The sequence below is a fragment of the Streptomyces sp. NPDC048057 genome, from assembly GCF_040653095.1.
In the GTDB taxonomy this organism is placed as follows: Bacteria; Actinomycetota; Actinomycetes; order Streptomycetales; family Streptomycetaceae; genus Streptomyces.
This window is the reverse complement of sequence record NZ_JBEZNF010000020.1, coordinates 1-57,671: the sequence shown is the minus strand read 5'-3', so window position 1 is coordinate 57,671 and position 57,671 is coordinate 1. Positions and strand designations below refer to the sequence as shown.

At 73.2% G+C, this 57,671-nt stretch carries 48 protein-coding genes, 2 tRNA genes and 1 pseudogene (1 of these 51 running past the window's edge); 31 read left to right on the top strand and 20 right to left on the bottom strand.

From position 1 onward, the window contains the following. From AB0E05_RS23510 to AB0E05_RS23500, 3 genes are all read right to left on the bottom strand, one after another. On the bottom strand, positions 1–141 hold the start of the coding sequence (locus AB0E05_RS23510; RefSeq protein WP_361966596.1) for an SDR family NAD(P)-dependent oxidoreductase. 1,221 nt of this gene lie to the left of the window's left edge; the window shows 141 of its 1,362 coding nt (coding positions 1–141); its start codon is at positions 139–141; its stop codon lies off the left edge, out of view. A 28-nt stretch (positions 142–169) separates the two neighbouring features. Continuing rightward, a tRNA-Gly gene (locus tag AB0E05_RS23505) sits at positions 170–241 on the bottom strand. Between the two features lie 6 nt (positions 242–247). Beyond that, positions 248–319 (bottom strand) — tRNA-OTHER (locus AB0E05_RS23500). 151 nt (positions 320–470) lie between these two features. Between AB0E05_RS23500 and AB0E05_RS23495 the strand changes: the two genes are divergently transcribed. Beyond that, positions 471–1,412: an NAD-dependent epimerase/dehydratase family protein gene (locus AB0E05_RS23495; RefSeq protein WP_361966594.1), complete on the top strand. Its 942-nt coding sequence runs from the start codon at positions 471–473 to the stop codon at positions 1,410–1,412. After that, a complete protein-coding gene (locus tag AB0E05_RS23490; protein ID WP_361966592.1) occupies positions 1,409–4,957 on the top strand; it encodes an aminotransferase class I/II-fold pyridoxal phosphate-dependent enzyme in 3,549 nt (1,182 codons plus the stop codon). The genes AB0E05_RS23495 and AB0E05_RS23490 overlap by 4 nt, the downstream gene beginning before the upstream one ends. A 45-nt stretch (positions 4,958–5,002) precedes the next feature. Here AB0E05_RS23490 and AB0E05_RS23485 read toward each other — a convergent pair whose 3' ends face one another. The 4 genes from AB0E05_RS23485 to AB0E05_RS23470 form a co-directional block, all read right to left on the bottom strand. Beyond that, on the bottom strand, positions 5,003–5,587 hold the full coding sequence (locus AB0E05_RS23485) for a toxin (RefSeq protein ID WP_361966792.1): 585 nt from the start codon (positions 5,585–5,587) through the stop codon (positions 5,003–5,005). Positions 5,588–5,592: 5 nt separating this feature from the next. After that, positions 5,593–6,051 (bottom strand): helix-turn-helix domain-containing protein, encoded by a 459-nt coding sequence (locus tag AB0E05_RS23480; protein WP_361966590.1) that lies wholly within the window; start codon positions 6,049–6,051, stop codon positions 5,593–5,595. A 306-nt stretch (positions 6,052–6,357) separates the two neighbouring features. Next, complete coding sequence (locus tag AB0E05_RS23475) at positions 6,358–7,524, bottom strand: MAB_1171c family putative transporter (RefSeq protein ID WP_361966588.1); 1,167 nt, start codon at positions 7,522–7,524, stop codon at positions 6,358–6,360. 40 nt (positions 7,525–7,564) lie between these two features. Then, on the bottom strand, positions 7,565–8,278 hold the full coding sequence (locus AB0E05_RS23470; protein WP_361966586.1) for a TetR-like C-terminal domain-containing protein: 714 nt from the start codon (positions 8,276–8,278) through the stop codon (positions 7,565–7,567). 243 nt (positions 8,279–8,521) lie between these two features. Between AB0E05_RS23470 and AB0E05_RS23465 the strand changes: the two genes are divergently transcribed. Together AB0E05_RS23465 and AB0E05_RS23460 are read left to right on the top strand one after the other, a co-directional pair. Continuing rightward, positions 8,522–8,827: a cupin domain-containing protein gene (locus AB0E05_RS23465; protein ID WP_361966584.1), complete on the top strand. Its 306-nt coding sequence runs from the start codon at positions 8,522–8,524 to the stop codon at positions 8,825–8,827. A gap of 55 nt (positions 8,828–8,882) precedes the next feature. Continuing rightward, entirely contained in the window at positions 8,883–9,650 is a 768-nt protein-coding gene (locus AB0E05_RS23460) for a dienelactone hydrolase family protein (RefSeq protein ID WP_361966789.1), read from the top strand. Between the two features lie 24 nt (positions 9,651–9,674). Here the strand turns inward: AB0E05_RS23460 and AB0E05_RS23455 are convergent, their stop codons facing one another. Further along, positions 9,675–10,460: a TSUP family transporter gene (locus tag AB0E05_RS23455; RefSeq protein WP_361966582.1), complete on the bottom strand. Its 786-nt coding sequence runs from the start codon at positions 10,458–10,460 to the stop codon at positions 9,675–9,677. A gap of 237 nt (positions 10,461–10,697) precedes the next feature. Between AB0E05_RS23455 and AB0E05_RS23450 the strand changes: the two genes are divergently transcribed. Further along, positions 10,698–13,190 (top strand): ATP-dependent Clp protease ATP-binding subunit, encoded by a 2,493-nt coding sequence (locus AB0E05_RS23450; RefSeq protein WP_361966580.1) that lies wholly within the window; start codon positions 10,698–10,700, stop codon positions 13,188–13,190. Here the strand turns inward: AB0E05_RS23450 and AB0E05_RS23445 are convergent. After that, positions 13,187–14,584 carry an MFS transporter gene (locus AB0E05_RS23445; RefSeq protein WP_361966578.1) on the bottom strand — a complete coding sequence of 466 codons (1,398 nt, stop codon included), beginning with the start codon at positions 14,582–14,584 and terminating at the stop codon, positions 13,187–13,189. The genes AB0E05_RS23450 and AB0E05_RS23445 overlap by 4 nt on opposite strands. Before the next feature lie 523 nt (positions 14,585–15,107). Between AB0E05_RS23445 and AB0E05_RS23440 the strand changes: the two genes are divergently transcribed. The 13 genes from AB0E05_RS23440 to AB0E05_RS23380 all read left to right on the top strand — a co-directional run bounded on the left by AB0E05_RS23440 (position 15,108) and on the right by AB0E05_RS23380 (position 31,878). Next, positions 15,108–16,292, top strand: coding sequence for an epoxide hydrolase family protein (locus AB0E05_RS23440; RefSeq protein ID WP_361966576.1), 1,185 nt, complete (start codon positions 15,108–15,110; stop codon positions 16,290–16,292). A 236-nt stretch (positions 16,293–16,528) separates the two neighbouring features. After that, complete coding sequence (locus AB0E05_RS23435; RefSeq protein WP_361966573.1) at positions 16,529–18,019, top strand: amidohydrolase family protein; 1,491 nt, start codon at positions 16,529–16,531, stop codon at positions 18,017–18,019. Continuing rightward, positions 18,019–18,789 carry a 2,3-dihydro-2,3-dihydroxybenzoate dehydrogenase gene (locus AB0E05_RS23430; RefSeq protein ID WP_361966571.1) on the top strand — a complete coding sequence of 257 codons (771 nt, stop codon included), beginning with the start codon at positions 18,019–18,021 and terminating at the stop codon, positions 18,787–18,789. The genes AB0E05_RS23435 and AB0E05_RS23430 overlap by 1 nt, the downstream gene beginning before the upstream one ends. Before the next feature lie 58 nt (positions 18,790–18,847). Then, complete coding sequence (locus AB0E05_RS23425; protein WP_361966568.1) at positions 18,848–19,495, top strand: isochorismatase family protein; 648 nt, start codon at positions 18,848–18,850, stop codon at positions 19,493–19,495. Beyond that, on the top strand, positions 19,492–21,567 hold the full coding sequence (locus AB0E05_RS23420; RefSeq protein WP_361966566.1) for an anthranilate synthase family protein: 2,076 nt from the start codon (positions 19,492–19,494) through the stop codon (positions 21,565–21,567). The genes AB0E05_RS23425 and AB0E05_RS23420 overlap by 4 nt, the downstream gene beginning before the upstream one ends. 172 nt (positions 21,568–21,739) lie before the next feature. Further along, positions 21,740–22,312, top strand: coding sequence for a YdeI/OmpD-associated family protein (locus AB0E05_RS23415; RefSeq protein ID WP_361966564.1), 573 nt, complete (start codon positions 21,740–21,742; stop codon positions 22,310–22,312). A gap of 53 nt (positions 22,313–22,365) precedes the next feature. After that, positions 22,366–23,724, top strand: coding sequence for an AMP-binding protein (locus AB0E05_RS23410; protein WP_361966562.1), 1,359 nt, complete (start codon positions 22,366–22,368; stop codon positions 23,722–23,724). Between the two features lie 82 nt (positions 23,725–23,806). Further along, positions 23,807–24,883, top strand: coding sequence for a methyltransferase (locus AB0E05_RS23405; RefSeq protein WP_361966560.1), 1,077 nt, complete (start codon positions 23,807–23,809; stop codon positions 24,881–24,883). Between the two features lie 220 nt (positions 24,884–25,103). Beyond that, a complete protein-coding gene (locus AB0E05_RS23400; protein WP_361966558.1) occupies positions 25,104–26,681 on the top strand; it encodes an aldehyde dehydrogenase in 1,578 nt (525 codons plus the stop codon). 93 nt (positions 26,682–26,774) lie between these two features. Continuing rightward, complete coding sequence (locus AB0E05_RS23395; RefSeq protein WP_361966556.1) at positions 26,775–27,284, top strand: SRPBCC family protein; 510 nt, start codon at positions 26,775–26,777, stop codon at positions 27,282–27,284. After that, positions 27,271–28,296 (top strand): ketoacyl-ACP synthase III family protein, encoded by a 1,026-nt coding sequence (locus AB0E05_RS23390; RefSeq protein WP_361966554.1) that lies wholly within the window; start codon positions 27,271–27,273, stop codon positions 28,294–28,296. Before AB0E05_RS23395 ends, AB0E05_RS23390 begins: the two co-directional genes overlap by 14 nt. Positions 28,297–28,324: 28 nt before the next feature. Then, entirely contained in the window at positions 28,325–29,440 is a 1,116-nt protein-coding gene (locus tag AB0E05_RS23385; RefSeq protein WP_361966552.1) for a 3-deoxy-7-phosphoheptulonate synthase, read from the top strand. A 35-nt stretch (positions 29,441–29,475) separates the two neighbouring features. Then, positions 29,476–31,878 carry a non-ribosomal peptide synthetase gene (locus AB0E05_RS23380; protein ID WP_361966550.1) on the top strand — a complete coding sequence of 801 codons (2,403 nt, stop codon included), beginning with the start codon at positions 29,476–29,478 and terminating at the stop codon, positions 31,876–31,878. A 77-nt stretch (positions 31,879–31,955) separates the two neighbouring features. On the opposite strand, the gene AB0E05_RS23375 is transcribed toward AB0E05_RS23380, so the two are convergent. Together AB0E05_RS23375 and AB0E05_RS23370 are read right to left on the bottom strand one after the other, a co-directional pair. After that, entirely contained in the window at positions 31,956–32,372 is a 417-nt protein-coding gene (locus tag AB0E05_RS23375; protein ID WP_361966548.1) for a VOC family protein, read from the bottom strand. An 83-nt stretch (positions 32,373–32,455) separates the two neighbouring features. Continuing rightward, a complete protein-coding gene (locus AB0E05_RS23370; protein ID WP_361966546.1) occupies positions 32,456–33,490 on the bottom strand; it encodes an NADPH:quinone reductase in 1,035 nt (344 codons plus the stop codon). Between the two features lie 216 nt (positions 33,491–33,706). Here AB0E05_RS23370 and AB0E05_RS23365 point away from each other — a divergent pair, with 216 nt between their 5' ends. From AB0E05_RS23365 to AB0E05_RS23340, 6 genes are all read left to right on the top strand, one after another. Further along, on the top strand, positions 33,707–34,303 hold the full coding sequence (locus tag AB0E05_RS23365) for an SRPBCC family protein (RefSeq protein WP_361966543.1): 597 nt from the start codon (positions 33,707–33,709) through the stop codon (positions 34,301–34,303). Positions 34,304–34,454: 151 nt separating this feature from the next. Continuing rightward, on the top strand, positions 34,455–36,026 hold the full coding sequence (locus AB0E05_RS23360) for a class I adenylate-forming enzyme family protein (protein WP_361966540.1): 1,572 nt from the start codon (positions 34,455–34,457) through the stop codon (positions 36,024–36,026). Then, positions 36,026–37,246, top strand: coding sequence for an FAD-dependent monooxygenase (locus tag AB0E05_RS23355; RefSeq protein ID WP_361966538.1), 1,221 nt, complete (start codon positions 36,026–36,028; stop codon positions 37,244–37,246). The genes AB0E05_RS23360 and AB0E05_RS23355 overlap by 1 nt, the downstream gene beginning before the upstream one ends. Then, positions 37,243–39,267 carry an FAD/NAD(P)-binding protein gene (locus AB0E05_RS23350; protein ID WP_361966536.1) on the top strand — a complete coding sequence of 675 codons (2,025 nt, stop codon included), beginning with the start codon at positions 37,243–37,245 and terminating at the stop codon, positions 39,265–39,267. The genes AB0E05_RS23355 and AB0E05_RS23350 overlap by 4 nt, the downstream gene beginning before the upstream one ends. After that, positions 39,264–40,748: a 3-carboxy-cis,cis-muconate cycloisomerase gene (gene pcaB / locus AB0E05_RS23345; protein ID WP_361966534.1), complete on the top strand. Its 1,485-nt coding sequence runs from the start codon at positions 39,264–39,266 to the stop codon at positions 40,746–40,748. Before AB0E05_RS23350 ends, pcaB begins: the two co-directional genes overlap by 4 nt. A gap of 112 nt (positions 40,749–40,860) precedes the next feature. Further along, complete coding sequence (locus tag AB0E05_RS23340; RefSeq protein WP_361966531.1) at positions 40,861–41,451, top strand: CGNR zinc finger domain-containing protein; 591 nt, start codon at positions 40,861–40,863, stop codon at positions 41,449–41,451. Between the two features lie 23 nt (positions 41,452–41,474). Here AB0E05_RS23340 and AB0E05_RS23335 read toward each other — a convergent pair whose 3' ends face one another. The 7 genes from AB0E05_RS23335 to AB0E05_RS23305 form a co-directional block, all read right to left on the bottom strand. Then, a complete protein-coding gene (locus AB0E05_RS23335) occupies positions 41,475–42,620 on the bottom strand; it encodes an acyl-CoA dehydrogenase family protein (protein WP_361966529.1) in 1,146 nt (381 codons plus the stop codon). A 63-nt stretch (positions 42,621–42,683) separates the two neighbouring features. Continuing rightward, a complete protein-coding gene (locus tag AB0E05_RS23330; RefSeq protein ID WP_361966527.1) occupies positions 42,684–44,282 on the bottom strand; it encodes an AMP-binding protein in 1,599 nt (532 codons plus the stop codon). Continuing rightward, positions 44,279–45,235: a transketolase C-terminal domain-containing protein gene (locus AB0E05_RS23325; protein WP_361966525.1), complete on the bottom strand. Its 957-nt coding sequence runs from the start codon at positions 45,233–45,235 to the stop codon at positions 44,279–44,281. Before AB0E05_RS23325 ends, AB0E05_RS23330 begins: the two co-directional genes overlap by 4 nt. After that, on the bottom strand, positions 45,235–46,095 hold the full coding sequence (locus AB0E05_RS23320; RefSeq protein WP_361966523.1) for a transketolase: 861 nt from the start codon (positions 46,093–46,095) through the stop codon (positions 45,235–45,237). The genes AB0E05_RS23325 and AB0E05_RS23320 overlap by 1 nt, the downstream gene beginning before the upstream one ends. Positions 46,096–46,309: 214 nt before the next feature. Further along, entirely contained in the window at positions 46,310–47,335 is a 1,026-nt protein-coding gene (gene argC, locus AB0E05_RS23315; RefSeq protein WP_361966521.1) for an N-acetyl-gamma-glutamyl-phosphate reductase, read from the bottom strand. Further along, positions 47,332–48,234, bottom strand: coding sequence for a RimK family alpha-L-glutamate ligase (locus AB0E05_RS23310; RefSeq protein ID WP_361966519.1), 903 nt, complete (start codon positions 48,232–48,234; stop codon positions 47,332–47,334). The genes argC and AB0E05_RS23310 overlap by 4 nt, the downstream gene beginning before the upstream one ends. Before the next feature lie 29 nt (positions 48,235–48,263). After that, positions 48,264–48,446, bottom strand: a complete 183-nt coding sequence (locus AB0E05_RS23305; RefSeq protein ID WP_361543405.1) for a lysine biosynthesis protein LysW — start codon at positions 48,444–48,446, stop codon at positions 48,264–48,266. Between the two features lie 281 nt (positions 48,447–48,727). Here AB0E05_RS23305 and AB0E05_RS23300 point away from each other — a divergent pair, with 281 nt between their 5' ends. Next, positions 48,728–49,492 (top strand): SDR family oxidoreductase, encoded by a 765-nt coding sequence (locus tag AB0E05_RS23300; protein ID WP_361966517.1) that lies wholly within the window; start codon positions 48,728–48,730, stop codon positions 49,490–49,492. A gap of 137 nt (positions 49,493–49,629) precedes the next feature. On the opposite strand, the gene AB0E05_RS23295 is transcribed toward AB0E05_RS23300, so the two are convergent. Further along, on the bottom strand, positions 49,630–50,901 hold the full coding sequence (locus AB0E05_RS23295; protein ID WP_361966514.1) for a cytochrome P450: 1,272 nt from the start codon (positions 50,899–50,901) through the stop codon (positions 49,630–49,632). Between the two features lie 155 nt (positions 50,902–51,056). After that, positions 51,057–51,968: a LysR family transcriptional regulator gene (locus tag AB0E05_RS23290; RefSeq protein WP_361966512.1), complete on the bottom strand. Its 912-nt coding sequence runs from the start codon at positions 51,966–51,968 to the stop codon at positions 51,057–51,059. Between the two features lie 422 nt (positions 51,969–52,390). On the opposite strand from AB0E05_RS23290, the gene AB0E05_RS23285 reads away from it, so the two are divergent. The 6 genes and pseudogenes from AB0E05_RS23285 to AB0E05_RS23260 all read left to right on the top strand — a co-directional run. Continuing rightward, positions 52,391–53,284: a family 3 encapsulin nanocompartment shell protein gene (locus tag AB0E05_RS23285; RefSeq protein WP_361966510.1), complete on the top strand. Its 894-nt coding sequence runs from the start codon at positions 52,391–52,393 to the stop codon at positions 53,282–53,284. Between the two features lie 33 nt (positions 53,285–53,317). Then, positions 53,318–54,292 (top strand): sulfotransferase, encoded by a 975-nt coding sequence (locus AB0E05_RS23280; RefSeq protein ID WP_361966508.1) that lies wholly within the window; start codon positions 53,318–53,320, stop codon positions 54,290–54,292. A gap of 110 nt (positions 54,293–54,402) precedes the next feature. Beyond that, the gene (locus AB0E05_RS23275) at positions 54,403–55,173 is read left to right on the top strand and encodes an SDR family oxidoreductase (RefSeq protein ID WP_361966506.1); all 771 of its coding nucleotides are present in this window, start codon (positions 54,403–54,405) and stop codon (positions 55,171–55,173) included. A gap of 51 nt (positions 55,174–55,224) precedes the next feature. After that, on the top strand, positions 55,225–57,081 hold the full coding sequence (locus AB0E05_RS23270; protein ID WP_361966504.1) for a M20/M25/M40 family metallo-hydrolase: 1,857 nt from the start codon (positions 55,225–55,227) through the stop codon (positions 57,079–57,081). After that, positions 57,078–57,515 carry an adenylyl-sulfate kinase gene (locus tag AB0E05_RS23265; RefSeq protein WP_361966502.1) on the top strand — a complete coding sequence of 146 codons (438 nt, stop codon included), beginning with the start codon at positions 57,078–57,080 and terminating at the stop codon, positions 57,513–57,515. The genes AB0E05_RS23270 and AB0E05_RS23265 overlap by 4 nt, the downstream gene beginning before the upstream one ends. After that, a pseudogene (locus tag AB0E05_RS23260) lies at positions 57,512–57,671 on the top strand (sulfate adenylyltransferase small subunit); the annotation flags it as partial. The gene AB0E05_RS23265 and the pseudogene AB0E05_RS23260, both read left to right, overlap by 4 nt.

The following is a 57,671-nucleotide window of genomic DNA, read 5'->3' as shown; positions in this document are numbered from 1 at the left end:
GAAGGACTCCGCGACGTGCTCGGCCCGCAGCCGCACGGGGTGGTCCACGGGCAACGCCCGTAGCTTCGCGATCGTGCGGTGGAAGGCTTCGAGCTCGTCGGCGCCGGGCGGTACCGCGTGATCGTGATCGTGCTGCGTCATGTCCGCCCCGTTCCGCCGTCGTGCTCCGTGGCCCCGGCCGGATTCGAACCGGCGTGCCTCCCTTGGCAAGTGAGTGCGCCTGCCTCTGCGCTACGGGACCGGGCCGCCCGGACGGTCGGATTCGAACCGACGTGACTCGACTGGAGGGTCGGCGCGCCTGCCTCTGCGCTACGTCCGGGCAGTGCCGGTGATCATACCTTCGGTGAGTCCGACGGTCATTTGGCCGAATCCCACGGCCGCGACCCCCGCCGATCCGACCGCGCGGTACGGCGCGCTTGGTCAATGTTGCCCCACATATGATCAGTACAGGTGCGGGTTAGTGTGCCCGTGTGAGTTCTCAAGTCGTCATTGGTTTCGGGCCCGCAGGGGCCGCCACCGCTCGGATGTTGGCCGAAAAGGGTCATTCGGTACGGGTCATCACCAGATCGGGCCGAAGCCCAGAACCGGGAATCGAGCACGTCAAAGCGGACGCCGCCGACAGTCGCAGCCTGATCGAGGCAGCGCGGGGCGCCACCGCGATCCACCACTGCGCCGCACCGCCGCTCCACCGCTGGGCGACCGCATGGGCGCCGCTCACCGCCGCCGCGTGCGCCGCCGCCGAAGAGACCGGCGCCGTCCTCGTCATGCTGGGGAACCTCTACGGGTACGGCCCGGTGGACGGACCCATGACCGAAGAGCTGCCGCTCGCGGCGACCACCACCAAGGGGCGCGTGCGCGCCGCGGCGTGGGAGCAGGCGCGGACCCTGCACGAGCAGGGGCGGATCAAGGCCGTCGAGGTCCGGGCCAGCGACTTCTTCGGACCCGGGGTGACCGACGGCGGTCATCTCGCCGGCCGCGTCCTGCCCGCGCTGCTGCGCGGCAAGCCGGTGTCCACCCTCGGCGACCCCGACGCCCCGCACAGCTGGACCTATCTGCCCGACGTCGCCTCGGCACTGGTCGAGGTCGCCGGCGAGGAACGCGCCTGGGGACGCGCATGGCACTGCCCGACGCAGCCCCCGCTGTCCGTCCGCCAGATGGTCGACCGGCTCGCGGCCGAAGCGGGCACCGGGCCGGTCGCCGTCCGCAGGGTCCCGTCGGCCGTCCTCGGCCTCGGCGCCCTCTTCGCACCGCTGCTGCGCGAACTGAAGGAGGTCCGCTACCAGTTCGACCGGCCCTTCGAAGTCGACTCCCGGGCGTACGAAGCGGAGTTCGCCGTGCGCGCCACCCCCGTCGACGAGCAGATCAAGGCGACCGTGGGCTGGTGGCGCGAGCGCGAGGGAGGCGCCCGATGAGCGCCGCGAACCACGCCGAGTCCCGGTCGGGACGCCCTGCCGCCGGCCACCGCGACCCCGACCACGACAACGCCGTCGCCGTGGTCGGCATGGCGTGCCGCTTCCCCGGAGCGCGCAACGTCAACGAGTACTGGCGGCTGCTGACGGACCCGCAGGCACAGTTCTCCGCGGTACCGCCGTCGCGCTGGCGCACCGAGTCCTTCCTCAGCGACGACTTCCGCGACACCTCGGCGACGTACACCGACACCATGGCGCTCCTGCCGGACGTGGGCCACTTCGACGCCGCGCACTACGGCATACCGCCGCGCCGGGCCAAGGCCATGGACCCCCAGCACCGACTGCTGATCGACCTGGCGCGCGAGGCGGTCCAGGACGCCGGGTGGGAGGTAGACGGCTTCGACCGCGAGGAGACCTCGGTCATCACCGCGCTCACCGAGAGCGGCTACCGCGAGCTGAGCACCATGCAGATCCGCATGCGCCAGCTGACCGGCGGCGAGTTCGGAGCCCGTGCCAGGGACCCGCACTGGCGCGAGACGGTCCGCGGCGTCGACGGGCTGCACGGCTCGTCGGTCGCCGGCCTCCTGCTGAACATGGGCCCCAACACCGTCAGTTCCGTCTTCGACCTGCACGGCGAGAGCTACGCGCTGGACGCGGCGTGCTCCGGCGGACTGATGGCGGTGGCCAACGCCGTGCACGCGCTGCGCGCCGGCCGCACCCGCATCGCCCTCGCCGGCGGCGCCCAGCTCATCCTCGCCCCCGACCTGCTGGTGGGCCTGTGCCGCATCGGTGCCATCTCCCGCAGCGGCCGGTGCCTGCCGTTCGGTGCCGAGGCAGACGGCTTCGTCCTCGGCGAGGGCGCCGGCGTGCTGGTGCTGCGCCCGCTGAGCGACGCACTGGCCGCCGGCGACCGCGTCTACGCGGTGATCCGCGGGGTGGGCACCGCCAACGACGGAACCGTCCAGGGCGGCATGCACCCCCAGGCGGCGGGCCAACTGCGCGCACTGCGCCGGGCCTACCGGGACGCCGGCATCCCGCCCGACACCGTGGGCTATCTGGAGGCCCACGGCACCGGGACCACGGTCGGCGACCCCGTCGAACTCGGCGTCCTCGGCGAACTGCGCGGCGACCAGGCCGCGCCCGCCTTCCTCGGCGCCGTGAAGGCCGTCGTCGGACACTCCCTGAACTCCGCCGGGATAGCCGGTCTCATCAAGTCCGTCCTCGCCGTGCAGCGCGGCGTCATACCGCCGCAACCCGACTTCGACCTCGCGGACGGCGGCGCCGCGCTCGACGCGGCACGGCTGACCGTCGCGACGAAGCCCACGCCCTGGCCGGGGGACGCCCAGCCGCGCCGCGCCGGCGTGAGCGCCTTCGGCTTCGGCGGCACCGGCGTCCACATGGTGGTGGAGCAGGGCCCCGCCACGCCGACCCGGCCCGCTCCGGCCGAAGGGCCCCACCTACTGGTCCTCAGCGCCCGCGACCGGGCCGGACTCGCCCGCTACGCCCGGGAGATGGCGCACACCATCGCCACCGACCACCCGTCGCTCGACCGCGTGGCGGGCACCCTGGCGAACCGGGCCCCCTTCGCGGAACGCCTCGCGGTGGTCGCGCAGGACACGGACGACGCCATCGCCAAGCTGACCGCGGCAGCCGCGGCCGTCACCGCCGGCCGTGACGGCGACATCGGCCCGGGGCAGTCGGTCGGCACCGTGTCCCCGGGCACCTCGCCGCCCGACGTCGCCGTACCGCAGCCGGGCTCGCTGCCCGCACAGGACCGTACGGACGCACTGGCCCGGCTCGCCGAACGCGCCACCACCGGCGCCGGACTGCGCCCGCTCACCCAGCGCACCCCTCCGTACACCCTGCCGCCGAGCCCGCTCGCCCCGCGCCACCACTGGGTCGTGGACGAGTCCAGACGCGAGGTCGACGGGGACGACGTCCCACCGGGGGAGCCGTACGGGGCCGCGCCCGCGCCCACGCCGACCGGGCGCGAACAACCGTCCCCCGCACCCCTTGCGGCCCCGCCGCGGGTCGCGTCCATCGTCTTCGAAGAGGTGTCGCGCACCGGCGTCTTCCCCCGCTCCGACCTGGGCGAAGGGATGGACCTCGGCACCGACCTCGGTTTCGACTCGCTGATGCTCCAGGAGCTGGAGACCAACATCGGCAAGCGCGTACCGGGCTTCCAGAGCGAGGGGCTGTACGCCCCCGGCCTCACCGTGGCCGGGCTGATCGGCCTGGTCGCCCCGGGGCAGGCGCTGGAGACGGCGGACGACGGTCCACCCCCGGCCGTACCGCAGGAACCGGCCCCGCACGAGCCCGGGGCGCAGTGGCGCGCCGAGACCGCGAACGTGGACGACTTCCCGGAGGTGGGGCTGTTCGAGCAGCGCCTCAGCTCGATCGTCGACAGCGGCGCCGACTTCCCGTACTTCCGGGTCCACGAGGGCACCATCCGCTCCACCACGGTGATCGCCGGCCGCCCCTATCTGTCCTTCGGCAGCTACAACTACCTGGGGCTCTCCGGCCATCCGAAGGTCAACGACGCCGTGCACGAGGCGATCGACCGCTACGGCAGCTCCGTCTCCGCCAGTCGGGTGCTCTCCGGGGAGCGCGACCTCACCGTCCGTCTGGAGCGGGCGCTCACCGACTTCCTCGGCGTCGGGGACTGCCTGACGCTGGTGAGCGGCCACGCCACCAACGTCACCGCGATAGGGCACCTCGTCGGGGACGGCGACCTCGTGGTCCACGACGCGCTCGCGCACGACAGCATCCTCCAGGGCTGCGCCCTGTCCGGCGCCGCCCGCCGCCCCTTCGCCCACAACGACGTGGACCAGCTCGAACACGTGCTGCGACGCAACCGCTCCCGCTTCCGACGGGTGCTGATCGCCGTCGAGGGCGCGTACAGCATGGACGGCGACCTGGTCGACCTGCCGGCCGTCATCGAGCTGAAGAAGCGTTTCGGCGCACTGTTGATGGTCGACGAGGCGCACAGCATCGGCACCGTGGGGCACCAGGGCCGGGGCGTCGGAGAGTTCTTCGGCGTCGACCGCGACGACGTGGACCTGTGGATGGGCACCCTCTCCAAGGCGTTCGCGAGCTGCGGCGGCTACCTCGGCGGCTCCGCACGCATGGTGCGCTGGCTGCGGCACACGCTGCCCGGCTTCGTCTACAGCGTCGGACTGACCCCGGCGAACGCGGCTGCGGCGCTGGCCGCCACGGAGCTGATCCTCGCCGAGCCGCAGCGCCTCGCCGCGCTGCGCCGCAACGCCGAACTCTTCCTCGGTTCGGCCACCGCGGCCGGCATCGCCACCGGCTCCAGCGCCCACACCCCGATCGTGCCGTGCATCCTCGGGGACTCGGAGCGCACCCTGCGCGTCGCGGACCGGCTGTACGAACGGGGCGTCATCGCCGACCCGATCTTCCACCCCGCGGTGGAGGAGGGGCTGTCGCGGCTGCGCTTCTTCGTCACCAGCGAGCACCGGGAGGACGACGTGCGACGGGCGGTCTCGGTCCTCGCCGAGGAAGTGGCGGCGACGGCGACCGACCGATGAACCCGCGCCCCCGTTGCCACCCGTCCGCACCGACACCGCCCCGGCTCAGATCAGGGTGCGTTCTATCCGGCTGAGCATGGCGCTCCGCCCGGGGTCACGGCCCTTCCTGGTCGCCGTGGACTCGGGCGCGCCGTGCAACTGCTCGGTGCCGCCCAGCCGTTGGGCGAGCAGATAGGCGATGATCTCCGCCTCCTGCTCCTGGACGTTGTCGTAGCTGGCACGCAGGAGCATGTCGCGCACGATCTGGGGGTCCAGGTTGGGGAAGAGGAGGCGGGCGGCGTCCTCGTCCAGTCCGCCGGCCCCGCGGTGGCAGCAGATGATGTGTCCCAGCTCGTGCAAGATGATGTGCTCCTGATGCGCGCTGGTGGTGTTGGCGTCGTAGAAGATGAGGTCCTCGTCGCGGGCGGCGACCCACATCCCGCACGGATGCGTCGAGGGCATCGGCATCGGAACGAGGGTGATCGGCCGGCTGCGCACCTCGCCGAGGTGGCGGCAGAGCTCGGCCACGTCGGAGACTTCCGGCAGGTCGAGTGCGGCGATCCGCTGCGCACCGGCCTTGCGGAGCTTCTTGAGCTGGCTGCGGCGCGCCCGGTCCTGCTCGGACGGCCGGTCCTTCTTGGCGCCCCTCAACGCGCTCACTCCGGGGCGTCCGGGGCGTCCGGCGCGGAGGAGTCGGTGACGGGCGGCAGGCCCTGCAACTGTCGGTACTGGTCCATGATGGCGGTGATGGCCTGGAGGTTCTCCTTCTTCATCCCGGCCGCACGCATCGCCACTGCCCGGACGCCGGACTGCCGCAGCGCCTCGATGGCGGCGAGTTCGCCGAGCACCGACTCGGCGACCTTCTCGTCGAAGAAGTAGGCCACCGAGACGCCGAAGAAGCGCGCCAGGGCGGCCAGCAGGTCGGGTGAGGGATTGGCCCGCTTCCCCGTCCGCAACTGCGACAGATACACGCCCCCGACCTTCAGGTCGGGGTTCGCCCGCTTCAGCTCCTCGGCCACCTCGGCATTGGTCCAGTGCTTGCCCTTGGGGCGGACCGTCTTGAACAGGTCGTCGAGGCGCACGGCGAGCAGGGGCCGTTCGTCAGTCGCGGTCATGGTGAATCGTCCTCCCGTCACCTCCTCGGCATAGCCCTTGGCTATATAGCAGTGTCACAGATTAGCGGTCAGTTGACAATCGGACGGGATTCCGCCAACGTTGGAACCCGCCGATAGCTGACAGCTAACTTGGATCACGGGGGTGCCCGGTTGGTTCGCTCAGCGGCGTCGGACCGGTCCGACCCTCGGGGGATGGGTCGGGTCGGTCCGGGCGGAAGCCATCCGTCCGGCGCAGTGCAGCACTACGGGGGAGACACGGGGGAGGCCCGCCCGGTTTGACGGGGGATGCAAACCGGGCGGGAGCTCTCAACCTGCCCTGCCGAGCTTACTGTAGGCCGATGCGACCTGGGTGAGCCAGGCCACCTCCGCGGAGAAATTGTCCGGGTCGCGGTCGTCGAAGTCGCCGGCGTCCTTGTTGTCGTGCGGCATCGTGCCCGCCCGCTTGGCGTCCAGCGCCCGTCTGAGCTGCGCCGCTTCGGTGAACGCCTGTCGCGACTCCTCGCTCGCGCCCTCCGCGGGAGCACCGGCGCCCCGGTCCGTGCGGTCGATGTAGGGACGCAGATCCCGCCAGCCGTCCCGTATCTCCACCACCCGACGGTGCAACCGGTAGTCGAGGTCCGACACCGAAGCCGACACCGACGCACCCGGCGGCTCCAACGCGATGTCCGGCGAGGACTCGTACAGGTCCCGCCAGAGCGGATACAGGGCCCGGTACGAACGGTAGGTGCGCACCCACTCCAGCAGCCGGGTGGCCGACGGCCCCCACGAGGAGTTCGTCAGACTCAGCGACAGCACGGCGATGCCCGTCGCGCTGAAGACGTTCGAGGCGAGCGCCCAGGCGCCGATGTCGACCCCGGCCGCCGCCGTGAGGATGTTGACCGTCCGCGCCGTGCAGTACAGGAACAGGACCACGGCGGCCACCGAGAGCAGCCGCAGGGCCTGCCGCAGCGAGGCGTTGTCGGTCATCCGCGCGTAGGGACCGCACTGGCGGAAGATCGTGACGCACGGCACCGCCTGGGAGACGATGAACGCCAGCAGATAGACCAGGACCAGCGGTTGGCCGCTGCCGGTGTCGAAGTCGGACGAGGGCCGACCGGGGCCGTCGGCGAGGAAGAAGAGCGCCGTCAGCACCGCGTTCAGGGTGATCCCGGTGATCACCCAGTAGCGCGACTTCCGTCGGGCGTCCTCGTCGGCCGCCGCCCAGCGCAGCAGGATGATCTGCGCGCTGACGCAGAAGGCCACGGCGGACAGGTGCATGCCGAGGATCGCGAGGTTGCCGACGCCCAGGAAGCTGTCGCCGCCCATGGCGACCGCGCCCATCGTGAAGGTGAGGCACTGGAGCACCAGGGTGGTGATCAGTGCGCGGTACGCGCTGTCCTGCCAGCTTCGCCGGGCCTGGGTCAGCCGGTAGACGAGCGCGGCGTACGAAGAGAGTGCTGCAATGACGAAGCACAGGGTTCTGATGGTGTTCACTGCCTGATTTCCTACCGGTGCCGCTGGTGCGGCGCGTGATTCAGTCGGTCCGCTCGCCCAGGGGCACTTCGAGGCCGATGCCCTCGGCGGCCACCGCGATGGCGTGGTCGAAGTACGCGACCTCGTCGCTGACGCTGTCGTGGGTGCGGCTGAAGACCTGGAACACCAACAGCCCGACGAGGCTGCTCCACAGGGCGATGCCGCGTTCGAGGAGGTCCGAGTACGGGGCCGGCGGGGCGCCGCCGAACAGCGCCTCGGCCGCGGGCAGCAGCAGCGGCGGACCCGGCAGGGTGCGGCGCGGCGGGGTCAGTTCCCCCGCCTGAAGCGCGGACAGCACGATGCCGGCCAGGACGGCGGGGGTGCGCGACGCGGGCGGCACCGTGTCCTGGGGCGCGTGGTAGCCGGGCACGGGGGAGCCGTACACCAGGGCGAACTCACCGGGGTTGGCGAAGGACCAGGCGCGCAGCGCGCGCGTGGCCGCCAGCAGCCGCGCCCCCGCGGACGCACCGGCTTCCTTGGCGGCCCCGTCCGCCCGCTCCATCTCGGCGGCGGACGCGTTGTACGCGTCGATGAGGAGCGCGGTCAGCAGGGCGTCCCGGTCCGGGAAGACGCCCGTCACGTCGGCGACGGACAGGCCCCCGTCGTCCGCCACGGCTTCCGGCGTCAGCGCTGCGGCACCCACCAGCGCCAACTGGCGCCGTGCGGCCTCCTTGACCCGTGCCGCCGGCGTCACTGCGTCATCGTTCGAACTCATTGCGGAAACGTCCATGCGGGAACCGTACCGGGCGGCCGGCCCGGCCGTGCGGCCAGCGGTTGGAGAGGGCGCCCCGCCCTCGTTCCGCGCCCCGCGCCCCGCCCGGGGGACGGCTCGCGCCCGCCGTCCGGAGGTTTTGCCGAACGGTCGACCAAGGCCCGGCGCGACTCGGGTAGCTTCCCTGGCATCCACCGAACGTGCCGCGGGCGCCTGCTGTCGAGCAGTGCCCCTGAGAGGTAGGTCATGGGCCCGATCAACGTCTTCGATGCGGCTTCCGCACTGCCGGACGCCTGGAGTTCGCACCTGCTGGGGCAGGTGGGCACGGCCAGCGTCAAGGTCCTGCGGATGGACGACAAACCGGTGGAGGCCGAGTCCCACGGCGCTGCGGAGATGCTGTTCGTCCTCGTCGGCAAGTTGGAACTGGACGTGGACGACGCCGCGGTGACCGTCGGCCCCGGCGGCGTGTACTGGATCCCGGCCGGCACGCGGCACGCCGTCCGCCCCGGGAGTTGGGGCACCCTGGTGATCGTCGAAGTGCCCGAGTCGTAGGGCGCACGGAGCGAGCCGACGCAACAGGCTCCCGAAGGAAGGGAAGGTGGCGGACATGGTTGCCGTGCGCGGAGGGAACGTGGACGTCCACACGCCGGACGGCCCCGCGGACGCATATCTGGCACACCCCGAAGACGACGGACCGCACCCCGCGGTCCTGGTGTTCTCGGACGCCTTCGGGCTGCGGGAGCACGTACGGAAGATGGCGGACCGGCTGGCGTCGGGCGGCTTCACGGTCCTGGTGCCGAACCACTTCCACCGGCAGGGGCCGGCCCCCGTGGTCGCGCTGCCGGAGTTCATCGACGCGCCCCGGCGCCAGGAACTCCTCGGCCAGCTCCTTCCGTTGATCCAGTCGCTCGGGCCGCAGGCGGCGATGCGGGACGCCGGCGCGTACCTGGACTGGCTGCGCGACTCCCCGCTGACCGCGGCCGGACCGGTCGGCCTCGTCGGCTACTGCCTGGGCGCCAACCTCGCGCTGCGCACCGCCGGGACCTTCCCCGAGCGCGTCGCCGCCGTCGCGGGCTTCCACGGTTCGAACCTGGCCACCGAGGACGCGCAGAGCCCCCACCTGCTCGCGGGACGCATCCGGGCCGAGGCGCTCTTCGGCCACGCCGACCAGGACCGCGCCATGCCGCCGGAGCAGATCGACCGGCTGGAACGGGCGCTGGAGTCGGCGGGCGTACGCCACCGGACGACCGTCTACCCCGGCGCGCAGCACGGCTTCACCCAGGCCGACACCGACGCCTACGACCTCGGCTCCGACGAACGCCACTGGTCGGAGCTGGCGGACCTGCTCGACCGTATGCTGAAGCAGCGGAGCTGACGGCCGGGCGCGGGCAGCGGGGGCTCACGGCCCCCACTGGTCGAAGGCGAGCTTGGTCACCAGCAGGAGCACGACCGTCAGCAGCACCCCGCGGACGAACCCGGTCCCCTTCCGCAGCGCCATCCGTGCGCCGATCGTCGCCCCCAGCAGGTTGAACACGGCGAGGACGGCCGCCAGTTGCCAGATCACCGCGCCCTGGGCGGCGAACATGACCAGGGCGCCCGCGTTGGTGCACACGTTGACCACCTTCGCGGTGGCCGATGCCGCCACGAGGTCGAGGTGGAGCACGGCGGTGAGGGCCAGCACCAGGAAGGTGCCTGTACCGGGCCCGAACAGCCCGTCGTAGAAGCCGATCCCGCCGCCGACGACCACGATCGCGGTCACCTTCCGCGCCCGGGTCACGGCCCGTCGCTGCTCCTCGGGGAGCGTGCCGAACCCGGGGCGCAGCAGGACGAACGCGGCGACCCCCAGCAGCACCACCATGATCACGGGCCGCAGCACCGCACTGCTGATGCCGGCCGCGAAGAACGCCCCGCCCATCGACCCGGCGAGCGCCGCCAGGCCGATCCGCGCGGCCGTGCGGACGTCGATCGTCGCCTTGCGCAGATACGTGACGGCGGCGCCCGTCGTCCCCACGATCGCCACCGCCTTGTTCGTCCCGAGGGCGTGCGCGGCGGGGGACTGCGGCAGGCCGAGGAGGAGCGCGGGGAGCAGCAGCAGTCCGCCGCCGCCCACCACCGCGTCGATCCATCCGGCCGCCGCGGCGGCGACGGCGAGCAGCACCAGTGTGGTCAGAGATATGTCAGGCACGGCGTGACCTTAGGAAGGAGACCGGTGCGCCGTCCAACGATCACCGTCCGGACCGCGGGGCAGGCACGGTGGCACCCCCAGCGCCACCTGTTGTCGCTGCCCCGCCGTGGCCGGCTCGCTCCGGTCGCCGGACGTGGCGCCGCAGGGAACAATGGTGGAAGTTCGGGCACTACGTGCATATCGACGCGGCGAGTGCCGGGTGTGCGGTGGTGCACCGCTCCGGTGCGCGCCGGAGGGATGATCGACGTGACGACTTCGCCCTTCGGGTCCGGCGACCCGTTCTCCGACCTGTTCAACCGCTTCTTCGGCATGAGCCCGGCCGCGTCGCCGCCGGCGGTGCAGCGCGTGCCCATCGGCCGGCTGCTCAGCGACTCCGCGCACGAGTTGTTGGCGGCGGCGGGCGCCCGGGCGGCCGAGGACGGGTCCGACCTGGACACCGGACACCTGCTGTGGGCGGCGACGCAGGTGCCGGCCGGACGGCAGGTGCTCCAGCAGGCGGGTGTGGACCCGGACCGGTTGGCCGAGGACGTCGGCCGGACGTTGCCCACCGGCACCGGGGACGCGGAGCCCTCCCTCACCCCCGCGGCGAAGCGCGCCCTGCTCGCCGCGCACGCCCGCTCCCAGGCGACCGGCGCGTCCTACATCGGCCCGGAGCACGTCATCGCCGCCCTCGCGGACGACCCGCACTCCGGCCTGGCCGGCGCCCTGCGCTCGGAAGGCGTGGCGTCGGGCACCCTGGCGGGCGCCGCCCAGCAGGGCGGGGCGGAGCCGTCCGGCGGCGGGGACACCCCCACCCTCGACCAGTACGGCCGGGACCTCACCGAAGAGGCGCGCGGCGGCCGGCTGGACCCGGTGGTCGGACGCGCGGAGGAGATCGAGCAGACCGTGGAGGTGCTGTCGCGGCGCACCAAGAACAACCCCGTCCTCATCGGCGACCCCGGCGTCGGCAAGACCGCGATCGTCGAAGGGCTCGCCCAACGGATCGTCGCCGACGAGGTGCCGAAGGCGTTGCGCAACCGCCGCGTCGTCGCCCTCGACCTGCCGGGCCTGGTCGCCGGCTCGAAGTACCGCGGGGAGTTCGAGGAACGCCTGAAGAAGGTCATCGACGAGGTCACCGCGGCCAGGAAGTCCGTCGTCCTCTTCATCGACGAACTCCACACCGTCGTCGGGGCCGGCAGCGGCGGCGAGGGCGCCATGGACGCGGGGAACATCCTCAAGCCCGCGCTCGCCCGCGGAGACCTCAGCGTCGTCGGAGCCACCACGATCGACGAGTACCGCAAGCACATCGAGAAGGACGCCGCGCTGGAGCGCCGGTTCCAGCCGGTGATGGTGCCCGAGCCCACCGTGGACGAGACCGTCGAGATCCTGCGCGGGCTGCGCGACTCCTACGAGGCCCACCACCAGGTGCGCTTCACCGACGAGGCGCTGGACGCCTCCGCGGCCCTGTCGGACCGCTACCTCAGCGACCGCTTCCTCCCCGACAAGGCGATCGACCTGATGGACCAGGCAGGCGCGCGCGTGGGACTGCGCTCGGTCGGCGGGTCCTCGGACCTCAGCGACCTGGAGGACCGGCTCACCAAGCTGCGGCGGGAGAAGGACGAGGCGGTCAGCTCCGAGGACTACCAACGCGCCGGGGAACTCAAGGGACGCATGCGGGAGGTCGAACAGGAACTCGCCCAACTCGGCGAGGAACGCGAACAGACCGCGAGCGTGACCGCGGACGACATCGCCGAAGTCCTCTCCGCGCGCACCGGCATCCCCGTCTCCCAGCTCACCGAGACCGAGCGGGAACGGCTGCTCAAGCTGGAGGAAGCCCTGCACGAACGGGTCATCGGGCAGGACGAGGCCGTCACCGCCGTCTCCCAGGCGGTGCGCCGCGGCCGGGCCGGCATGGGCGACCCGGACCGCCCCACCGGCAGCTTCCTCTTCCTCGGCCCCACCGGAGTCGGCAAGACGGAACTCGCGAAGGCCCTCGCCGAGCTGCTGTTCGGCGACCCGGACCGCATGGTGCGGTTCGACATGAGCGAGTTCCAGGAGCGGCACACGGTCTCCCGGCTCGTCGGCTCCCCGCCCGGGTACGTGGGGTACGAGGAGGCCGGCCAGCTCACCGAGGCGGTGCGCCGCAAGCCGTACGGCGTCGTCCTCTTCGACGAGGTCGAGAAGGCGCACCCGGACGTCTTCAACCTGCTGCTTCAGGTGCTGGACGACGGGCGGCTGACCGACGCCCAGGGGCGCACGGTCGACTTCCGCCACACCGTCGTCATCATGACCAGCAACATCGGGTCGAAGACGATCCTGGACCACCACGGAGCGGTCGACGAGATCCGCGACGAGCTGATGGCCGAGCTGCGGGCGCACTTCCGGCCCGAGTTCCTGAACCGGGTGGACGAGGTCATCGTCTTCCACGCCCTGACGCGGGCGGACCTGGTGCGCATCGTCGACCTGCTGCTGGAGGGCACCCGGCGCCGGCTGCACGCCCAACACGTCGACCTCGACGTCACCGAGACCGCGAAGGAACTCCTCGCGGGCCGCGGCTACCAGCCCGAGTTCGGCGCCCGGCCGCTGCGTCGGACCATCCAGTCGGAGCTGGACAACCGGCTGTCGACGATGCTGCTCGACGGGACGCTGAACCCGGGCGACACGGTCCTCGTCGACGCACAGGACGGCGAGTTGACGCTCTTGCTGAAGGAGAAGGACGAGCCAGGACGCGCGGAAGCCGACACGCCCTAGGGGGTACGGGCGCGGGGCGCGAGGACCGCGGTCAGCAGCGCGGGCACCAGGATCAGCACGAACGTGGTCCCGTACGCGACCAGGGGCTGCGACGCCACGCTCTGGGCCAGGGTGAACGCGGCGGACGCGAGGCCCAACACCGCGATCTGCCCCAGGTTCTGGGTCGTCTGGAGCGCGCTGCTGGCGTACCCCTGACGGTCGGGCGGGCTGTGGTTGAGCGCCAGCAGGGTCACCGAAGGCGCGAGCATCCCCATGCCCGCGGCGGCGACCACCAGCGAGACCGCGGCGGCCTGCGCCGGGACGAAGCGGAACGTGCTCGCGACGGCGAGGCCGATGGCGGCGGCGAACACCAGCGCGCCGACGGCGACCGTGCGGTGGCGGGGCCAGCGCACCAGCAGATGCCCCTGGATCCACGAGCCGCCGGCCCAGGCGAAGGCGGCGCCGGTGAACGCGAGGCCCGTCTGGACCGCCGGGATGCGCCGCTCGGAGTCGAGCAGCAGCGGCACGTACGCCTCCAGCGTGAAGTACGCCCCCGACGGCAGACCGCGCAGCAGCATCGTGGCGGGCAACCCGCGCGCGGCGCGCCAGGTGCCGGGCGGCAGCAGCCGGGGCGCGAACACGACGAGCAGCACGACGCCGCTCACCGTGCACGCCAGATGGAGCGCGTTCCACCCGGACACGCCGTACTGTCCGAGCGCCGCGCCCAGGCTCACCGCGACCGCGACCAGCAGCGCGGGGCGCGGAGCGTCGTCCTTCGACGCGGCAGGGGGTGCGGCCGGGGCTGCGCGCCGGCGCAGCACGACGGCGACGGCGAGCGCGGGGAGCACGTTCAGCGCGGCGAGCCCGAAGAACACCGCCCGCCACGTCCACTCCGCGGCCACCAGGCCCGCCACCGGCGGCCCGATCAGCGAGGGGACGATCCAACAGGTGGTCATCAGCGCGAGGGCGCGCGGTCGCAGGTGGTCCGGGAAGGACTGGGCGATGGCGGTGTTGATGGACACCATCACCATGCCGGCGGTCAGCCCTTCCAGGAAGCGGCCGGCCGCCAGCTGCCACACGGAGGTGCTGGTGGCGGAGACCAGCAGCGTCCCCACCGCGAGCGCCACCCCGGCGGCGAGGGGCCGCTGGGCCCCGGCGCGGTCCGCCCAGTTCCCGCCCACCACCCCGCCGAGCAGACTGGCGGCGACGAAGCACCCGGCGACGAGGGGATAGAGCGACACCCCGTCGAGGTCGCGGGCGGCGACGGGCAGCGTGGGCAGCACGGCGAGGGCGGCGAAGCCGATCAGGAACTCCACCACGGCGAAGGTCAGCGTGGTGGAGGCGTACCGCCGCGAGAACAGCCCTTCTGCTGTCGCCGCGCCGTCGTCTTCCTTGGTCAGGGCCGGTCCGGCCATGGGTCTCCAGTCGCCGCGGTGGGTGTGGGGCGGTCCGCGGGTGAATGGTGGGGGAGCATGGCGGACGGCGACTGCGTAAGTTACGGCGCGGTCCGGTTCATGTGCCAATGATTTTTTCGCCCGCGACACGTCGAACGGCGCTGCGTCCCTTCGGTGTGCTTCGCCTCGGCGTCACCTGGACACACGCGCCGTTTCCCTGCGGAGCGTTGGTCCCTGCGGCCCGGTGGTGTGCTGGTCGCGCAGTTCCCCGCGCCCCTGACATTCCCGCCGTAGCGCTCACGGGAGCGTTGGTCTGTGCGGGCCGTCCGTGGCTGGTCGCGCAGTCCCCCCCCGTGCCCCCGACGATCCCGCCGTGCGGGTGGGACCACCCGCCGGTGGTTGAGCGACGAGGGCCAGCACATCAGGGGCGCGGGGAACTGCGCGGGTAGCCCATCACCGGGCCGCACAGGCCAACGCACCCCGCAGGGGCGGCGCGGTCGGCTTGCGGACGGAAGGTGACCGCAACGCCCCATAGCTTGGGCGCATGGACAGCACAACCTTCCGCATCGACGTTTCCCAGAGCCACCTCGACGACCTCGCCACCCGCCTCGCCGCCACCCGTTGGCCCGACGAACTGCCGGGAGTCGGGTGGAGCCGGGGGGTGCCCGTCGGGTATCTGAGGGAGCTCGCCGAGTACTGGCGAACCCGGTACGACTGGCGTGCCCAGGAAGCCGCGCTCAATGCGTACCCGCAGTACCGCACCAGCATCGACGGGCAGAACATCCACTACCTGCACGTCCGCTCGCCGGAGGCGGACGCCACCCCGCTGTTGCTGCTGCACGGCTGGCCGGGGAGCGTCGTGGACTTCCTGGACGTCATCGGGGCGCTGTCCGACCCCCGCGCCCACGGCGGCGACCCGGCCGACGCCTTCCACCTGGTGATCCCCTCGCTGCCCGGGTTCGGCTTCTCCACCCCGCTGGCCGGGCCGGGCATGGGCGCCGCCGGCACGGCCGGGCTCATGGTCCGGCTGATGACGGAGCTGGGATACGAGCGTTACGGCGTGCACGGGTACGACACGGGCTCGTGGGTCGCGCCCGAGGTCGGCAAGCAGGCGCCGGAGCGGGTCAGCGGCGTGCACGTCAACGGGATGATCACCTTCCCCGCGGGCGTCGACGGCGAGACGGACGGGCTCACGGAGGTGGAGCAGCAGCGCTGGCAGGCGATGCAGGACTTCAACGACGGCTACCTCCAGTGCAACGGAAAGCGCCCCCAGACCGTGGCGTACGCGCTCACGGACTCACCCGTCGGACAACTCGCCTGGATGGTCGAGAAGTTCAAGGAGCTGACGCATCCGGAGGACGGACTGCCGGAGGACAGCATCGACCGGGACCGCGTCCTGACGCAGGTTTCGCTCTACTGGTTCACCGGCACCGCGGGCTCCGCCGCCCAGATCTATTACGAGGAGATGTCGGCGAACTCCTGGGGTGAGGAGGCCGACGCCGGCGCGGGCTCGTCGGAGTCCGAAGTCGCCGCGTGGGGCGCGGGGCCCGGCACGGTGCCCACCGCCGTACTGGTCTCCGCCCACGACGTCACCGTGCGCCGCTGGGCCGAGCGCGACCACCACGTGGTGCGCTGGACCGAGTTGGAGCGCGGCGGTCACTTCCTGTCCCTGGAGGAGCCCGGGCTGCTCGCCGACGACCTCCGCGCCTTCTTCCGCACGGTGCGCTGAGCCGCCGCGGCGACGTTCAAGGCCCGCCGTCCGGAACGTTCCCGGGCGGCGGGCCTCTCCCGTTCCCCGCGCTGAACTCCCCTCCATCCTCCACCCGTCGGACGCGCAGTCCGCCCCCCGCACCGCCCCGCTTTCTTCGCGCAGCGAGAAGAACCCCTTATCGAGGGCCCGTGGCTCCCCGCCTGTTACCTACGTAACTTCATTGGTGGTAACGGAGACACGAAAGGACCCAGCAGATGAGTGCACTGCTTGTCCGAGGCGGGTACCTGTACCCGGCGGACGTCGGGGCGCACGTCGTACCCGACGGATCCGTACTGATCGAAGGCGGTCGCATCACCGCCGCCGGGCCGACGGCACAGGTCGAGGCCGCGCTGACGCCCGAGCACCGGGCCGGGCTGCGCGTCCTCGACGCCCGGGGCAAGCTGGTGCTGCCCGGCCTGGTGAACCCGCACTGGCACGACATGTTCGCCACCCGCTTCGTGTTCAAGGGCGCGCAGCGCCCGCCCCACGACCGGGACGACAAACCCGCCTTCATGGCCCTGGGCGGTGACATCCAACAGATCTCCACCCTCTTCGACTCCTTCTACGACCAGATCGAACTGCTCACCGCCGAGGAGGCGGTGGCGATCGCCCGCTACTCGATGTGGACGCAACTGCGCTCCGGCGTCACCACCCTCGGGGACGTCGGATCCTTCAACCGCCCCGAGGCGCTGGCGACCGCCGCCCGCGAACTGGGCATGCGCTGTTCGGTGAGCACCTGGGCCAGCGACGCGGTCTGTGCGCCCGGCGACACCCGCTTCCGCCGCACCCGGGACGCCGACACCGTACTGACGCGCATCGAAGCACTGCTGCGCGCCTGCGAGCGCGACACCAGCGGACTGGTGCGCGCCCGACCGACGTCCGTCTACGGCGTCAACATGACCGACGAACTCGGCGCCGGCTTCGCGGAACTCGTCCGGCGCTACGACGTGCCGTTCGCCACCCACGTGGGCGCGCTGCGCAACGAGGTCGAGGTGATGGCCGCGTACTACGGCACGACACCCGTGCGCCGGTTCGCCGAACTCGGCCTGCTCACGGACCGCTTCACGGCCGTGCACTGCGCCTTCGCCGACCACGAGGAGCGCGCCCTGCTCGTCGACGCCCGCTCCCACATCAACTTCTCCCCGGCCAAGTACGGCCCCGCCGGCGAGTCGACGCTCACCGAGACCCGGGCCATGCCCGAGTTCCGCCGCGCCGGACTCGACGTCTCCCTGTCCACCGACGGCGCGCCCATGCCCGTCGGCGGGATGGCGGAGGCGATGCGTGCGGTGTGGCAGACCTTCAACGAGATGTACGCCGACCCCACCGAAGTCCTCCCGACGGACGCCCTCGCCATGGCCACGCGGCTGCCCGCCAAGGGGCTCGGCTGGTCCGGCGAGATCGGCAGCATCGAACCCGGCAAACAGGCCGACCTGGTCCTGGTGCCGGCCGACGACTGGCGCTACCTGCTCAACACGCGCCCCCTGGAGGGCTTCCTCGCCCTCGGCGGCTCCATGGACGTCGACACGGTCGTGGTCGCCGGCCGGACCGTCGTCCGGGACGGGCGCTGCACCCGCTTCGACGAAGAACGACTCGAAGCGGACTACCTCCGGGCGATCGGATCCTTCTCGGTGCGCTGCCTGGGAGTCGACCCCGACCTCGTCGCCGAGCGCACCCGGCGGCGGTACACGAAGGAGAGGGACGACTGATGCGGTACACGACAGCGCTCGTCACCGGAGCGGCGGGCGGCATAGGCGCGGCGGTGGTACGCCAACTGGTCAGCGAGGGCGCGGCGGTGGCCGCGGTCGACGCCGACCGCGAGAACCTGCAGTCGCTCGTCAAGGAACTCACCGCCGAGGGCCACCGGGTCCACGGCTACCCGGCGAGCGTGGCCGCCAGCACCGAGGTGGACGCCGCCGTCGAGCGCGCGGAACGCGAACTCGGCCCGATCGACAGCCTGGTGAACGCCGCCGGAGTGCTGCGCACCGGGCAGGCGGCCCAGCTCAGCGACGACGACTGGAACCTCACCTTCGCCGTCAACGTCACCGGCGTCTTCAACGTCAGCCGGGCGGTGGCGCGGCGGATGATCCCCCGCGGCCGGGGCGCCGTCGTCACCGTCGCCTCCAACGCGGCCGTCACCCCCCGCTGGAACATGGCGGCTTACGCGGCCTCCAAGGCGGCGGCGACCAGCTTCACCAAGAACCTGGGCCTGGAGCTGGCCCGGCACGGCATCCGCTGCAACGTGGTCGCGCCCGGCTCCACCGACACCCCGATGCTGACCTCCCTGTGGAACGGCGACGACGCCCGTCGGGTGTCGATCGAGGGCGACGGCCCGACCTTCCGCGCGGGCATCCCGCTCGGCCGGCTCGCGAGCCCCGAGGACATCGCGAACGCGGTGGTCTTCCTGCTCTCCGACCGAGCCGCGCACATCACCCTGCACGCCCTCACCGTCGACGGCGGCGCGGGCCTCGGCCACTAAGCACCACCGGCCCCGGACCCCGCGCAGCCCGAGCCCAGCCCCAGACAACGGAGCACCGATGGCGATCCCGACGATCGAGCCGTACCCCATGCCGGCCGAAGACGAACTCCCCGCGAACGTGGCGCCCTGGACGATCGACCCCGAACGCGCCGTACTGCTCGTCCACGACGTCCAGCACTACTTCCTCCAGCCCTTCTCCGCCGACCGCGCCCCCCTCGCCGATCTGCTGACGAACGTGCGCCACCTGCGCGAGCGGTTCGCCGCGCTGGGCGCACCGGTCGTCTACACCGCCCAGCCCGGCGGGATGAACGACGAACAGCGCGGCTTGCTCAAGGACTTCTGGGGCACGGGCATGAGCGCCGACCCCCGCCACCGCGCCATCCCCGACGCCCTCGCGCCCGCCGCCGACGACGTGGTGTTCACCAAGTGGCGCCCGAGCGCCTTCTGCCGCACCGGGCTGCTCGACCTGCTCGCCGCCCGGGGCCGCGACCAGTTGGTGATCTGCGGGGTGTACGCGCACGTCGGCATCCTGATGACCGCCCACGAGGGCTTCTCGAACGACATCGAGACCTTCGTGGTGGCGGACGCGGTCGCCGACTTCACCCCCGAGTACCACCGGATGGCGCTCGACTACGTGGCGTCCCGCTGTTCGGTCACCCTCTCCACCGCCGCCGCGCTGACCATGCTGGACGGAGGAACGCGATGAGTCCCGTACCGCCCTTCACGACCTTCCCCCCGACGACCCGACCGGCCGCACCGGACACCACGACCCGCACCACCAGCCGCACTCCGGGCCGCGGGCGCCGCCGTACGGCGCCACGGGCCGCCCGCGGCCCTTCGGACACCACCCGCACCGGCCCCGACCTGCTGGACCTGGTCCTCGGCCCCGACACCCCGCCGTTCGCCCTGCTGCACCGACCCGGCGCCACCGGCCCCGGCCATCTGGACCTGATCGTCGGGGAGACGGCGGCGGTGGAGCGGATCGCGGACATCCCGCTGCCGTCCGACGGGGGCCGAGGCCGCCACGAGGTGCTGGCCCTGCTGCCGTACCGACAGATCGGCGAGCGCGGCTTCGCCTTCCCCGACGACGGCGCACCCCTGGTGACCATGGCCGTCACCGCGCAGACCGTGCTGCCCGTCGCGGACGTCGCCGCCCGGCTGCCCGACGTGCCGATCCGGTTCGCGGGTGCCGAGTTCGACGCCGACGACGCGTACGCCGCCACCGTGCGCCGCATCCTCGACGACGAGATCGGCCGCGGCACCGGCGCCAACTTCGTCATCAAACGGGCCTTCTCCGCGGAGCTGACCGACTACTCGCCGCAGACCGCGCTGTCGTTCTACCGACGGCTGCTGGGCCGTGACCCCGGCTCGCACTGGACCTTCGTCATCCACACGGGGGAGCGCACCTTCATCGGCGCCTCGCCCGAACGCCACATCACCCTGGACGCCGGCACCGTGGTGATGAACCCGATCAGCGGCACCTACCGCTATCCGGACACCGGCCCCGACCTCGCCGAGGTCCTCACCTTCCTCGCCGACACCAAAGAGACCAACGAGCTGTACATGGTGGTCGACGAGGAGCTGAAGATGATGGCCCGGATCTGCGACGCGGGCGGACGCGTGGTGGGGCCCGCGCTCAAGCAGATGGCGCGGCTGGCCCACACCGAGTACCTGATCGAGGGGCGCAGCACCCTCGACGTGCGGGACATCCTGCGCGAGACCATGTTCGCGCCCACCGTCACCGGCGGCCCCCTGGAGAGCGCCTGTCGGGTCATCAGCCGGTACGAGCCCGAGGGCCGCGGCTACTACGCCGGGGTGGTCGCCCTGATCGGCCGGGACGCGACGGGCCAGCGCTCCCTGGACTCGTCCATCCTGATCCGCACCGCGGAGATCGACGCCGCGGGCCGGCTGCGGATCGCGGTGGGCGCCACGCTCGTACGGGACTCGGACCCCTTCTCGGAGGCCGCGGAGACCCGGGCCAAGGCCGCCGGGCTGCTGGAGGCGCTGCGCGGACCGGCCGGCGCCGGCACCGCCGCCGCCCCGGTGGAGGACCTGCGCGCCCACCCCGAGGTGTGCCGCGCCCTGGCCGAGCGCAACCGTCCGCTCGCCGACTTCTGGTTCGCCCGGCCCGAGCGGCGCAGCCGCCGCGCACCGGAGCTCGTCGGCCGCACCGTCCTGGTCATCGACGCCGAGGACACCTTCACCGCGATGACCGCGCTCATCCTCGACGCCCTGGGGTGCGAGGTGACGGTGGTGCGCTACGACGACGAGCGCCTGGAGCGGGGCGAGCACGCGCTCGACGCGTACGACGCAGTGGTCCTCGGCCCCGGGCCCGGGGACCCGACGGACGGCGAGGACCCCAAGATGGCCCGGCTGCGGGAGTTGGCCGGCCGGCTGCTCGCCGGCGCCACCCCCTTCCTCGCCATCTGCCTGGGGCACCAGGCGCTCAGCACGGTCCTCGGCCTCGAACTGGCCCGCAAGGACGTCCCCAACCAGGGGGTGCAGCGGAAGATCGACGTCTTCGGGCGCACCGAACTCGTCGGCTTCTACAACACCTACACCGCCGTCGCGCCCGGCGACCGCTTCGCGTGCCCCGTGCGGGGCGGCACGGTCGAGGTGTTCCGGGCCGCCTCCGGCCCGGAGGTGGACGCGCTGCGCGGCCCCGGCTTCGCCTCCGTGCAGTTCCACCCCGAGTCGGTCCTCACCCGCAACGGCACGGAGCTGATCGGGGACGTCCTCGTCGGTCTGCTGGGACCGGGCCCGGGAGGTGAGGGCTGATCAGCCGATCGGGCGGGTCGGGGCCTTGCGGACGCGCCCCCGGGACGGTCCGGGGTGATCGAGGTGAGAAGCAGTCCTCATCACGGCCGCGTGGTGCCCCCGCCCCGACCTGCCTACGGTGAAACCGGTACCCGAACGGAGAGCTGGCGGCTTGATGATGGAAGAGACCCGTGTGTTCACCACGGTCGAGGATTTCACCGAGTGGATGGAGAAGCACCACCGGAGCGCGGAGGAGGTCTGGGTCGCCCTGCCCAAGAAGGGCACCCCGGTCACTTCGATCAACCGGACCGAGGCCCTGGACGTGGCGCTGTGCTACGGCTGGATCGACGGCAAGGCGGCGTCGGCGAACACCCCCGACGGCTGGTGGGCCCAGCGCTTCACCCCCCGAAGGCCCCGCAGCCCCTGGTCCAAGATCAATTGCGCGAAGGTCACGGAGCTGATCGACGCGGGACGCATGCGTCCCGCCGGCCTCGAACAGATCGAGCGCGCCAAGGAGGACGGCCGCTGGGCCGCCGCGTACGACCCGCCGAGCACCGCCGAGGTCCCCGACGACCTGCGGCAGGCGCTCGACGCCGTGCCCGCGGCGGCGACCGCCTTCGCCGCCCTCAGCAAGAGCAACAGCTATCTGATCCTGCTCAACGTCCAGAAGGCGAAGCGGCCCGAGACGCGGCAGCGCAGGATCGCGCAGTACGTGGAACGGCTGGCCGCCGGGGAGCCTCCCCACGGCGGCCGGAAGAAGACCTGACCCCCTCCGGGCGCGCACCCCCCGGCGGCGGACGACTCGACCGAGGAGAACCCATGCGGCCCGCACTGCCACAGATAGGCGACTGGAACGGCATCGAGGAACTGCGCGAACTCCAGCGCGCACGGCTTCCGCAGGTGCTGTCCTGGGCGGCGCGCACCCCGTTCTACCGGGCCCGGCACGGCTTTGGCGCAGCCCCCGGCGCCGGAGCCGCGGCCGGGCCGGGCGGCGCGGCGGTCTCGGGCCTTCCGGCGGACGCCGACGCCTTCGCGGCCCTGCCGCCGACCACCAAGCAGGACCTGCGGGACCAGTACCCCTTCGGACTGCTCGCGGTCGAGCGCAGCGAACTGGCCACCTACCACGAGTCCAGCGGCACCGCCGGCCAGGCCACCCCCTCGTACTACACCGAGGACGACTGGGTCGACCTGGCCGAGCGCTACGCCCGCAAGTGGGTCGGCATCACCGCCGACGACACCCTCTTCGTACGGACCCCCTACGCCCTGATGATCACCGGTCATCTGGCGCAGGCCGCGGCCCGGATGCGCGGGGCGCTGGTCGTCCCGGGCGACTACCGTTCGCTCGCCATGCCGTACGTGCGGGTGATCCGGGCCCTGCACGACCTCGGCGTCACCCTCACCTGGTCGATCCCCACGGAACCGCTGATGTGGGCCGCCGCGGCGCGGGCGGCGGGCCTTGTGCCCCAGAAGGACTTCCCCGACCTGCGGGCCGTCTTCGTCGGCGGCGAACCCCTCACCCCCGCCCGCCGTCGGCGCATCGGGGAGCTGTGGGGCGTGCCCGTCGTCGAGGAGTACGGCTCCACGGAGACCGGCAGCCTGGCGGGGGAGTGCCCCGAGGGCCGGCTGCACCTGTGGGCGGACCGGGTGCTGTTCGAGGTGTACTCCCCGCGGACCGGGCGCTTCAGCGCCGAGGGCAGCGGCCAGCTGGTGGTGACCCCGCTGTACCGCGAGGCCATGCCGCTGCTGCGGTACAACCTGGAGGACGAGGTCGAGGTCTCCCACGACCCCTGCGGCTGCGGCTGGCACCTGCCCACCGTCCGGGTCCTGGGGCGGTCCGCCTTCGGACACCCGGTCGCCGGCCGCAACGTGACCCAGCACCAGCTGGAGGAACTCGTCTTCGACCTCCCGCTCGCGTACGAGGTGCTGTTCTGGCGCGCCCGGGCCGAACCGGACGTGCTGCGGCTGCACTTCGAGGTGCCCGACGAGCACCGGGACGCCGCCGTGCGCGAGCTGACCGCGGCCGTCGACCGCGCCTTGGGCGTCCCCTGCGAGATCACCGCGCTCGCGCCCGGGGCGCTGGTGCCGTACGAGGTCCTCGCGCAGGGCCGGGACGTGGTCAAGCCGCGCAGCCTGCTGGGCCCCGACGAGGACTGGAGCCAGGCCCTGCACTACCGCTGAGCCGCCCCGCAGCGATCAGCGCCGTACCCCGACACTCGCCACACCGGGCAGCCGCACCACGCCCGTGGGACGGAGGAAGAGCATGTCGCACACCACCACCGGCCGGCCCGCGACGGCCACCGCACCGCCCGAGGGCGTGCGTCCGCCCGTGGACCGCGAGCAGATCACCCGACTGGTCTGCGGACACATGGAGACCCGGGCGATCGGGGCCATGGCCTCCCTCGGCATCGCCGACCGACTCGGGGACGAGCCGCGGCCGGCCGGGGAGTTGGCGCACGAACTCTCCTGTGACCCCGACGCGCTGCACCGACTGCTCCGGGCCCTCACCGCACTGGGCCTGGTCACCGAGGTCCGGCCGGCGCACTTCGCCCTCAGCGAGCAGGGCGCCCTGCTGCGCACCGACCGACCGGACTCGCTGCACTCCTTCGTGCGCATGTGCACCGACCCGGCGATGCTCGACGGCTGGCGCGGCCTGGAAGGGGCCGTCCGGAGCGGACGCCCGGCCTTCGACGACGTCTTCGGCACGGACTTCTTCACCCACCTCGCCCGCGAACCGGAACTCAACGACCTCTTCAACGCGGCCATGCGGCAGAACACCGGAGTGGCCGCACGGATCCTGCCCACGGCGTACGACTTCGGGCGCTTCAGCACGCTCGCGGACGTCGGCGGGGGCGACGGCACCCTGCTGACCTCCGTCCTGCTCGCCCATCCGGGCCTACGGGGCCTGCTGTACGACACCGCGGAGGGCCTGGCGCAAGCCGGCGCGACCTTCGCCGCGGCCGGGGTCGCCGACCGCTGCACGACGGCCACCGGCGACTTCTTCGCCGCGGTGCCCGAGGGCGCGGATGCCTATCTGCTCAAGAGCGTGCTGCACGACTGGGACGACGTGCGCTCCGAACGGATCCTTCGGCACTGCCGGGACGCGGTGCCCCCGCACGGCCGACTGCTGATCGTGGAACCCGTACTGCCCGACGTGGTCGACGCGTCCGCGTCGCCGCTGCCGCACCTCAGCGATCTGAACATGCTCGTCAACCTCGGCGGGCGGGAACGGACCCGGGCCGACTTCGTGGCGCTGTGCGCCCGCACCGGGTTCGAACTCGCCGACGTCACACCGCTGGCACCGGCCCGCTACTCCCTCGTCGAAGCCGTGCCCGTCTGACCCCCCTGCCCCCTGGCGGTGCCACACCGCCGCCCTCCCCCCAAGCCGGCCCCCGGGACCCCCCGGGGGCCGGCTGCGTTCGTCGTGCGGTCCGCCACGGGCTTCTTCGAGTGACAACCAAGCCTTATCGCGGGCTCATTGCCGCGGCCCGGTTACCAACTTAACTTTTTGACTGGTAACCACAGCGCGGTCGCGCAACGGAGTGCTCGGAGGGGACAACGTGACGACCAGGGTTTATCCCGCCTACATCGGCGGTCGTGATGTAACCAGCGAAAGCGGACACCGGGTGCACACGGTGACGACGCGCGCCATCATCGAGGACACCTTCCCGAGCCTGCGGCTCAAGCGCGACCTCGACCTCGGCAAGGCGGACGCGAGCGCCGCGGGCGACGTCGTCGCCGGCGCCTGCGAACTCGCCGACGACGCCATGGTCCAGCAGTCCCTCGAAGCCGCCGCAGCCGCCGCCCCCGTCTGGGCGCGCGTCCCGCTCGCCGAGCGACTGGAGATCGGCCGGCAGATCGCCCGCCGCCTGCTCGCCCACCGCGAGCCGCTGGTGGACCTCCTGGTCGCCGAGGGCCAGCCCCGCTCCGTCGCCGAAGGAATGATCACCGGGCTCCCGGAGACCGGCTGGAGCGCCGAGACCCTCCAGTGGTGCGCCGAGCAGATGGCGATCTCGCGCCACGACGGCGTACGGGAGATGACGCTGCGCCGGGTGCCCGACGGCGTCGTCTGCCTCAACCCGCCGCAGAACGCGGCCACCGTCAACGCCCTCAACGGCCTCACCGCGCTGCTGTCAGGCAACACCCTCGTCGTGCGCGCCCCCCGCGGCGTACCCCTCAGCTGCATGTACGCCATGCGCGAGGTCGTGGCGCCCGTCCTGGAGGACGCCGGGGCACCCGCCGGCACCCTCAACGCCCTGTGCGGAGCGCCGATGCTGGACGCCTGGCTCGCCAGCGAACACGTCAACGACGTCATCTACTTCGGCGGCAGCTCGATGGGCCTGCGCTTCGAGCAGGACTGCGTCGCGGCCCGCAAGAAGCCGATCCTGGAGCTCGCCGGCAACGATGCCTGCGTGGTGTGGCGGGACGCCGACCTCGACGACGCCGTGCAGAGCCTGACCCAGTTCTTCATGAACTCCGGTCAGATCTGCAACGTGCCGAACCAGGTCATCGCCCACCCGGCGATCGCCGACGAACTCATCGAACGCCTCGTCGCCGCGATGAGCGGGATCCGCCCCGGCTTCCCCGACGAGCCCGGCGTCGTCCTCACCCCCGTCCTCGGTGCCGACTGGTTCTACGGATGCCTGGCGGAGGCGTTGGCCCGCGGCGCCCGGCTGGTGCACGGCGGTCGCCGCCTGGAGGTCGACGGACGCCCCAGCGACACCGGGTTCTTCCTGGAGCCCACCGTCGTCAGGGTCGACGGACTGCACGGCGCCAGGAACCTCTCCGTCGTCCGCGACGAGACCTTCTTCCCCCTCCTGCCGATCGTCGTCCCCCAAGCCGGCGGCAGCGACGACGCCCTCTTCGACGAGGTCCTCGCCTTCGTCAACGCCAACGCCTACGGGCTGCGAAACTCCCTGTGGACGAGCGACCCCGACACCATCGAGCGCTACCTCGACACCGTCACCAACGGCGGCAACCTCAAGGTCAACGACTCGCACAGCGGCTTCCTGCCCTTCCTGCCCAACCAGGGCGGCACCGGACTGACCGGGGGCGCCTTCGGCGAGGCGAGCCACCCCATGCTGCGCACCACCCACCTCCAGGCCGTCAGCGTGATCCGGCCCGGCGGGCCCCGCTGACCCGGCGAACCGCGAAGCCCGCGCCCGCGAAGCCCGCGCCCGCGAAGCCCGCGCACCCGCCTAGCCCGTACACCCGACAGGAAGTGACCACCCATGCGACCGCGCACGCTCACGGCCGAACTCGACTGCTCGGCCGAGGAACTGATCAGCCGCCTCGGCGACGACCACGCCTTCCCGGCCCACGCCCCCGACATCGTCTCCGTCGACGACGTCGGCGAGGGCGCGCGCCGCTGGGTGCTCGCCTTCCGCGGCGGCACCGCACGGTGGGTCCAGTCCACCGCCCCCGCGCCCGACGACACCACGCCCCACCGCATCGCCTTCACCCAGGTCGAGGGCGACTTCCAGGAACTGACCGGCTCGTGGTCGGCCGTGGACCGCCCCGACGGCGGCTGCACCGCCGTCTACTCGGTGCGCTACCGCACCAGCGTGCCCCACCTCGCCGGCGCCATCGACTCGGCCGTCGGCCGCGTCCTGGTGCGCAGCGCCCACGCCGTGCTCACCGGGATCGCGGGCCCCGCCCGACTGCTCTCCGGCGAGCACCACCTGCGCGACCTGCCGCACGTCCCGCCTTCGGAAGGAGCGCCGAGCGATGAGGTTCGATGACGTCTGGATCGCCGGGACCGGCAGCGTCCTGGGCGACCTCGTCCCCATATCCACCGCCGTCGAGGACGGCTCCTACGACCCGCTCGCCGCCGAGAGCACCGGCATGGTCAGCTACTCGCGCGCCGCGTCGGCACCCGCCGAGATGGCGGTGGCCGCCGGTCGGCTCGCCGTCAAGGAGGCCGCCGCCCTCGGCGTCACGACCGGGCCCGACACCCTCCACCTGCACGGACAGGCCAGCTTCCAGGGCATCGAGATGTGGTCCGCCCCCTGCTGGATCGCCGGCGAACTCCTCGGCACCCGGCTCCCGGAGATGCCCAAGGCCGTCTCCGCCTGGTCCAACGGCTCCATGGCCGCCCTCGACATCGCGGCGAACGCGCTCACCGCCCGCCCCGAGTTGACCACCGCCCTCGTCACGGTCGCCGACCGGTTCGCCCCGCCCGCCGACCGCTTCCACACCTCGCCCGGCATCGTCTTCGGCGACGGCGCCGCAGCCGCCGTGCTGACCCGCGGCGGCGGCCGGCTGCGGCTGCTGTCCCACGTCGCGGAGACCGACACCGTCCTCGGCGGCCTCTCCCGCGGCGACGAGCCCTTCCGCACCGCACCGCCGCCGGAGCGCCCCGACATGCGGCGCCGCACCCGGGAGTTCCTCTCCCGCGGCGACGTCTCCCTGCGGGACGTCATCCAGCGGACCGCCGACTGCACCCGCACCGTCGTCGCCCGTGCGCTCGCCGACGCCGACGTGGCCCCCGACGGCGTCGACTGGCTGCTGGCCCCGTACGTCGGCCGGACCCTGTACCGCGACAGCTTCGAGCGACCGCTCGACCTCGAACCCCGCCACACCCTCGCCGAACTCGGCCGCACCATCGGCCACCTCGGCTCGGTCGACCAGCTCCACTCCCTCGACCACCTGATCGGCCACGACCTGCTGGAGCCCGGCCAGCGCCTGCTGCTGATCGGCACCGGCATGGGCTTCACCTTCTCCGCGGCGGTGCTCGCAGCGGACCTCGTCTGACCACCACCTCCAGGGAAGGAACACTCCGATGAGCCCTTTCTCCACCGTCGCCCCGTCCGCCGCCGACAGCTCCACCTCCGACGCCCGGATCGCCTCCCTCACCCCGCTGCTCACCCCGGCCGCCCTGCGCGCCGAGGTCCCCCTGCCGGCCGGCGCCCGGCGCACCGTCCTGCGCGCCCGGGAGGACTTCGTCCGCATCCTCCAGGGCGTCGACGACCGGCTCGCCGTCGTCGTCGGCCCCTGCTCCGTCCACGACACGGCGGCCACCCTCGCCTACGCCAGGCGCCTCGCCGACCTGGCCCGGCAGACCGAGGACTCGCTGCTGGTCATCATGCGGGTGTACGTCGAGAAGCCGCGCACCCGCCTCGGGTGGAAGGGGCTCGTCAACGACCCGGGTCTGGACGGCACCCACGACCTCAACGACGGGCTGCGCCGCGCCCGCGCGCTGATGGTGCAGATCGTCCGCAGCGGCCTCCCGGTCGGCTGCGAGTTCCTCGACCCGTCCGTGACGCGCTACCTCTCCGACGCCGTCAGCTGGGCGTCCATCGGCGCCCGCACCGTGCAGAGCCAGGTCCACCGACAGCTCGCCAGCGGACTGAACATGCCCATCGGCATCAAGAACGGCACCGACGGCAGCGCGAAGGACGCCGTCGACGCGATCGTGGCCGCCGCGCACGGCCACGTCTACCCCGGCGTCACCGACGAGGGCGTGGCCGCCGTCGTCACCTCCTTCGGCAACCCGGACTGCCACGTCGTGCTCCGCGGCGGCAGCAGCGGCCCCAACTACGGCCACCAGCACGTCGCCGGCGCCGTCGACCTGCTCGAAGCCACCGGACTGGCGCCGCGCGTCGTCATCGACGCCAGCCACGGCAACAGCGGCAAGGACCACGAGCGGCAGCGCGACGTCGTCGAGGACGTCGCCGTCCGCGTCGCCGACGGGGACACCGGCATCGCCGGAATGATGGTGGAGTCCTTCCTGCGCCCCGGCCGCCAGGACCTCGTCCTCGGCCGCACGGACCACCTCATCCCCGGACTGAGCGTCACCGACGCCTGCGCCGGCTGGGACCAGACGGTCCGGATGGTGGAGCGGCTCGCCGAAGCCGCCGCGAAGCGCTCCGCCCGCACGACCGCCCTCGTCGCGTAGGGATCCCGCGTCCGCATCCGAGAGGAGCCACTCCGGTGGACCAGACGACCACGACCGCCACGACCGCCACCGCACCCAGCCCCCACGCGGCCCTGCCGCTCGCCCGCCTCTGGGCGGACGACACCGCCCTGCCGCCGCACCGCGCGCCCCTCGCCGCCCCGAGCGCCACGCCCACCGGCGCGGCGCGGCGGCACCTGGCCACCGCCGCCTTCGCCGCCCTGCTGCACCGCTACACGGGCGAGAACGAGCTGCTCGTCGGCGCCGGCGAGGGGACGGTCGAGCTGAAGGTCACCGGCGACACGACCGGCGACGAACTGCTCGCCGCCGTCGCCGCGGCCCGCCCCGCCCCCGCGGCGCACCCGCCGATGGCCGTCGTCACCGACGCGAGATCCCCGAGCCCCCCGGGGCCGACCGGGTCCGCGGCCCCGGCGCTGCACGTGCCGGACGTCGAGCCGTCCTGGGAAGTCGCCCTGCCCGGCGGCTGGTTCGACGCCCCCGCCGCCGTCCAGTACGCCCGCCACCTGGAGCGGGTGCTGGCGGCGCTGGTCACCGAGCCCGCCACCGCCGTGCGTGACCTCCCCCTGCTGTCCGAGGCCGAGGAGCAGCGCGCCCTGGTGGACTGGAACCGCACCGACGAGCCGGTGGCGGCGCCGTTCTTCCACGAGGTCGTCGCCGAGCACGCGCGCCGCACCCCGGACGCGGTCGCCGTGGCGCTGCCCGACGCCCGGGTGACGTACCGCGAACTCGACGGGGCGGCGAACCGGCTCGCCCACCGGCTGCGCGCGCTCGGCGTGCGGCCCCGGGACCGGGTCGGGGTCTGCCTGCCGCGCGGCGCGGACAACCTCGCCGCCCAACTCGCCTGCTTCAAGCTGGCGGTCGCCGTCGTCCTGCTGGACCCCGGCTTCCCCGGCGACCGGGTCCGCTTCATGGTGCAGGACTCCTCGGCCGCCGCCGTCGTCACCCTCGTCGACCACGTCGACCTGGTGCCCGACGACCGGCCGGTGCTCGCGCTGGACGACCCGAAGGAGACGCCCTGGCGCACCGGTCCGGTCGAGCCGGCCGCGCCCGTCAGCGAGCCGGTGTCCGCGGACGACATCATCCACGTCGGCTACACCTCCGGCTCCACCGGCGAGCCCAAGGCCGTGCTCGCCCGCTTCGGTTCGGCCCGCAACCTCATCCACGGCATGCGCACCCTGTGCCGGATGACCCGCGAGTCCCACGGCACCTGGCTGGCCGCGCCCGGTTACGGAATGATCCAGGTCGAGTGCTTCCCGGTGCTCGCCTCCGGCGCGACCGTGCACATACCCGAGGCGACGGTCGTCGCCTCCCCGGAGCGGCTGCGGTCCTGGATCCTCGCCGAGGGCATCACCACCACGCTGCTGATGAAGCCGATGGCGGAGCGGCTGTGGGCGCTGCCGTGGCCGAAGGACACCCCGCTGCGGGACATCCGCGTCTGCGGGGAGCGCATCCAGTCCTGGCCGCCGGCCGGTCTGCCGTTCCGGCTGATCAACCTCTACGGCTCCACCGAGGCCACCACCGTCGCCTCCTGCGACATCACGGAGCTGGGGCTGAGCCTGGGCGAGGAGGGCCGGGCCCGCCGGCTGCCGCCGATCGGTCGACCGATCTGCAACGTGCGGACGTACGTGCTCGACGAGGCGTTCCGGCCGGTGCCGCCGGGCGTGGTCGGCGAGCTGTGCATCACGGGCGACGGCCTGTCCGCCGGCTATCTGGACCGCCCCGAACTCACCGGACGGAAGTGGATCCCGAACCCGGTCTCCCCGGCCGACTACCCGGTGCTGTACCGCACCGGCGACATGGCGCGCTACTGGCCGGACGGCAGCATCGAGATCGTCGGGCGCACCGACAACCAGATCAAGGTCCGCGGCAACACCGTCCACCTGGGGGAGATCGAGGTCGTCCTGGCCGCCCAGCCCGGGGTCCGGCAGGCCGCGGTGCTCGCCCACCGGGACGGACACGGCGACGTGCAACTCGCCGCCTACATCGAGCCGGTCGCCGGCACCACGCCGGTGGTGCGGGACGTCCGCAAGGCGCTCCAGCAGCGCCTGCCGGCGTTCATGGTGCCGTCGGCGTACCTCGTCGGGGACTTCCCGACGTCGACGAACGGCAAGATCGACCGCAGGGCGCTGCCGGAGCCGCCGAGGTCGCGCCCGGACGTCGACAGCCCCTACCAGGCGCCGGGCACCGAGGTGGAGCGGGCGCTGACCGCGCTGTGGGAGCAGATCCTGGAGATCGAGGGGATCGGGGTGCTCGACAACTTCTTCGAACTGGGCGGCGACTCGCTGCGCGCCGCCCGGCTGACCGAACGGGTCCGTGCCGAGCTGGGGGCCGAGCTGGAGGTCGGGGACCTGTTCGACCGGCCCAGCGTGGCGCACATGGCGCAGCTGGTCACCGCCGAGGCGCCGGCCAGGGCCGCCTGAACGGGCCCGTACGACGGCGTGGCCCCGGAGGAGTCGCCTCCGGGGCCACGCCGTCGTGCTGCGTCCGCCGGGACCGCTCAGTCCGTGCCCTGCGCGGACAGGACGTCGACGTAGTGCGGGTTGTCCATGATGCCGAGGACGTTGCCGAAGGGGTCGACGACGGTGGCGCCGATGAAGCCCTCACCGAAGTCCCGGGGCTCCTCCAGCTTGGTCGCGCCCATGGACAGCAGCCGCTTGAACGTCTGCTGCACGTCATCGACGTGCCAGTAGGCGACGACCCCGCCCGGGCCGTCGTCGGTGGACGTGTGCCCGCCCAGCATGCCGATGTACCGGTTGTCGAGCAGCCCCAGCTCGTGCGAGTAGTCGCCGATGCGGAACTCCGCGTACTCCGGACGGTTGAAGTACGGCTCGATGCCGAGCAGTTCGGTGTACCACCGCTTCGCCGCCTCCAGGTCGGACGTGTGGTACCGGACGTTGGCTACGCCACGTAGCATGTGCGCTCCCTCGGGGGAATGGTCCAATTGGCCACACAACGCACATCGGGTGAAAAGGTAACGCCGGGATTACGGCATCCCGGTCAGCCCGGTTGCTCCTCCCGCCCCGTAAACCTCGCCGGCTTCGGCCGTTCCGGTCGTGCGTCGGTGCGCAGCACCAGGCGCGCGCCGTGGACCTCCCCGGCCTCCAGCCGGCGGTGCGCCTCGGCCGCCGCCGTCAGCGGCAGCGTCTCGACCCGGCGGGGGAGGAGCGCGCCGGCCGCCAGCAGTCGGTTGATGTCGCCCGCCGCCTCGGCCAGCTCCGTGGCGGTGGCGCGCGAGATCACGAAGCCGCGGAGCGAGCCGTCCTTCATGTACAGCTCGCCCGCCGGCAGCACCGGACGGCTCGTCGCCCCCGCCAGCAGGACGATCCGGCCGCGCGGCGCCAGCAGGGCGACCGCCTCCGCGAGGTCGTTGCGGCCGGAGGTGTCCACGTGCAGGTCCACCCCGTCGGGCGCCGCGGCGGCGATGCGCTCGGCCAGGTCCGGGGCCCGGTAGTCCACGACGTCGGTCGCGCCCAGCGCCCGGCAGTGCTGGGCGTCGCGCGCGGCTGCGGTGGCGATCACCCGGGCGCCCGCCGCGGCGGCCAGGGCGGTCAGTGCCGCGCCGACGTTCCCCGCGCCGCCGGCCACGAGGACGGTCTCCCCGCTGCGCAGCCCGCCGTGGGCGAAGAGCGCGAGGTGGGCGGTGGCCGCCGGGTGGAACGCCGCCACCGCTCCGTACGGATCGACGTCCTGCGGCAGTCGGTACAGCCGCTCGACGGGGACCACCGCGCGCTCGGCCGCCGCGCCCTGCCGTCCGCCGTGCCCCAGGCTGTTGCACCACACGCGGTCGCCCGGCGCGAACCCGGGTGCGCCCGGGCCCGCCTCGGCGACCCGGCCCACGAGGTCCCGGCCGATCACGAAGGGGAAGGGGGTGGGGGTGCGGTAGCGCCCGGAGCGCACGAAGGTGTCCACCGGATTCACCGCGGTGGCCTCGACGTCGACCAGGACGTCCGTCGGCCCGGGGCGCGGCTCGACCAACTCGCCGCAGCGGATCACCTCGGGCTCGCCGAGTCGTTCGATGTAGGCAGCGCGCATGTCGACGAACGTAACCCACGGACGGCTCCGGGGGCGTGTCCGTCGCAGGAGCGGTCCCGCACGGGGTGTTCCCGCTCCGAGAAGAAGCCCTTATCGAGGGCCCATGGCCGCACCGCCGTTACCTGCATACCGTAATTGATGGTATCGAGGGTGCCCGGGGCGCCCGACCGACGATGACGACCTCCCCGCCCGGGGACGCGAGAGGGGCTCCTGGACATGACCGAAGCAGCCGTCACCGCCACCGCTGGACGCACCGTCACCACGGCTCCGGGCGGCGCCGAGCCGCCCCTGTTCGAGCTCGCGGCCGAGGTGTACGTCACCGCACCGCCCGCCGCCGTGTACGCCGTCGTCAGCGACCTGCCGCGCAGCGGCGAGTGGAGCCCCGAGTGCGTCGGCGGCACCTGGGCCACCGGCGAACCGGCCACCGTGGGCGCGGTGTTCCGCGGGGAGAACCTGCGCTCCCCGGACGTCGTCGCCTGGGCCCCCGTGGTCCGCGGCACCTGGTTCACCGAGTCCGAGGTCGTCGCCGCCGAACCCGGCGTGACCTTCCAGTGGTCCATGCGCGACGGGTCGGGCCGCAAGCAGGACAGCACCTGGGCGTACGACATCGAACCCGCCCACGGCGGCAGCCGACTCGTCCACCGCTTCCGGATGGGCACCGCCACCGAGGGCATCCGCGGCATCACCGCGGAGATGGACGCCGACGCGCGCGCCCGGTTCTTCGCCGAGTGGAGCGACAAGCTCGCCGCCGACCTGCCGCGCACCCTGGCCCGCATCAAGGACGTCGTCGAGGGCGACGGCACCCCGAGCTGACGGCGGCACACCGCCTCGCACGTCGCGCCTCCACGACGCCCGGCCGGCCGCACCCCGCCGGACCGGTCCCGCGCACCGGCCCCGCCGTGCGCCCGCCCCCGCCGGCTGCCGACGGCCGCCGGTCGACCCCCTCCGGCAAAGGTCTGACCACATGTTTCTCCAGCGTGTACGGAACAGAGGCATCCAGCTGGGCACCCTCTTCGAACGCGCCGCCGCCCGGCACCCGGCGAACGTCCTGATCCTCGACCACGACCTCGACATGGCCCCCGAGTTCGGGCGGCGCGCCACCGTCGCGGAAGCCGCCGACCTCGTCGACGACATCGCCGCGCGGCTGTGGGCGGTGCGCATCCGCCCCGGCGACCGCGTCGTCGTCCACAAGACCGACGGCTTCGACATCACCCTGATCGCCTTCGCAGCGGCCCGCATCGGCGCCGTGCCCGTGCTGCTGTCACCGGCGCTGGACGGGCACACCGTCGCCGAACTGGTGCGCCGCACCGACCGCCCGTACCTCGTCACCGACGCCGCCAAGCTCGCCGCGCTGCCGCGCTCGGTCTTCGACCGCGCCGAGCGCGTCCTGCTCACCTCCGGCAGCCATCAGGGGGCGCTGGAACTCGCTGCCCTCGCCGGGGTCCCGCGCGTTCCCGCCATCACCATGCCCCCCGACCACCCCACCCTCATCACCCACACCTCCGGCACCACCGGCGTCCCCAAGCTCGCCGTGCACACCGGCCGCACCCTCCAGGCCCGCTACCGGCCCCAGGCCACCGCGCTCGCCGGCATCGTGCACGGCCGCGAGACCGTCGCCATCCACGTCTCCTTCGTGCACTCCCGGCTGATGACCGCCCTCGCGATCTCCCTGCTGCGCGGCTTCCCCGTGGCGGTGCTCGCCGACTCCGACCCGGGCGCGGCGGCCGACCTGTTCGCCCGGCTGCGCCCGGGCGTGCTGGAGGCCCACCCCAACTCCTTCATGGCCTGGGAGGAGCTCGCCGACGACCCGCGCGAACCCCTCGCCGGCGTCAAGCTCTTCAGCTCCACCTTCGACGCCATCCACCCGCGGACCGTGCGCCGACTGCTGGCGGCCTCCCGCCGCCGCGCGCCCCTCTTCGGGCAGCTGTACGGGCAGAGCGAGGTCGGCCCGGTCGTGGTGCGCGGCTACACCCGGCGCCGCTCGGCGCACGCGGACGGCCGCTGCGTGGGCATGCCGTTCCCCGGCATGACCGACATCCGCGTCGTCAGCCGCGACGGCAAGCCGCCGTCCAGCGACAACCCCGGCCACATCGAGATCAAGAGCGACGGACGGATCGTCACCTACCTGGGGGAGCAGGAGCGCTACGACGCCCAGGTGTCCGCCGACGGCTGGTGGCGCATGGGCGACGTGGGCTACCGAAGCCGATGGGGCTGCATCCACCTGCTGGACCGCGAGGTCGACCTCATCGACGGTTTCGGCTCCACGCTCGCCGCCGAGGACGCCCTGTTCAGCAAGTTGGAACAGCTCACCGAGGTCGTCATCGTGCCCGGGTCCGCCGGCGAGCCCGTACCGGTGGTGTGCACCAGGGACGGCGCCCCGCTCGACCTCGACGCCTGGCGCGACGCCGCCGCGGGACTCCCGCCCATGGCGGACCCCGTCCAGCGGCACCTAGACGAACTGCCGCAGACCGCCACCACCAAGATCAAACGGCTGGAGCTGGCCCGCTGGCTCGCGGCGGAGAACGGGAGCGCGTGATGGCACTCGTCGTCATCGCGGGCGGCGGCATCGGCGGGCTCGCCACCGCCCTCGCGGTCACCGCCCGCGGCCACCGCGCCGCCGTCCTGGAACGGGCGGACCGCTTCGCCGAGATCGGCGCCGGCATCCAGATCGCCCCCAACGGCCTGCACGCGCTCGACGCCCTCGGCGTCGGCGACGCGGTCCGCGCCAGCGCCGTGAACATGTCCGAACTGCGCTTCATGGACGGGGTCACCGGCCGCCACGTCACCAGCCTGCCGCTGACCTCCCGCTACCAACGGCGCTTCGGCAACCCCTACGTCGTCGTGCACCGCGCCGACCTCCACGCGGCGCTGCTGCGCGCCTGCCTCGCCTCCGACGCGGTGTCGCTGCACGGCGGACACGCCGTCGCCCGCTACGAGCAGGACGCCACCACCGCGACCGCCGTCCTCACCGACGGCACCCGCGTCAGCGGTGACGTGCTGATCGCCGCCGACGGCATCCACTCCGCCGTCCGCCGCCAACTCGTCGGCGACGGCGACCCCAGGGTCTCCGGCATCACCGTGTACCGCGCCGTCATCCCCATGGAGCGGGTGCCCGAGCGCCTGCGGTTCGAGCGGTCCGTGGTCTGGTGGACCGGGCCGGGCTGCCACTTCGTGCACTACCCGATCGCCGGCGGACGCCACCTCAACCTCGCCGCCAGCCACGACGACGGCACCACCGTGCCCGTCGCCGGTGCCCCCGCCACCCGGCGCACCGTCCGCCGCACCTTCACCCCGCTCGGCGGCATCGCCCGGCAACTGCTGGAGCTGGGCGACGAGTGGAAGACCTGGACCCTGGTGGACCGCGACCCCACGGACCGCTGGACCGACGGCCGGGTCGCCCTCCTCGGGGACGCGGCGCACGCCATGCTGCACTACGCGGCCCAGGGCGCCTGCCAGGCGCTGGAGGACGCCGTCGTCCTCGGCGACCTGCTCGACGGCGCGGACGCCGACGCCCTGCCCGGGCACCTCGCCGCGTACGCCGACGCCCGGCGCGAGCGCACCGCCAAGGTCCAGCTCACGGCCCGCGAGAGCATCCGGCTGTGGCACCCCGCGGGCCCCGCGGCCGAGAAGAGGAACGCGCTCCTGTCCGCGATGGACGCGGACGAACTCCACGACCACGTCGCCTGGATGCACGGACACCGCACCCCCCTCGCCGCGGCGCGGGGCGTCCACGCCACCACGGGAGCCCTGACATGACCACCGCCCAGAACCCCGCGCCGTCCGACGCGGACGGCCGCACCGAGATCTGCGTCATCGGCGCCGGGCCGCGCGGCCTGTCCCTGCTGGAGCGGTTGTGCGCCAACGTACGCGCCCGCCCCACACGCGGCGCGTTGGTGATCCACGTCGTCGACCCCGCCGTACCCGGCGCGGGCGCCGTGTGGCGCTCCGACCAGTCGCGCCACCTGCTGATGAACACCGTCGCCTCGCAGATCACCGTCTACACCGACGCCAGCTCCCGGATCGACGGCCCCATCGAGCCCGGCCCCAGCCTCCACGAGTGGGCCCAGTCCCTCGCCCTGCTCGGCGAACCCGGCGACTACGACGAGGCGACCCTCGCCGAAGCCCGACGGCTCGGCCCGGACGACTACCCGACGCGCGCCTTCAACGGGCGCTATCTGCACGACGCCTTCCTCCAGGTCACCTCGCGCGTCCCGGCCCACGTGACGATCCGGGTGCACCGCTCCCGGGCCGTCGCCCTCGCTGACACCCACGGCATGCAGGGCGGCCCCCAGGGCGTCCGGCTGGAGGACGGGACCCGGCTGCACGGCCTCGACGCCGTCGTCCTCACCCTCGGCCACGTGCCCGCCGCGCTCTCCCCGCGCGAAGCCAGGACCGCGAGCCTGGCCCGGGTGCACCAGCTCACGTACATCCCGCCGGCGAACCCGGCCGACGTGGACCTCGACGGCATCGCACCCGGCGAGAACGTGCTGCTGCGCGGACTCGGCCTCAACTTCTTCGACCACATGGCGCTGTTCACCACCGGACGCGGCGGCGCGTACGAGCGCGACGACGACGGCCGGCTGCGCTACCGCCCCTCCGGCGACGAACCCCTCCTCTTCCCCAGCTCCCGACGCGGCGTGCCCTACCAGGCGCGCGGACGCAACCAGAAGGGCGCCCACGGCCGCCACGTCCCCCGCCTCCTCACCCCCCAGTACATCGCCGCCCTGCGCCGCTGGGCCACCGAACGCGGCCGGGCCGTGGACTTCCTCGCCGAGCTGTGGCCGCTGATCCGCCGCGAGGTGGAGGCCGTCTACTACGCCGCCCTGCTGCGCCGCCGCGGCCGGTCGGCCGCCGAAGCCGCCTTCACCACCGCCTTCCTGGACCTCGCCGAGGACCGCGACGCCACGCCCCTGCTGGAGCAGTACGGCATCTCGGCCGCCGACCGCTGGGACTGGGACCGCATCGTGCGCCCCTACGGCGAACGGCAGTTCACCGACCGGGCCGACTTCCGAGCCTGGCTCGTCGGCCATCTGGCGCACGACGTGGCCGAGGCCCAGGCCGGCAACGTCGACGGGCCGCTGAAGGCCGCCCTCGACGTCCTGCGGGACCTGCGCAACGAGATCCGGCTCGCGGTCGACCATGGCGGCCTCGACGGCGACTCGCACCGCGACGACCTGGAGCGCTGGTACACCCCGCTGAACGCGTTCTTGTCCATCGGCCCGCCGGCGTCCCGGATCGAAGAGCTGATCGCCCTGATCGAAGCGGGCCTGGTCACCCTCACCGGACCCGGCACCCGCATCCGACTCGACGTCGACGACCCCGCGTTCGTCGCCGATTCCACCGTCGTGCCGGGACCGCTGGTGCGCTCGCGCGTGCTGATCGAGGCACGGCTGCCCGAACCGGACCTCCGCCGCACCCGCGACCCCCTGCTGCGGCACCTGCTCACCACCGAACAGGCCGTCCCGTACCGCATTCCGGACACCCGCGGCGGCGGATACGAGACCGGGGGGCTGGCCGTCACCGAACGCCCCTACCGGCTGCGGGACGCCGGCGGCCAGGTCCACCCGCGGCGGTTCGCCTACGGCGTGCCCACCGAGGCCGTCCACTGGGTCACGGCGGCGGGCATCCGCCCCGGCGCCGACTCGGTGACCCTCGGGGACGCCGACGCCATCGCCCGCGCCGTGCTCGCACTGCCGCCCGCCACCCCGCTGACCGGCGCCGACGCCTCGGCGCAACGCCCCACGGACGCCTCGGAAGTGAACGGGGTGATCGTGTGAGCGACCGACCCGACCGACCCGACCGGGCCCACGACACCGGACTGCTCTCCCCGGTCCGGGCCGGCACCCCCGTCGAGGACGCCCTGGACGACCGGGCCTGGCTCCAGGCCCTCCTGGACGCGGAAGCCGCCCTCGCCCGCGCCCAGGCGCGGCTCGGCACCCTGCCCCGGCGCGCGGCCCGCACCATCACCGCCACCGCCCGCGCCGAACGCTTCGACGCCCGCGCCATCGCCGTCGCGGCCCGCCAGACCGCCAACCCCGTCGTCCCGCTGGTTGCACAGCTGACCCGGCTGGTCGCCGCCGCCGACCCGGCGTCCGCCGACTACGTGCACCGCGGCGCCACCAGCCAGGACGTCTTCGACACCGCGGCGATGCTGGTGGCGGGCCGGGCCCTGCGGATCGTCCGGGCCGACCTGGCGGGCGTCGTCGACGCCCTCGGCGCACTCGCCGCAGAGCACCGGGACACCCCGATGGCCGGCCGGACCCTCGCCCTGCACGCCGTCCCCACCACCTTCGGTCTCAAGGCCGCCGGCTGGCGTCAACTCGTCCTCGACGCACTGCGCCGCGTGGACGACCTGCTCGCGTACGGGCTGCCGGTCTCCCTCGGCGGCGCCGCCGGCACCCTCGCCGGCTACCTGGAGTACGCGGCGCTCGACGGGAGCGCCGCGTCGAACGGCCCCCGTCGCGCGGAGGACTACCTCGAAGCCCTGGTCGACGCGTACGCCGCCGAGACCGGACTCGCCCGCACCGTCCTGCCGTGGCACGCCCTGCGCACCCCGCTCGCCGACCTCGCCGCGGTCCTGGCGTTCACCGCCGGCGCACTCGGCAAGATCGCGGCGGACGTCCAGGTCCTGCACCGCACCGAAGTCGGCGAGGTCGCCGAGCCGTCCGGCACAGGGCGCGGGGTCTCCTCCGCGATGCCGCACAAGCGCAACCCCGTGCTGTCCACCCTGATCCGCAGCGCCGCCCTCCAAGTGCCCGCCATGGCGGCCGGTCTGACGCAGTGCCTGGTCTCCGAGGACGAACGGTCGGGCGGCGCCTGGCACGCGGAGTGGCTGCTGCTGCGCGAGTGCCTGCGGCTGGTGGGCGGCGCCGCGCACACCGCGGTGGAGTTGTCCCGGGGCCTGACCGCCCGACCGGACGCGATGCGCCGCAACCTGACGTTGACCGGCAGCGCGGTCGCGACCGAACGCGTCGCCGCCGCCCTCGCCCCCGCGCTCGGCAAGGCCCGCGCCAGAGCGCTGGTCACCGACGTCGCGCAGGCCGCCGTCGACACCGGCCGACCGCTGTCCACGCTGCTCGCCGCCCACCCGGAAGTACGCCCCCACCTGGACCCGGCGGCCCTCGCAGCCCTCCTGGACGCCGCCACCTACACGGGCGGCGCCGGCCCCCTCGTCGACCGCGCGCTGGGGCGCGTCCGGACCGTCCCGCACGGCCCTTCCGACACCGCGGTTGCCCTGGCGGGCGCGGAATCGCCGTGAGGGCGGGGGCGGTGATGACGTCTGCGGCCCGGTGGTGGGGACCTCGCCCGGCCCAAGGGGACGTTCGACGAACTGCTACCAGTGAAGGACCAACGTCGGTAGGGTGTGCGCCGTGGAGCGATTGCGGGAAGTTCGCCAACCGGGGGACCGGGCCGTCGCGCCCGGCCGGCTCTCCCTCGTGCAGTCCTTTGTGAACAGCGTGAACGTGGAGTTCGGGCCGGACGAGTTCACCTCGACCGAACGCATGGGCCGCTGGCTGGCACACCACGGCCTCGCCGCCGCGGGCCTCGACCCGAGCGAGCCCGACCGCCGCGACGCGATCGCCCTGCGCGAGGCGCTGCGCGCACTGCTGCGCGAGAACAACGGCGCGGACCCCGACTCCGAGGCCCGCGCCGTGCTCGGCCACATCGCCCGCGACTGTCCGATCGTCGCCGGCTTCGACGACGACGGCGCGCACCTCGGGCTCCAACCCGCCCTCACCGACATGCGCGGCGTCCTCGCCACGATCCTCGCCGTCAGCGTCTCGGCCGTCTCCGACGGCTCCTGGCAGCGGCTCAAGGCGTGCCGGGAACACCGCTGCGAGTGGGCCTTCTACGACCGCTCGCGCAACCGCGGCAGCCGTTGGTGCTCCATGGCCGTGTGCGGTACGCGGGCCAAGATGCGCACGTACCGCGAGGGCAAGCGCGCCGAGACCAGCGCCTGACCGCTGCTGCGACGACGAGGCGCTCAGGGTGCCGCTTCGCGCCCCAACAGATGGCGGGCGACGACGAGTTTGGTCGCCGCTGCCGTGCCGTCCGCCAGTTGCAGCCCGACCACGTCCCGCAGTCGCTGCGCCACCGGCCCGTCCTCGCTCCACCCGAGGTGCCCCATGGTCAGCAGCGACTGGTGCACGGCCTCCACCGCGGCCTTGGGCGCCCACCACTTCGCCATGTTCGCCGGTACGCGCGGATCGCGGCCCGCGTCGGCGCGGTGCAGCGCCTCGTACGACACCAGCCGGGCCGCGTGCAACATGGTCACGTGCTCCACCAGCGGGAACGCCACTGACTGGAACGTGCCGATCGGGCTGCCGAACGCCTCCCGTCGACCGGCGTGGGCGATCGCCTCGTCGAGGGCGGCCCGGCCCACCGCGATCGCCATCAGCGCGATCAGCGCCCGGGAGACCCCGAAGCCGCGCATGACCTCCACGAAGCCGAGCCCCGGCTCCCCGACCACGTCCCGCTCGTCCACGAACACGCCGTCGAAGACGATCCGCCCGCGCCCACCGGCCCGGCACCCCAGGTCGCTCAGCCGCTCGCGGCGCACGCCCTCGACGTCGAGCGGGGTGTAGAACGCGGTGATGCCCCGGGCCCCCGGGCCCCCGGTGCGGGCGAAGACCAGGCAGTGCGTCGCATACGCCGTGACCATGATCGACGTCTTCTCGCCCGTCAACACCCAGCCACCGGCGCGCGGTTCGGCCCGCATGTCGATGTTGGCCGCGTCCGTGCCGCGGTCCGGCTCGGTGAGCCCGAGCGCCACCACCGCGTCGCCCTGCGCGATCGGCGGCAGCCAGCGCGCAAGCTGGTCCGCGGTGCCGTTCGCCGCGAGCACCCCGCCGACGAGGGCGGCGTTCAGGACCGGGAAGCAGACCGTCAGATCGGCCGCCGCCAACTCCTCCAGGGCGATCCCGCAGCTCACCGCGGACATGCCGCGCCCGCCGTACGCCGGGGGCACCCGCAGCGAGAACAGCCCCTCCTCCGCCATCTCCCGCAAGAGCCCCGGGCGGTAGCTGCCGCGCACATCGCTCTCGTGGCGGTGCGGCGCGACCTTGGCCGCCGCGAACTCCCCCACGGTCTTGGCCAGTTGTTGCTGCTCTTCGGTGAAGTCGAAGTCCATGACCATCCTGTCTCGATCGTTCGCGGGGCGCGCACCCGTCCCCCTGCCGAGGGGCACCGGACCTCAGGCGCGCAGCCACTCCCGCAGGGCGAATTTCTGGATCTTTCCGGACGGGGTGCGCGGCAGCGCGGCGACGATCTCCAGCCGCTCCGGCCAGTACCGCTTGGTCATCTCCAGCGCCGCGAGGTGCTCCTGGAGATCGGCGAGCACCGGGGGATCGTCGCCGGCGACGACCACCGCACAGGCCCGCTCGCCGAGCCGGTCGTCCGGATAGCCGACCACCGCCACGTCCTTGACGGCCGGGTGGCGCAGCAGCGCCGCCTCCACCTCCACCGCCGGCACGTTCTCGGCGCCCCGCATGATCACGTCCTTGACCCGGCCCGTGATGCGGATCCCGCCGTGGCCGTCGTCGCGGGCGAGGTCACCGGTGTCGAACCAGCCGTCGTCGGTGACGCACGCGGCGTACACGTCCTGACGGCGGAAGTAGCCCAGGCACTGGGCGGCACCGCGGACCTGGAGCAGCCCGGCCTCACCGGCCGGCACCGGCACGCCCTTCTTGTCGACGACGCGGACCTCCATGCCCGGGACGGGGGTGCCGTCGCTCTCGGCGGCGCGCAGCGGCGGGTCCTCGGGGCGGGTGATCGTCACGCAGCCGTTCTCCGTCATGCCCCACAGCGCGTACACCCGGCACCCCAGCACCTGACGCGCGTCCTCCACGAGCAGCGGGGCGATGGGCGCGCTGCCGGTGGCGAAGGTCCGCAGGCCCGACAGGTCCCGGGGGGCCGCGCGCTGGGCGGCGATCAGGTCGGAGAGGAAGGTGGGCGCCCCCATGAAGAAGGTGACCCGGTGCGCGGCGAGGACGTCGAGCATCGCGTGCGGGTCCCAGGCGTCGACGTGGACCGAGGTCGCGCCGAGCAGCAGCGGCATCACGAAGTTCCAGGTGTAGCCGGCCTGGTGGGTGGTGGGGGAGCCCATGGCCGTGACCTCGTCGCCGCCGAGCCCGAGGACGTCGGCCTGGGCGCGGTTCATGGCGTACAGGGTGTTGTGGCTGTGCACGACGCCCTTCGGCTCCCCGGTGGTGCCGGAGGTGAACATGATCTGCGCGGCTTCGTCGGGCCGCGCCTCCAGCCCGTCCAGGGACGCCAGCTCCGACGCGTCAGGGGCGGGCCCGAGGAGGGCCGCGTCGAAGTCGAGCGCGCCGGGGCCGCCGCCGATCAGCACCCGGTGGCGCAGCGTGGGCACGTCCGCGGCGATCTCGGCGCTCATCCGCGCGTAACTGAAGCCGCGGAACTCGCCCGCCGCGACGTACACCGCGCTGGCGGTGAGCCGGGTCATGAACTCGACCTCGCGCCGGCGCATCACCGGCACCACGGGGCCGGCGACCGCGCCGATCCGGGCGCACGCCAGGCAGAGCGCCACGAGCGGCCAGGAGTTGGGGAGCTGGAGGGTGACCACGTCGCCGCGACGGACCCCGAGGCGACGCAGGTTGACGGCGATCCGGTCGACCCGCTCGGCCAGCTCCGCGTACGACAGGGTCTCGGGCTCGCCGTCGCGGTAACAGACCAGTGCCGCCCTGTCGGGGTGGCGGGCCACCGCGCGGCGCAGATCGTCCAGGATCGTTTCCTCCCGCCACCATCCGGATGTGCGGAACACCTCGCTCATCGTGCGTCCCCCCTCCGTCTGCCGAGTGCGGTCCTGGCCCGGGCGACGACCGCGCCGGCCGTGACGCCCCCGCGGGCCAGCAGGTAGTCGTGGCCCCCGGCGACGGGGACGAACGCGTCGGGCATGGCGACCCGCAGCACCCGCGCCGGCACCAGCTCGCTCAGGGCCTCGGCCACCGCGGACCCGAAGCCGGCGGTGCGCCAGTGCTCCTCGACCGTGACCACCGTGCGGCTGTCCCCGGCCGCCTCCATGAGCGCGGCCACGTCCAACGGCTTGACGGTGTGCACATGGAGCACCGAGGCGGAGACGCCCTCCGCGGCCAGCTGCTCCGCCGCGGCGAGGGCCGCCTGCACGGGGTGCGGACCGCAGGCCGCCAGGGCGATGTCCGTGCCCCGGCGCAGCCACTGGGCCCGGCCCAGCTCCACCGGCGGGCCCTCGGGCAGGTCCGGTACGGAGTTGCGGCCGAGCCGCAGGTAGACCGGGCCCGGCAGGTCGAGGGACTGTCGGAACAGGTCCGCGGTGGAGGCGGCGTCACCGGGGACGACGACGGTCATGTTCGGCAGCGTCCGCATCACCGCCAGGTCCTCCAGGGCGTGGTGAGTGGGCCCCAGGTGGCCGGCGGACACCCCGGAGTGCGTGGCGGCGATCCGCACCGGAAGGTTCCCCAGCGCGATGTCGATCTTCACGGACTCCAGGGCGCGCGCCGCCGCGAACGCCGCCATCGTGTTGACGACGGGCACCCGGCCCGACTTCGCGAGCGCCGCGGCGGCCGACATCAGCGTGGCCTCGGCGATGCCCAGGTTGAGGTAGCGCTCCGCGCCGGCCCCGAAGTCGACGCCGTTGAACAGGCCGGTGTCGGTGTCGAGGCAGACCAACCGGGGGTCGCGGGGGAGCATTTCGGCCATGAGGTCCCGATAGACCTCCCGCGTGGAGGGGGGTGCGGCGGTGGTCATCACAGCCTCCTGCGGGCCGCGGCGCGCAGCGAGGTCAGCAGCCGCTGCCGCTGACGCTCGCCGAGCCGGGCGTAGTGGCTGCGGGCCTGGCCCTCGACGGCGGGCACGCCCTTGCCCTTGACGGTGTGGGCGATGACCATCGTCGGCCGGTGCGGATCGGGCGCCGACAGGGCGCCGGTGAGCGCCTTGACGTCGTGTCCGTCGACCTCGGTCACCCGCCAGCCGAAGGCCCGCCAGCGCTCGGCGAGCGGTTCGAGCCGGCTGACGGACTCCGTCTCGCCGGTGATCTGGAGCCGGTTGCGGTCGATCACCGCCGTCAGCCCGCCGAGCCGGTGGCTCGCGGCGACGGCCGCGGCCTCCCAGACGGAGCCCTCCTGGAGCTCCCCGTCGCCCATCACGACGAAGCAGCGGCGGTCCGAGCCGTCGAGCCGGGCCGCGACGGCGTACCCGACCCCGAGGGCCAGGCCGTGGCCGAGGGAGCCCGACGGCATCTCGATGCCCGGGATGCCCGGGTGCGGATGGGCCATGAAGTCGCTGCCGGGGCGCGCGTACTCCTCCAGGCGCCGGGCGGGGAAGAACCCGGCCTCGCACAGGGTGGCGTACAGCGCGAGTCCGCCGTGGCCCTTGCTCAGCACCAGGATGTCGCGGTCGGGGGCGGTGGGGTCGTTCGGGTCGATCCGCAGCACGTTGAAGTACAGGGCGGTGAGGATCTCGACGAGGGACATCGAGCCCCCGAGGTGTCCGCCCTCCGGGCTCGCGCACAGGGTGACGACGTGTTCCCTGATCCGGCCCGTCACGGCGGCCGGGTCGGCGGTCGTGCCCAATAGGGCCGGGCTCCGCAAAGTGGGCGGGCTGGTCATGCCTGTCCTCTCGTTGAGTCGGCCGGTTCGCGTCGAGCCGGACCGATTTCGGGTCGAGCGGGGTCGGGGCACCCGTGGCGGGCGCAGCGCACGGGAAGGGGGAGCCGGCCGCACGCAGGAGCGGAGAGGGCGTGCGGCGACGGGGGATCCACCGAAGTGGGGGGTACGGGGCGGGCCGCCCGGCCCGGTCCGGCGGCGCGGGCGGCGCCCGCCGTCAGTTCGGGTGCAGCCCGGTGAACTCCAGGCCCTGCTCTTCGGGCAGTCCGTACCTGACGTTCATGCACTGCACCGCGTTGCCCGCACCGCCCTTGACCAGGTTGTCCAGGGCCGCGATCACGGTGACCTGGGCGGCGCCCCGGTCCAGGGCGAAGCCGACGTCGCAGAAGTTGGAGCCGGAGAGGATCTTCGCGTCCGGGAAGCGGTGCAGTCCGCGGCGGTGCGCCACGACCCGCACAAACGGTTCTGCAGAGTAGTGGTCGCGGTACGCGGCCCGGATGCTCCGTTCGTCGGCACCCGGCGAGAGCTGGGCCCGACCGAGGATCTGCACCCCGCGCACGGCCTCCACACCCGTCGCCGTCATCCGTACCGACAAGCCGGTGGCCTGGGCGATCTCGGCCTCGTGGCGATGGCGGGTGGGGGCGAAGACCCGGAGCGCGCCGCTGCGTTCCGCGTGCAGGTTCTCCCGCCCCGCCTTGGCCCCCGAGCCGCTGGACCCGGTGCGGGCGTCCACCGTCAGCTCGTCCTTGACCAGACCGGCCCGGGCGAGCGGGACGAAGGCGAGGATGCCCGCGGTCGCCATGCACCCCGGCACGCTGATCCGGTCCGCCGTGCGCAACTGCTCCCGGTGGAACTCGGGCAGCCCGGGCACGAAGGCGTCGAGCAGGTCGAGGGCCTCGTGCGGAACGCCGTAGTAGTCGACGTACGCCTGCGGGTCGCGCAGCCGGAAGTCCCCGGACAGGTCGACCACGGTCTGCGCCCTGGCCAGGAACTCCGGCATGCGCTGCATGGTCTCCCGGTGCGGCGTCGCCAGGAAGAGCACGTCCACCCGGTCGAGGTCCTCCTCCGCGCTGAAGGTCAGCCGGGTGCGCCCGCGCAGGTTCGGATGGGGCCCGTCGACGGGCCGCCCCTGGAGGCTGCGGGAGGTGGCGGCGACCAGTTCCACGCCCCGGTGACCGACGAGGATGCGCAGCAGTTCGCCACCGATGTACCCGGCGGCTCCGACGACGGCGACGCGTATCATGCCGCGGCCCCCTCGGCGGTGCGCCCGTCCGTGCGCCCGGTGGCCAGGCGTTCCGCCAGCGCGTCCACGAACGCGCCGGCCACGTCGATCGAGGTGCCGTGCGCCTCCTGGAGGCCCCGGAACTCGACCCTGTCGTTGACTTCGATCACGGTGAGCCGTCCGTCCCTGTCTTCGAGGAGGTCGACGCCGGCGACGTCGGCGCCCACCGCTTCGGCGGCGGCGACGGCGAGTTGCACATGGCCGGGTCTGAGCGGGCAGATCCTGCTGACGGCGCCCCGGGCGACGTTGGTGCGCCACTCCGACCCGTGCCGGTAGGTCGCCCCGACCGCCCGGCCGGCCACCACCAGGACCCGGATGTCCCGGTCGGCGCCGGGCAGGTACTCCTGCACGTAGACGACGTGGGACTGGGGCGAGGGGAGCGCGGCGAGGTGCTCCAGCACCGCGGCGGCCATCTCCCGGTCGGTGACCCGGGTCACCAGCCGTCCCCAGGACCCGACGAGCGGCTTGATCACCGCCGGGTAACCGATCTCCGCCAGGGCGGCGAACGCCGCCTCGGGGGTGGTCGCGAGCGCCGTCCTGGGCGTCGGCAGCCCCCGGCGGACGAGGGCCGCCGAGGTGTGCCACTTGTCGCCGCTGACGTGGGTGGCCGCGGCGCTGTTGACGACGGTCACCCCCGCCGACTCCAGCGCGCTCGCGGCGTACAGCGCACGGTAGTGCCCGACCTCGCGGTTGAGGACGAGGTCGGGACCGACCCGGGGCGCCCCGGCCGCGATCGAGAGCGCACGGGAATCCAACTGCTCATAGCCGATGCCCCGGGCGTCGAGCGCGGCCATGAGGCGCTTCTCCTCGTAGCGCACCCGGGACGCCAGCAGACCGAGGCGCGGCGGTTGCGAACTCATCGCGGAATCCCTTCCTGTCCGCCCGGGGCCTACTCGCCCCAGTCCTCCTCGACCTCCGGGGCCAACACCAGCTCCGGCGGCTGCACGGACGTCACTTCCAACTCACTGCTGCACTCCGGGCACTCGATGATCTCGTTCACCCGCGCCCCGCCCTCGAACGGGACCTCAGCGGTGCATTCCGGGCACTCCGGTCCTGCCGCTACCTTCTGCATGAACGTCACCCCGCTTGTGGTGGTGTGGAATTCGGCCAATAGAAACCGTATCCGATTTCCCCCCGGAATCACCAATAAACCCATCTGATCGATATTGATGGAATCGCTTATACGGGCAGGGGAAATCATTGGGCGGGTTCATGGATAATGTTGTTTCCTAGATGGGAAGGAATTCGGGGGAGCCGGCCGGGCGTGATCCCGGATGACGAGCGAGCCGCGCCGCCCGGCGCATGACCCCAGGGAGCAGCCACATGGCCTCACGGTTGAGAGGACGCGTCGCCATGGTGGTAGCCCCGAGCGGGGGAGGCGGGCTGGCCGTGGCGAGGGCGCTCGCCGCGGAGGGCGCCGACATCTCGCTCTGCGCCCGCGACCCCCAGGCCCTGGCGCGCGCCCACGTCGAGGTGAACGCGCTGGGCGCGGGCGACGTCCTGAGCATGCCGGCCGACCTGCGGGACGACTTCGTCGCCGCGGAGTGGGTCAGGCGCACCGCGGACGCGTTCGGCGGCCCGGACATCGTGGTCACCGACTCCGGCGGCCCCGACCGCCCCTTGGACGGGTTCCGCGTCTCGGACTACCGGGCGGCGATCGACGCCGACCTGATGGTGCACATCAGCGTCACGCTGGCCGCGCTGCCGTGCATGAAGGTGCGCGGCGGCGGCCGGGTGATGATGATCGCGCCCGCCGTCAGCGGTCACGCCGCGTCCGAACTGTGCGTCGCCTCCGTGACGCGCATGGGCCTGCTCGGTTACATGCGGGGACTGGTGCGCGCGGTCGGGGACACCGGCGTCACGGTCAACGTGCTCAGTCCCGGGGCGCGCCGCACCCCGGACCCGCCGCGCGGACCGCGGGGCGTGATGCCGTACGCCGGCGGCCCGTCGGCGGCGGACGGGCGGGGCGTGTCGGTGGACGATGGGCTCGGCAGCCTGGCCGTCCACCTCGCCGGCGACACGGGCGCGGCCGTCACCGGCACCGCGTTCGGCGGCTACGACGACGGTCCGAACCTGGCTCCGGACGGCTACCCGGGCCCTGGCCGCCTCACGTCTTAGGTTCCCCGAAGCGGGCGCCGTCGCTTGACGGATCGTCGCGGCGTGCCCGCAGGTGTGCGTGTCACCGACGCCTCCGTACGTCCCCGCCGATTCGCCGATCGGGCCGGCCCCGCACCGGGACCGGCCCGATCGGAACGTCACCCGCGCAGCACCGGCAGTCGATCGAGGCCGCGCAGCATGGCGTTGGGCCGCCACACCACCTCTTCGACGACGCGATCCGCGCCGCCGCTCCTGGGCGCGAGGCGCAGCCGGGGACAGCGCTCCAGCAGCGTACGGATCGCCAGCGCGGCTTCCAGCCGGGCGAGCGGAGCGCCGATGCAGTAGTGCGCGCCGTGCCCGAAGGCCAGATGCGTGCGGACCTCGGCCGGCGGGCGGTGGATGTCGAAGCCGTCCGGTACGGGGAACAGCTCGGGATCGCGACTGACCGCGCCCAGGCTGACCAGTACGGGGTCCCCGGCCGGCAGCTCGGTGCCCGCGATCGTGATCGGCTGGGAGGTGAAGCGGAACGCCGTCGCCTGGACCGGGGCGCAGTAGCGCAGCATCTCCTCGACGGCGCCGTCCAGGAGGGACCAGTCGGCGCGCAGCTGTGCCAACTGCCGCGGGTGGCGCAGCAGGGCGTGCACACCGGCCGCGATCAGGTTGGCGCTCGTCTCGTGCCCGGCCACGAAGAGCAGGAAGACCATGCCGAGCAGGTCGTCGTCGCTCAGCCGCGACGCCCCGCCGTCGTCGCCGGCGATCTCGCCGGTGTCGTTCGCCCGGACCAGTGCGCTCAGCAGGTCCTCGCCCCCGTGCCGGCGCTTGCTCTCGATCAGGGTGGCGAAGTAGCGGGTGAGGGAGTGCAGCGCCGCGCCCGCGGCATCGGGCGTCGGCGGCTTGACGACCGCGTCGGACCAGCGGTGGAAGTCCTCGCGGTCCTCGTCGGCGACGCCCATCAGTTCGCAGATCACCGCCATCGGCAACGGCAGGGCGAGGGCGGCGACCAGGTCGACCGGCTCGTCGGCGGGGCCGCCGTCGAGGAACGAGGTCACCAGGTCGTTCGCGAGCTGTTGGACGCGGGGGCGCAGGGCGCGCACCCGGCGGGCGGTGAACACCCCGGCGACCAGTCGGCGCAGCCGGCCGTGCTCGACCGCGTCGACCTGGAGCATGTTGCGGCCGATCGCCAGCGAGCCGTCGTCGCGCCAGTCGGCGGCGAGGCGGACGTCGTTGCTCAGCCGCGCGTCGACGAGTGCGGCCCGTGCCTCGCGGTGTCCGACGACCAGCCAGCACTCGTCCTGGGTGACGGGGAGGCGGACCCGGTGGACGGGGCCCGCCTCGCGTAAGCGGGCGTACAGGGCGTACGGGTCGACGGAGAGGTCGACGCCCTCCTGGTCGGCCAGTCGGGCGAGGTCCACGGTCACGTCGTGGGGCACGTGCATCTCCTTGCTCTTGGTGCAGGTCGGCGCGGTTGGTACGGGTGGTACGTGCGGGGCGGCGCCGGACCCGGGCGGGGCCGTACGGGGGCCGTGCGGGACGGCGCCGTTCGGTGCGGGTGGATCGTCGGTGCAGCGGTGCGCTCGTGGTCCGCTCAGACCGGGATCCCCTCCATCGGCCCGCGGGCCGGGGTCTCGGTGAACGGATAGCCGCGCAGCGCCTGGCGGAACGCCTTCTCCGCGACGCCCGGCAGCCCGGACGAGTTGGCGGAGACGGGGAACGCCATGGTGACGGGTATCGGACCGGGTGCGGACGGCAGTCCCGGCCGGATCGCCCGGGGCAGCCCCCACAACTCGTCGCCGTTGGCCACCAGGCACGCCATGCCGAGGCCCGCTTTGGCGGCGGCGCGCAGCCCCACCAACTCGGAGCCCTCGTACGAGATGCGCCAGGGGACGTCGGAGGCGTCCAGGGTCTCCATGATGCGCCCGCGCAGGGTGCACGGTTCGGTGAAGAGCGTCAGCGGCAGTGCGGCCCGTTCGCCGTGCGCGGGTTGACCGAACCAGTCCATCTTCATGTGCCCCAGCTGGTGGCTGGTGGCGTTGGTGCGCTGGGGGCGGGCCTGGAGCAGCAGCGCCAGGTCCAGCTGTCCCGCGGAGACCTGACTCTCCAGGGACTCGCTCAGCCCGGTCCGCACGCTCACCTGCGCGTGCGGCATGCGTTTCATGACGACCCGGAGGAACTCGGGCAACGCTTCGGCCAGTTGGTTCACGATGCCGATGGACAACCGGACGTTGCCGGCGAGCGGCACGAACCGCCCCACGGCCTCGTCGTTGAGGGTGACCAACCGGCGTGCGTAGCCGAGCAGCTCCTCACCCTGCGGACTGAGCCGCAGGTTGCGGCCCGTCGAGGTGAAGACCGGGGCCTTGGTGAGACGGCCCAACTGCCGGATCTGCTGACTGACCGCGGGCTGGGTGATGTGCAGCGCCTCGGCGGCTCGACGGAAGCCACCCAGCTCGACGACTGCCACCAGGGTTCTGAGCTGGTTGATTTGCAGGTTGTGGTGCATTCTCCCACTCACCTCCACGAACGATCTGCCACACACCCGTTCTTCTGGCTGGGGACGCGGGACCTGATCAGAGAGTGCAGTGTGAAGCGACGGGTAGGAAAACCTTAGACGCGGGTGCACGGCGTCTCCTACCCCGGGATACACGAACCCGATATGAGATTTTCATGGTCCCGGGCAGAGAGTTTCATGGTCCCCCCGTGGACCCTCCGGGTGTGATCGCGTACACGATGCGCGCCGCCATGGTCAGGGCATATTCCAGCCGCATGACCGGTAACCGGTGTCGGCGATAGCTGGTAACGGGGGGTTATGCCCCTCATAAGGACACCTGAAGTCGACGGCGTCCGCAGCGTCCAGAAGAAATGTCTAATGTCAATTAGCTAGCCAGCCTTTCCCCTGAACGTGTTAACGAGGGAGGAGTCACCATGCAGGGCGCCGTTGCAAGTTCCGCAGTTCAACAGGGGGTTCGCATCCCCCTGGCCGACCCCGGCCTGAAGGCCCGTACCCCGGGCGAGGAGTTCGCCTGGGCCGTACGGGGCGTCGCCCCGGGGGAGGACCGCGTCATCCCGTTCCGGGCCCATCTGCCGGCCGCGTTCCCGCTCTTCGCGACCCGACCCCGCTACGCCGTACGCCATCTGCTCAAGACCGCCACCGTCCCCGACCGCACGGTCCCCTACGTCTACGAGCCGCCGCGCGCCGCGGTGAACGCCTCCGGCACCTCGTACGCCAGCACCCCCGAAGGCGCCTTCGCCTCCAGTCTGCGCGGCGCCGACCTCACCGACCTCACCGTCTCCGTACCGCTGCCGGACGGGCTGCTCGACGAGCCCACGCTGCTCGCCACCTTCGTCGACTACCGCGTCCTCGTCAGACTCTCCGTCGTCGAGAACGAGTCGCTGCTGCACGGCAGCGCGGACGGGGCGGTCCCCGGGCTGCTGACGCTGCCCGGCATCCGCCACGGCGTGCTCGGCGACGACCTCGCCGACTCCCTGACCAGCGCCGCGGCCGAAGTCGAGGAGACCGGCGGCTCCTGCGACGGGATCGTGGTCCACCCCGCCACGTACTGGCAGCTCGCCAAGGTCGGCACCCTCGGCCTGCTCGGCAGCGTCGGCATCACGGTCTCCCGCACCCGGATGATCCCGCGGGACCGGGCGCTGCTGGGTGACTTCCGCGCGGCGGCCACCCTGCTGGTGCCCGAGGTGGCGTCCATCGCCCTGCGCCGCGGCGCGGCCCCCGGCGGCGGCGACCTCGTCGAGGCCAGCACCCGCGTCGGGCTCGCGGTCCACCTGCCGCAGCACTTCCTGCTGCTGTCGCGCGACTGACCGCCGCCCGGTACCCGGAAGGACCCCAACGCGATGACCGACCACCTCCCGCGCGTCCTCTACATCACCGGCTGGATGCGCAGCGGCTCCACCCTGTTGGGCAATCTGCTCAACGAGCTCCCCGGCGTACGGCACATCGGAGAGCTGCACTACCTGTGGCGCAACGGCGTCCTGGGCGCCGGCACCAACTCGACCTGCGGCTGCGGCGCCGCCGTGCGCGACTGCCCGCTGTGGTCCGACGTCCTGGACGCCTTCACCGCCGCCGCGCCCGACGCCGCGGAGCCCGAGGCGATCGCCCGCCACCTCACGATGCGCCAGCGCGCGCTGCTGCGCACCCGGCACACCCGCACCCGGCTCGCCGAGTCCCTCGGCACCGCCGCACCCGCACCCGGCGTCGAGGAACTCACCGGCCACACCGCACGCATCTACCAGCTGCTCGCCGAACGGGGCGCCGAACGACTCATCGTCGACGGCTCCAAGTACCCCGCCGAAGCCGCCGCCCTGCTCGGCCGCACCGACCTGGACGTACGCGTCCTGCACATCGTGCGCGACCCGCGGGCCACCGCCCTGTCGTACCGACGCGGCAAGGAGTACATCGACCCGATGAGCCCGGCGCGCAGCACCGGCTACTGGACGGCCTTCAACCTCGCCTCCGAAGTCATCGGCGAGGCCGCCGTGGGCCGCTATCTGCGCATCCGCCACGAGGACCTGTCCCGCGCGCCGGGCCGCACCGTCACCGAGGTGCTGCGCTTCGCCGGGCTGGACGACGACTCGCCGGTGGACGACTCCGGCGTGATCGACCTGGGCGTCAACCACACCGTCACGGGCAATCCGGACCGGCTGCGCAGGGGAACCACGACGATCCGGCCCGACGAGCGCTGGCGCACCCAACTGGGCGCCCGCGACCTCGTCGCCGCCACCGGCATCGCCGCGCCCCTGCTCGCCCGGTACGGCTACCCCCTGCTGCCCGGACGCGGCCCCGAAGTCGTCGCGGCACGAGCGAGCTGACCACCCGTCATCAACAGATCCGCCTTCAACAGACCTGCCTTCGACGGACCTGCCTTCAACAGGTCCGCCTGCAAGAGCCCCGCCATCGACAACAGAAGGGACTGACCCCAGTGGACCTCGGACTCGCAGGGCGCGTCGCCCTCGTCGCCGCCTCCAGCAGCGGCCTGGGCCTCGCCACCGCCCGCGCCCTCGCCGCGGAGGGCGCCCACGTCTCCCTCTGCGCCCGGGACCCGGACCGGCTGGCCCGCGCCCGGGCCGAGATCGACGCGAGCGGCCCGGGCCGGGTCCTGAGCACCGTGGTGGACCTCACGGACGCCGACGAGGCCGCCGCCTGGGTGGACCGCACCGCCGAGGAGTTCGGCGCCCTGCACGTCGTGGTCACCAACTCCGGCGGCGTGCCCTTCGGCCCGGTGGAGAGCTTCACCGTCGCCCAGTACCGCGACGCCGTCGAGGGGAACCTGCTGCCGCACGTCTCCCTGGCGCTCGCCGCGGCACCCCACCTCACCGCGGCGGGCTGGGGCCGCCTCATCATGATCACCTCGGAGTCGGTGCGCCAACCGCACCCCGGCAGCGGGCTCTCCTCCGTCGCCAGGCTCGGCGTCCTCGGCTTCGTCAAGGGGCTGGTGCACAGCTTCGGCGACGCCGGGGTGACCGTGAACGTGCTGGCCCCCGGGTTCCACCGCACCCCCATCCTCGACGTCCAGTACGGCGACGAGGTCGAAGAGCGCCTCGCCGAGGTCGCCCGGACCCTGCCCCTGGGGCGGATCGGCCGGGCCGAGGACCTCGGAGCCCTCGTCACCTTCCTCGCCAGCGAACAGGCCGCCTTCGTCACCGGCAGCGTGCTGGTGGCGGACGGCGGCAACTGCCGGGGCATCGGTTGAGCCGGCGCCCGCGGCACCGCGCACCACCCCACGCAGAAAGGGAGCCCCACCATGTCCGCTCTGGGAGAAGTCGCCAGCGCCCGGCGAGCCGCGCTCTACGTCGTCAAGCTGGGGAGCGCCAGCCATGTGCACACCGAGGTGTACGACGAGGTCCTCGCCCTGCGCCAGCGCGGCGCGCAGGTGCTCGTCATCGCGGGCGGCGCCGCCGGCATCCGCGAGCACTACGACCGCATCGGCCGTGCCGTCCGCACCCTGACCACCCGCGGCGGCGACGAGGTCCGCTACTGCCCTCCGCAGGAGACGCCGTACATCGTCGCCGCGTACGAACAGGTCACCCTGCCCCGCATCGAGCAGGAGCTGACCCGGCGCGGACTGTCGGTGTTCGCCGCCGTCGCCCGCACCGGCTCGCTGGTCAGCGCCACCGTCAACGGACCGCTGCGGGCCGTCGAGGACGGCAAGGTCCGCATCGTGCGCGACCACCGCGCCGGCACCGTCTGCGCCCTGGACGTGCCCCGGCTCCGGGCCCTGCTCGACACCTTCGACGTCGTCTGCCTCAGTCCACCCGTCGCCGACGTCGAAGGCGGCACGGCCCTCAACGTCGACGCCGACGTCCTCGCGGCCGAAGCGGCCCGCGCCCTGGACGCCGACCACCTACGGCTCGTCACCGGCACCGCCGGACTCCTCACCGACCCCCGCAACCCCACCAGCACCCTCAGGCACGCCCACAAGGGGGAGGGGCAGCGTTACGCCCGGGGCAGGATGCGGCAGAAGGTCCGGGCGGCCGAGATCGCGATGCGCGGCAGCTGCGACATCGCCGTCACCGGTCCCCACACCCTGGCCGCCACCAACGCCACCTGGTTCTGGCGCGCGCCGGCCCCCGCCCCCGACCTCACGCTGCTCGCCCGGTCCGTCGAACTGTCGTCGGTCTCCCGGGACGAGCGGGAGCTGACGGAGTTCCTCGCCGAGTGGTGCACCGACAACCGCATCAAGGCCGAGATCGACACCGTCGGCAACCTGGTCGCCACCCGCGGCTCCGGCCCGCGCCGGCTGCTGCTCCTCGGCCACGTCGACACCGTGCCGCACCGCTGGCCCGCCCGTTGGGACGGCGACGTCCTCACCGGACGCGGCAGCGTCGACGCCAAGGCCAGCCTCGTCACCTTCCTCCAGACCCTCGCGGACGTCGAACTCCCCGACGACGTGCAACTGCGCGTGGTCGGCGCGGTCCAGGAGGAGATCACCGGCGCCGGCGCCTTCCACGTGCGCGACCACTACCCGGCGGACGCCGTGGTCATCGGCGAGCCCAGCGGCGCCGCGGCCCTGACCGTCGGCTACTACGGCCTCATCAAGGTGCGCTACGCGGTGTCCGAGCACACCGGCCACACCGCGGGCAAGGGCGTGCGCACCGCCGGCGACCGGCTCGTCCAGACCCTGGACGCGGCCCGCCGTGAGGTGGCACGGGTGGCCCCCGAAGCCCTGACGGCGGTCCTCGGGGTCCATGCGCTCAACCACGGCGACGTCCAGGCCGGCGAGTCCGTCGTCGACGTGCGCGTGCCCCCCGGGGTCGACGTCGACGCCCTGCTCGACGCGCTGCGGTCCGCGGCCGACGAGCCGGTGCGGATGGACGTCCTGCGGGCCACCCCCGGCAAGTCGACCCCCCGGTCCAACCCGCTGGTCAAGAGCTTCCAGCGGGCCTTCCGGGACGCCGGCACCGCCCCCAGGTTCCTGCTGAAGAAGGGGAGCAGCGACATGAACACCCTGGCCACCACCTGGCACGGGGTCCCCATGGTGGCGTACGGCCCCGGGGACGCCAGCCTCGACCACACGCCGCACGAGCACGTCGACGCCGCGGAGTTCCGTCGTGCGCACCGGGTCCTGACCGCGGCCGTACGGGAGTGGGGGGCCCTGTGAGCACGGCACCGCCGGCCACCGCGTACTGCACCTGCAAGCCCGGCTCCACCGTCTGGCTCACCGGATCGGAGGGCACGGGGCACGGCGTCGCCCGTGCCCTCGCCGAGGGGTTGGCCGCACGGCACCGGAGGGTCGAGGTGCTGGCGGTCGACGCCGCCGGGAGCGAAGGCACCGGGAGCGGCGCCGGCGCTGACGGCGCCGACGACGTGCGCCGTGTCGGTCGGATCGCGCAGGTCCTGGCCGCCAACGGCGTCACGGTGCTGGTGCCCGTGGCCCGACCCGGTGTCGAGGACACCCGACTGGTCGGTGCCTGGCACGAGAAGAGCCGGGCGGCCTTCGTCGAAGTGCCGGTGTCCGCGCCGACCGGAGACCGGACCGTGGCGGAGTCCGCCCGCGCCGTACTGGGACTGTTGACCGAGAGAGGTTTGGCATGAGCATAGCGAGCGTGTCTCCCGAAGTGATCGCGGATCCGGGCGTGGACCAGGGCGGAGAGTTCGCCTTGTCGCATTTGGATGCGTTGGAGTCGGAGTCGGTTCATGTGGTGCGGGAGGTGGCGGGGGAGTTCGAGCGTCCGGTGGTGTTGTTTTCCG

Excerpts from the sequence above, each read along its gene's own strand:
- AB0E05_RS23490 (WP_361966592.1), top strand. The coding sequence starts at position 1,409 with ATGAGCGCCGCGAACCACGCCGAGTCCCGGTCGGGACGCCCTGCCGCC.
- AB0E05_RS23480 (WP_361966590.1), bottom strand. The coding sequence starts at position 6,051 with ATGACCGCGACTGACGAACGGCCCCTGCTCGCCGTGCGCCTCGACGAC.
- AB0E05_RS23470 (WP_361966586.1), bottom strand. The coding sequence starts at position 8,278 with ATGAGTTCGAACGATGACGCAGTGACGCCGGCGGCACGGGTCAAGGAG.
- AB0E05_RS23465 (WP_361966584.1), top strand. The coding sequence starts at position 8,522 with ATGGGCCCGATCAACGTCTTCGATGCGGCTTCCGCACTGCCGGACGCC.
- AB0E05_RS23460 (WP_361966789.1), top strand. The coding sequence starts at position 8,883 with ATGGTTGCCGTGCGCGGAGGGAACGTGGACGTCCACACGCCGGACGGC.
- AB0E05_RS23450 (WP_361966580.1), top strand. The coding sequence starts at position 10,698 with ATGATCGACGTGACGACTTCGCCCTTCGGGTCCGGCGACCCGTTCTCC.
- AB0E05_RS23445 (WP_361966578.1), bottom strand. The coding sequence starts at position 14,584 with ATGGCCGGACCGGCCCTGACCAAGGAAGACGACGGCGCGGCGACAGCA.
- AB0E05_RS23440 (WP_361966576.1), top strand. The coding sequence starts at position 15,108 with ATGGACAGCACAACCTTCCGCATCGACGTTTCCCAGAGCCACCTCGAC.
- AB0E05_RS23435 (WP_361966573.1), top strand. The coding sequence starts at position 16,529 with ATGAGTGCACTGCTTGTCCGAGGCGGGTACCTGTACCCGGCGGACGTC.
- AB0E05_RS23430 (WP_361966571.1), top strand. The coding sequence starts at position 18,019 with ATGCGGTACACGACAGCGCTCGTCACCGGAGCGGCGGGCGGCATAGGC.
- AB0E05_RS23425 (WP_361966568.1), top strand. The coding sequence starts at position 18,848 with ATGGCGATCCCGACGATCGAGCCGTACCCCATGCCGGCCGAAGACGAA.
- AB0E05_RS23420 (WP_361966566.1), top strand. The coding sequence starts at position 19,492 with ATGAGTCCCGTACCGCCCTTCACGACCTTCCCCCCGACGACCCGACCG.
- AB0E05_RS23410 (WP_361966562.1), top strand. The coding sequence starts at position 22,366 with ATGCGGCCCGCACTGCCACAGATAGGCGACTGGAACGGCATCGAGGAA.
- AB0E05_RS23405 (WP_361966560.1), top strand. The coding sequence starts at position 23,807 with ATGTCGCACACCACCACCGGCCGGCCCGCGACGGCCACCGCACCGCCC.
- AB0E05_RS23395 (WP_361966556.1), top strand. The coding sequence starts at position 26,775 with ATGCGACCGCGCACGCTCACGGCCGAACTCGACTGCTCGGCCGAGGAA.
- AB0E05_RS23390 (WP_361966554.1), top strand. The coding sequence starts at position 27,271 with ATGAGGTTCGATGACGTCTGGATCGCCGGGACCGGCAGCGTCCTGGGC.
- AB0E05_RS23385 (WP_361966552.1), top strand. The coding sequence starts at position 28,325 with ATGAGCCCTTTCTCCACCGTCGCCCCGTCCGCCGCCGACAGCTCCACC.
- AB0E05_RS23375 (WP_361966548.1), bottom strand. The coding sequence starts at position 32,372 with ATGCTACGTGGCGTAGCCAACGTCCGGTACCACACGTCCGACCTGGAG.
- AB0E05_RS23370 (WP_361966546.1), bottom strand. The coding sequence starts at position 33,490 with ATGCGCGCTGCCTACATCGAACGACTCGGCGAGCCCGAGGTGATCCGC.
- AB0E05_RS23365 (WP_361966543.1), top strand. The coding sequence starts at position 33,707 with ATGACCGAAGCAGCCGTCACCGCCACCGCTGGACGCACCGTCACCACG.
- AB0E05_RS23360 (WP_361966540.1), top strand. The coding sequence starts at position 34,455 with ATGTTTCTCCAGCGTGTACGGAACAGAGGCATCCAGCTGGGCACCCTC.
- AB0E05_RS23355 (WP_361966538.1), top strand. The coding sequence starts at position 36,026 with ATGGCACTCGTCGTCATCGCGGGCGGCGGCATCGGCGGGCTCGCCACC.
- AB0E05_RS23350 (WP_361966536.1), top strand. The coding sequence starts at position 37,243 with ATGACCACCGCCCAGAACCCCGCGCCGTCCGACGCGGACGGCCGCACC.
- AB0E05_RS23335 (WP_361966529.1), bottom strand. The coding sequence starts at position 42,620 with ATGGACTTCGACTTCACCGAAGAGCAGCAACAACTGGCCAAGACCGTG.
- AB0E05_RS23330 (WP_361966527.1), bottom strand. The coding sequence starts at position 44,282 with ATGAGCGAGGTGTTCCGCACATCCGGATGGTGGCGGGAGGAAACGATC.
- AB0E05_RS23325 (WP_361966525.1), bottom strand. The coding sequence starts at position 45,235 with ATGACCACCGCCGCACCCCCCTCCACGCGGGAGGTCTATCGGGACCTC.
- AB0E05_RS23320 (WP_361966523.1), bottom strand. The coding sequence starts at position 46,095 with ATGACCAGCCCGCCCACTTTGCGGAGCCCGGCCCTATTGGGCACGACC.
- argC (WP_361966521.1), bottom strand. The coding sequence starts at position 47,335 with ATGATACGCGTCGCCGTCGTCGGAGCCGCCGGGTACATCGGTGGCGAA.
- AB0E05_RS23310 (WP_361966519.1), bottom strand. The coding sequence starts at position 48,234 with ATGAGTTCGCAACCGCCGCGCCTCGGTCTGCTGGCGTCCCGGGTGCGC.
- AB0E05_RS23305 (WP_361543405.1), bottom strand. The coding sequence starts at position 48,446 with ATGCAGAAGGTAGCGGCAGGACCGGAGTGCCCGGAATGCACCGCTGAG.
- AB0E05_RS23300 (WP_361966517.1), top strand. The coding sequence starts at position 48,728 with ATGGTGGTAGCCCCGAGCGGGGGAGGCGGGCTGGCCGTGGCGAGGGCG.
- AB0E05_RS23290 (WP_361966512.1), bottom strand. The coding sequence starts at position 51,968 with ATGCACCACAACCTGCAAATCAACCAGCTCAGAACCCTGGTGGCAGTC.
- AB0E05_RS23285 (WP_361966510.1), top strand. The coding sequence starts at position 52,391 with ATGCAGGGCGCCGTTGCAAGTTCCGCAGTTCAACAGGGGGTTCGCATC.
- AB0E05_RS23280 (WP_361966508.1), top strand. The coding sequence starts at position 53,318 with ATGACCGACCACCTCCCGCGCGTCCTCTACATCACCGGCTGGATGCGC.
- AB0E05_RS23270 (WP_361966504.1), top strand. The coding sequence starts at position 55,225 with ATGTCCGCTCTGGGAGAAGTCGCCAGCGCCCGGCGAGCCGCGCTCTAC.